Here is a 52,067-nt window from a genome sequence, read left to right on the forward strand (position 1 = left end):
CCCAAATCCATCTGCTCACTCTCGGTCCCGAGAACAGCGGGAATCACCTTGCAGTCACACGCCAACATCCGCGCTTCCGCTGCCGTGATCACACCGCCATAGTCGAGCATCGCCGTCCCGATCCCGGACTTCAGCGTTTCGTAGTCCACGGTGACCGCCACATGCACCCGGTCACCACCATGGGTCGGGATCTCGTCCACCGTCATAGCGAGCCGGACCAGATCGACCAACGCGTCGGCGTGGCGTTCCCATTGACTGCGGGGGTCGCGGCCTTCCTCTTTCGTCGACTGCGGCTTCGCCAACGGATCCAACGCGGCCCGCAACTGGGCGTAGGCCACGTTGTCGAGCTTGCCTTTCAGCGTCGCGGAGCCGTCGCGGTGCTCCTGGAACGACAACTCCCGCTGCGGCCTCTCCGGCGGATCCTTCGGCTCGGGTCCGTCCGGGTCGAGGGTGTCGAGGATCCGGTCGCCGGCTTTCTTCACCTCGACCGGGGACGCAGCCCGGGCCACACCGATCAGGATCTTTTCCGCCGCCACCCGGTCCTCCTCCGACACCGTCGCGGGCATCGCCGTCATCGTCTTCACGATGACGTCGACATGCGCGGGAGTGAGAGCACCGGCCAGTGCCGCAAGACCGGTCAGCGGTGCGACAGCGGGGATCTCTGTCCCGTCGATGGCGTACAAGGAGTTGGTGCCACGGGCACGGACCACGATCTGACGCGCCGCAGACTCGGACAACCCCGTCGTATGCATCAACCACTGCACCGCCGAGTTGTACTGATGAGTCGCCTTGATGCCATCAGTCTCGGTCTTGGTGACCACCAGACCCAGCAACGCGGTGTACCGGTTCATCTCCCCGGTGATCACCCGGGCGTACTCGACCAGCGTCGCCGGATCAGCACGCCGGATATCGGCGGCATCGGGGATGGTGATCGAATCGCTGGGCACTTCTCCATCCTACCTCGATTCGAACATTTATTCGGACCACGTTCAGGTGATACGCATTATCGCAGAATGCAGTCATTGATGATTCGGAAAGGCTGCCATAGCAAGGAATTATGCCCACTCGCCTCCTACAACTCCTTGCCGCATCACTCACTCCTACACCAAACGAACCAGCGCAGTCGCTTACCGTGGTTGGCAAGTTGCGAGCGCCTTTTCAATCGCTCACGAAACGCAGCCACCAACGCAACGGAACCGGCCCTCGGGGCCGCTCCGCGAACCTCGCCCAGCCTCGGTCCTTGCTGCGGTGAACCGGAGAAAAACAGGATCCAGGGTATTGCGCCAGGGCACCCACTAAGGACTCGGCGGGTTCACTGACAGGAGGAATTCGACGCGCTCGGCGGAGGCGTTGAGATAGCGGTGCGGCTGGCGTGAGTCGAAGGTGATGGCCTCACCGGTCCGCACGAGGCGCGGCACGCCATCGACCTCGGCGGTGAGGACGCCGGCGACGACAAACGCGCATTCCAGCGACGGATGGCCCCACGGCTCGGCGCTGGTGGACTCCCCCGGTTCGAGCACGCCGCGGAGCACTTCGAGCTGGCCGTTTCCCGGGGTGAGGCGTTCGTAGGCGACCTGCCCCTTCGGGCCGCGCAGGGTGGAGCGCTCACCGGGGCGGCTGACCCAGACCGCCGGGGCGGCGCGGTCCTCGAACAGCGAAGCGACGGACTCCCCGAACACGCCCGCCAGCCTGCGCAGGGTGGCCAGGCTTGGTTCGGTGATCCCGCGTTCGACCTGGCTGAGCAGGGTCGCGGACACCCCTGCCTCGGCCGCCAGCGCCCGCAGGCTGAGGTCCCGTTTCATCCGCAGCTCGCGGAGCTGGTCCCCGATCATGGTCCACCTTCCTGCAGTCTCACTGCACACGGTCGTCAGTCCGCAACAGCCTGCCAACAGCGTACGGAAAAGCCGCTCCGGCGCCAATCAACACAGTTCAAGACCTCGATCACCAGCTTGACCGGCGCGGCGCCAAGCCGTACCGTCCCCGCTCAACGTGCACTGTGACTGCACAACCTCGCCGAACCGTGGGAGTCCCCATGAGCTCAGCCGCACCCGTGAAGGTTTCCCATCCCTACCGCTGGCTGCTGGTGGTGCCGTTCGTCTGGCAGATCGGCCTCGCGCCGGTCGTCAACGACATCGCGTTCGCCCCGTGGCACATCCCGTTCCCGATGGCCTGGCAGATGCTCGGCGTCGTGGTGACCTCGGTGGTGATCGGCGTGGTCTTCCGGCTGGACCGCCGTGCCGGGGTGGAGGCCGAACAGGCCGACTTCCTCGCCAGTACCGAGCCCGCAGGTGAGCACTGATGGACCTCGCACTGGCACTCGTGATCGTGGTGGGCACCGCAGCCGGCGCCGTCGGCTTCGGCCGCCGAGGCGCCCGGAACTCCACCTTGGCGAACTGGGCGGTGGGCGACCGCAAGTTCGGGTCCGCACTGTTCTGGTTCATGAACGCCTGCGAGGTGTACACGACCTTCGCCGTCCTGGGTATCTCCGGGTACGCATGGGCGCTGGGGGCGCCGGCGTACCTGGCTTTCACTTCGGTATCGCTCAGCTACGCCCTCGGCTACTGGCTGATGCCCAAGATCTGGCGCGCCGGACGTAAGCACGGGCTGATCACCCAGCCGGACTTCTTCGCCGCGCGCTTCGACGCGCCGTGGCTCGGCGTGGTCACCGGGGTGGTCGGCATCGCGGCTCTGGTCGTCTACGTGCAGATCCAGCTCGTCAGCCTCAGCCTGATCGTCCGCCTAACCCTCGGCGACGCCGTCTCCCCGACCGTCGCGGTGGTCCTCGGCGCGGTGCTCATGCTCGCGTTCGTGGTGCTGGCCGGGCTGCGGTCGGCGGCTTTTTCGGCCGCAGTCAAGGACATCCTGATGATCGTGGTGGTGGTGCTGCTGTCGGCCACGGTCGCCGGCAAGGTCGGCGCGTCGTCGCCGCTGGACGTCCTGCGTCTGGCCGAGGACGCGCACCCGGGGATCGGCAAGTTTCCCGGCCTCGATCCGACGTCGCCGACGACGTCAGTGTGGCTGATGACCTCGGCGCTGAACGTCGCCCTCGGGAACTGGGTGTTCCCGCACCTGTTCCAGGTTTCCTACGCGGCCAAGTCAGGCACGTCGATCCGCCGGAACGCGATCTGGCAACCGCTCTATTCGCTGGCCTACTTCTTCATCATCCTGCTCGGCTTCGCGGCATTGGTCGCCGGGACCAAACCGCACGACGGCAGCCTCAACGGCGCATTGCTCCAGTTCGTCTCCGACAAGTACCCCTCCTGGGTCGTGGGACTCTTCGCGGGCACCGCTTTCCTGCTCGCCCTGGCACCCGGTTCGGTCCTGCTGCTGACTTCGGGGGCCATCTTCGCCCGCAACGTCGTCACGCCGCTCAAACCGGGGCTGTCCGACCGGACACTGCTGCGCGCGTCGCGGGTTTCGATGGTGGTGTTCGCCGCGGCCGCGGTCTGGCTGACCATCGGCGACGGGAAGTCCCTTGTGGACATCCTGCTGTACGCGTATTCGGCGATCGGCATGCTCGCGCCCGGGGTGTTCCTGGCCTTCCTTTGGCGTCGGACGTCGGCGATCGGCGTGCTGGCGGGCATCGTGGCCGGGTTCGTCACCCTGCTCGCGCCGTTCGCGAAGGACTACTGGGCGGCCCATCTGCCGCAATGGGAACCCGGCGTGATCGCCATGGCCGTCAACCTCGTCGTGCTCGTCGCGGTTAGCCTGGTGACGCCGCGGCCGCGGACGGAAGCCGTCGAAGTCGGCATCGAACCATCCACAAAGGACCCAGTAGCGGTAACGGCGGAAGGACGACACGGATGACCGAGCCCGACGCGGTGACGGAACTGTACGACCTCCGGGTCATCGTCGACCGGATCGACGGACGGTCCGTCTGCGGACTTGCCGTCGGCGACTACTTCGACCTCGTGCAGAGCTCACAGCTGCGGATACCGGATGGAAAGCACTTCTGTCTCTACGCACTGCAAGCGGTTCTGCCACTGCTTCCGGCGAAACAACGGCAACTGCCCGAAAGCGACTGGCTGGAACGCGATTCCCTGGTCTGCTGCCCGGATCCGGACGAGCGGCTGATCATGCGCGTCGAACGCACCGGTCGCCGCCGGATCGCCACGGACGAGCTGACGTGAACCGCCCGCAACATGCGGTGGAGATCGGACTCGGCCTGCAGGGCGACAAACGGCCCGGCGACTACGCCCGGTTGGCCGTGCTCGCGGAGTCGCACGGGTTCGACGTGCTGAGCGTGTTCGGCGACCTGATGTTCCAGCCGCCACTCGTCCCGTTGCTCGAGATGGCGGCGGTGACCGGGCGGGTGCGCTTGGGCGCCGCGTGCTGGAACCCTTTTTCCTTGCATCCCTACGAGATAGCGGGCCAGGTGGCCGCGCTCGACCTCGCCTCGGACGGACGCGCCTATCTTGGGCTCGCTCGGGGGTCCTGGCTGGACAGGGTCGGCATCGGGCAGCCACGCCCGGTCGCCGCGGTCACCGAAGCCGCACGGGTGGTCGCCGCGTTGCTTTCAGGTGACGACCGCGGATTCGACGGCGTGGTGTTCCGGCTGGCACCGGGGTCGCGCCTGCGGTACCCGGTGCGGAGGCCGAAGGTGGACCTGCTCATCGGCGCCTGGGGGCCGAGGATGGCCGCGGTCGCCGGTCGGATCGCCGACGAGATCAAGATCGGCGGCACGGCCAACCCGGAGGTCGTCGGGCTTCTGCGCGAGCGCGTGTCCGTCGGCACCGGACCTGCCGGTCGCGCGCCTGACGATGTTGGCATCGTGGTCGGCGCGGTCACCGTCGTCGACACGGACGCGACCGCCGCCCGGCGCCGAGCCCGCGCCGAAGTGGCGATGTACCTGGACGTGGTGGCGGGGCTGGACCCGACCGTGGACGTTCCCCCGGAGCTGCTCGCCGAGATCGGGCGCCGCGTCCGGCTCGGCGACGACCAGGGCGCGGGCGATCTCATCACCGACGAGCTGCTCGACCGGTTCGCCTTCTCCGGAACCCCGGACCAGGTCGCCGCACAGGCGCAGAAGCTGATCGACGCGGGGGTGTCGCGGGTGGAGTTCGGCACCCCACACGGGCTCACCGACGTCGGCGGGATCGAGCTGCTGGGCTCGCGGGTCCTTCCGCAGCTGGACCGCGAACGCCGGATAGCCCCAGCGGAATCGATCTTCGGCGCTTAACCTGATGCCCCCACCATCCGATAGTCGAGGCGAGGATCCGTGCCCCTGCGTTCCGTAGCCCTGTTCGTCTTGGCGGCCGTGTTCGAGATCGGCGGCGCGTGGCTGGTCTGGCAAGGCGTCCGCGAGCACCGAGGCTGGACCTGGATCGGCGGTGGCGTCGTCGCGCTCGGAATCTACGGTTTCGTCGCGACCTTGCAACCGGACGCCCAGTTCGGCCGCATCCTCGCCGCCTACGGAGGCGTGTTCGTCGCCGGGTCCCTGGCCTGGGGCATGGTTGCCGACGGCTACCGGCCCGACCGGTTCGACGTCATCGGCGCGCTCCTGTGCCTGGCCGGGGTCGCGGTGATCATGTACGCGCCCCGCGGGCACTGAGCCCCTCGGCTCAGGACCTGGCGAAATGCCTGGTCAGACCGCGGAAAATGGCTTGGGAGTGGCCGAACATCGCATAGTGTCCCTGCTCGGGACACAGGTGCAGCTCGGCGCCGGGGATGCGGTTCGCGACGTATTCGGAGTGCCCGAACGGGACCAGCGTGTCACTGTCCCCGTGCCACAGCGACGCCGGGACGGCGATCTCCTCCAACGGGAATCCCCAGGAACCGACGACGGCCAGGTCGTCGGCGACGACCCCGTCCCAGCCGGACTGGCTGAGTGCCGACAGTGACTCGATGAGCATCTCGGTCAGCCCCGGGATCGCCGCCAGGGTGGCCATCTCGTGCTCGGGGACGACCGGTGCCAGCATGCCGCCGGCGAGGGCGGCGCCGAGGCGGTCCGGGTGATGCTGTGAGAGGTGGAACTGCGCCAGGACGCCCGGGCTCAGGCCGTCCATCGCCCCCGGGCGGTCGAGCGGGCCGAGACCGCAGGACACCGCAGCGGCGACCACTCGTTCGGGCTGCGCCCAGGCCGTGGCCAGCGCGAACGGGCCTCCGCCTGCCATCCCGTGGACGCCGAACTCGCCGATGCCGAGGTGGTCGGCCAGTGCGACGACGTCGTCCGCGCAGTCGAGGAGGGTGCGTCCGTCGACGGGGTCCGACAGGCCGTAGCCGGGCCGGTCGAAGGTGATCAACCGCACACCGAGCCGGGTCAGGGTTTCGTCGTCGGGGAAGCGTTCCAACCGGGAGCCGGGCGTGCTGTGGAAGCCGATGACCACGGTTCCGCGCGGGTCACCGGACTGTTCGTACGCGAGCTTTCGGCCAGTTCCCAGCCGAAGCAGCTTGACTGCGTCCACGATGACACCCCTTGCTCTCTGACTGCCGTCCGGTCTTGTCCCACAGTAGGAACTCCGAACCGCCGCGTCGTCAACCTTCGGGAGGATCTGAGTATGACTACTTCGCGCCCTCGTTCGACCGCGAGATCTGGGATTTCCCGTCCATCCCGACCCCGCGCAAGCTGAGCAGAACGGCCAGTACCGCGCCGACGAACAACACGATGTCCGCGATGTTGCCGACGAACCAGCCGTTGTAGTCGATGAAGTCGACGACGTGCCCACGGGCGAACCCGGGCGCCCGGAACAGGCGGTCCAAGAGGTGCGTCGCGGCGCCGCCGAGTAGTAGGCCGAGCGAGATCGCCCAGCCCCGGGAGCGGACCCTGCCGACCAGCCAGACCAGCGCGACCACGGCGGCGGCCGCCACCACGGTGAACACCCACGTCGAATTCTCGCCGATCGAGAAAGCCGCGCCGGAGTTGTAGAGCAGCTGGAAGGAGATGAAGTCGCCGAGTACCCGGATCGACGCGTGCGCGGTCAGCGTCGAAACGGCCCAATACTTGGTCAACTGGTCCACCACGAGGATTACGACCGCCACCGCCGCGGCCACCACCCGGCGTCGCCGGAGGGGCGCGGATGATCCCGGGTCAGTCATGCCCGCCAGCATAACCAGCGAGAATCAAGCCGGATCGCCCGGCGACCCGGTGCCCAGGTGGGCGGACCACTTCTCTTCGATCTTCCCGAACCGCCACACCGCGAGCGCGATGACCCAGGTGAGCGCGAACAGCCCGACGATGGCGAACCCGACATAGTTGAGGTCGAGCCCGGCGACCGCGGCGAGCGGTCCCGATTCGATGCCGAGCTTGTCGACCAGGATCGACACCAGTTCGATGGTGCCGATGATCAGCGCCACCGCGACCGACAGCGCGGTGATGGTGAGGTTGTAGAAGATCTTGCGGACCGGTTTGGCGAACGCCCAGCCGTAGGCGAAGTTCATGAAACAGCCGTCGGCGGTGTCGAACATGCTCATCCCAGCCGCAAAGAGGATCGGCAGCACCAGAATCGCGTACCAGGGCAGCGAGAAGGCGGCGGCACCGGCGGCGAGCACCAGCAGGCCGACCTCGGTCGCGGTGTCGAAGCCCAGTCCGAACAGGATGCCGACCGGGTAGATGTGCCACGGTTTGCGCACGGCCTTGGTGGCACCTTTGAGGATGCGGTTCATGAACCCGCGGTTGGCCAGGTGGTGCTCCAGCTGGGCTTCGTCGAAGTCGCCGTTGCGCATCGACCGGAACACCTTGAGGATCCCGACCAGCACGACCAGGTTGAGGATCCCGATGAGGTAGAGGAACACACCGGACACCGAGGTGCCGATCAGCCCGGTCGTCCGGTGCAACGAGGACGAGTCGTCCTGCACCTGGCCCGCCAACGCGCGTACGCCGAGCGAAAGCAGGATGCAGAGGCCGAAAACCACCGTCGAATGCCCCAGGGAGAACCAGAAACCGACCGACATCGGACGTTTGCCCTCAGCCATCAGCTTGCGGGTGGTGTTGTCGATCGCGGCGATGTGGTCGGCGTCGAAGGCATGCCGCATACCGAGGGTGAACGCGGTGACCCCGAGCCCGATCCCGAAGACCCCACCGGTACCGAGCGCGTAATGGGCCGGGACGACGAACACGGCCAGTACGCCCCAGCCGAGGACGTTAAGCAGCACGATGAAGCCGACCATGCCGCCCAACGACACCCATTCCCGCGGGCTGAGCGCGGCGCGGATACGGCCGAGTTTCGCCGGGGCCACGGAAGTTGTGGTGGCGTGCACGGGAACCTCCCTTCACTTGCTCACCTGCAACGGTAGTCAGATGAGCAAGTGAACCGCAATAGTGGCCCGGAGGTGTGGCGCACGCTCTGCTGTCAAACCCTCGGGGCCACCTTTGTGGCGTTGGACGCCACAAAGGTGGCCCCGAGGGGTCTTCGCCGAACCGCCGTCCTGGGTGTCAGCTGGTTCGGCTGGGCTTGCCGTTCTCCAGGTGCCCGGCGAACCGCCGCCGCCAGGTGCGCTGGCCGGCGATCGTGACCGTGACGTCGTACCAGCCGTGGTCGCCGGACAGCGGATCGAGCGTGAACTGGTGCGAGCCGTGCGCGGGCACGATGCAGCCGGAACGTCCGGAGACCGCGACCGACACCGCGTGCGCGCCCGAGTTGGTGACGTGCAGTTGGAGCTTCGGTCCCGAGCCGGACAACGTCAGTTTCGCCTCGACACCCGCGGTCTGCGTGGAGCCCGCGGCCTCGACCACGAAGCCGTTCGGGCCGTGGATCGCGACGTCGTAGTTGCTGGTGAAACTCACCTCGCCAGTGGCCTTGCCGCCCGCCTGGACGTCGAAACGCTGCGAGGCGCCGCCGAGGTGGTAGGCGTACGACGCCAGTTGCAGCGCCGCGGACCCGTGGTTCTCGAGCGTGAGCTGCAACGAGCCGGAACCAGCCGTGATCCCGGCAAGGGGCTGGTAGGGCAGCGGCCGGGCCTTCGCGGTGCCCGGCTCCTTCACCGGCGTGACCTGCTTGCCGCTGGCGGGCGGAGCCGGCTTCGGCAGCTTCGACTGCGTCGCGTCGGCCTGCGTGCGCAAGGCGTCCGCGTCGGGCAGCGTCGGGATCGACGTGTCGTGCTCGCGGAAGTCGAAGCAGCTGGTCAGGTCACCGCAGATCTCACGGCGCCACGCCGAGATGTTCGGCTCGTGGACACCGGTCCACTTCTCGAGGAAGCGCAGGACCGACGTGTGGTCGAAGACCTGGGAGTTCACCCAGCCACCGCGGCTCCACGGCGAGATCACCGTCATCGGGACGCGCGGGCCGAGCCCGATCGGCGCCGAGCCGTCGGCACTGGTCGCCAGGCCGCCCGTTGCGGACAGCAGCTCGCCGGGCGTGCCCGGGTTCGCCGTCGGCGGCACGACGTGGTCGAAGAAGCCGTCGTTCTCGTCGTAGTTGAGCAGGACGACCGTGGACTCCCAGAGCTTCGGGTTCGCCCACAGCGCTTCGAGGACACGCTGTGTGTACGCGGCGCCGTCGACCGGACGCGCCGCCGGGTGCTCGCTGTAGGCGTAAGGCGCGACGACCCACGAGACGCTCGGCAGCTTGTCGGCCTTGCAGTCCGCGATGAACTGCGCGAGCACGTGGTCGGTGTCGCGGCCTTGGCCCGAGCCCGCCTTCCACTGCGCCCGCAGGCTCGCGCGCTCGGCGAGCTGGCGCTTCTTGGGGTCGGTGGAGGCCAGCGCGTCGTGGTAGGCCTGGAACAGCCACAGCGGGTTGTCGCCGTAGTCGCCGACATACCCGTCCTCGCCGCCGCCGTCACCGACCTCGTCGTTGGCATAGACCTGCCAGGACACGCCGGCGGCCTGCAGCCGCTCGGGGTACGTCGTCCACTGGTAGACGGGCTTGTAGTCGTCCGGGTTGAAGGTCGCCGGCCCGCCCGCCTCGCCGGCGGGGTCGATCATGCCCGTCCAGTGGTACAGCCGGTTCGGCGTGGTCGGCCCCTGGATCGAACAGAAGTAGTTGTCGCAGATGGTGAACGCGCCGGCCAGTGCCCGGTGGAACGGGATGTCGTCGCGGGTGAAGTACGACATGGTCATCGCCGACTTCGACGGGATCCAGTTGTCGTAGGCGGCCTTGTTCCACGCCTGGTGGGTGCCGTTCCAGCCGTGGTCGAGGTCGCCGAGGTCCTGGCCGTCGACGAGCTTGGTGTCCACATGGAACGGGAGCAGGTTGCCGCCGTCGACCCGGAGCAGGTCCGGCTGGTGGAAGACGTCCTTACCGGTCGGCAGCCGCAGCGCCGCGGTGTCACCGAACCCGCGGACCCCGGCCATCGTGCCGTAGTAGTGGTCGAACGACCGGTTCTCCTGCATGAGCACGACCACGTGCTTGACGTCGTCGAGACTGCCGCGCCGGGACGGTTCGGCCAACGCCTCGGCCATCCCGGCCGGCAACGCGCCGGACACGCCGGCGATCCCGGCGGCCGCGACGGCCCCACCGAGCACTGTGCGACGTCTGAGCTGGAAATCCGACTGCGCCATCAACTGCCTCCTCGTGAACGAAACGCCACGCGGCAGCGTTGTCCACGACGGCCTCGGTAAGCAAGCCGCAAAGGCCGCCTCAGATGAAAGGCTGTTGAACTCTGCGGGACGGCGTGCCCTCGAACCCGTGCCGGACACCGCGGCCCGGGCCGTTGCGCTGCGGAAACCCACCGTCGGAGAACTTGAGGGCCGAACTCAAACCGAGTCGAAAACGTGACCGTCGCCGGTGACGGATTCCTAGTTCCGCCGCGCGTAGCCCGGCGGCAGGTCGGCCGGCGAGCAGGTGATCACGGACTCGTCGCCCTCCCTCAGGTGCTCGGCGAAGGTGATCTCGGCGAACTCGTCCACCACCTGGACCGGGTACGTGGGGCCGGCGTGGCGCAGGGCCGCCATCCGGTCGAGGTGGTCGGCATTGGGCCGCACCCGAGTCGCGGCGGCTCTGCCCGACCTCCAGGAGGCGCAGATCGAGCTGCTGCGCACCCTCGACGACCACGGCCCGCTTGGCACGCTCGAAACCGCCCGCCGGTTGCGGGTGGCACCGTCGACCGTCAGCAACCTCGTCCGCACGATGAGCGCGAAGGGTCTGGTCGAGCGGCACACCTCGGCCACTGACCTCCGCGCGACCGAACTGACGGTGTCGACCGAAGCGCGGACACTGCTCCACCGCTACGACAAGGTGGGCGGCGCGGTACTGCGTGAAGCGCTGGACACGCTGCCGACGGCGGAGCGGCGCAAACTGGACCAAGCCATGCCCGCGTTGACCGCCTTACTCGCCGCGTTGAGCACTGGCGACAAGTAGGAGACGGGAGTCTTCGGACGGCGGTTGACGACCACGACCACGACGATGCTGATCAGGCCGCCGATGAGTTCGACGACGCGCGAAGTCTCCCCGAGCCAGACGAATGCGACAACCAGGGCTCGCCGAGGAACGCGGTGGCGAGCAGGACGCTCGCGGTCCCGGCCAGGACGTGAACCTCACCCCGGTTCAGCAGGAGTTGGTAAGCGCTCATGCCGGTCAGCCCGCACAAGGCAATCAACGGCAGGTCGCGGCGTCGCGGCAGGCGTGCCTTGAGCACGGGCGCGACCGGCACCAAGACCAACGACGCGACGGCCAGCCGTGCGCTCGACAGGCCCAGCAGGCTCGCACTCCCGGTGACCTACGGTCGAGTTCAGTTCACCCGATGAGGCCTACTACCCCTCACCGGGTGAACTCCGAACGAAATTAGGCACCCAGCGATAGTTAGTCCACATAAAGATCTAAACCTTGACGAAATATGTAGATTTCTCACGAAATGCCCTTGACGTGTACCGAAGTGCGAGACTTTCTGCCCTATGAGATAGGACACATCCCGCCGGCCACCGGAAGATTTCCAGCTCACGGCCGATTTACCGACCAGAATGTGATACTCACTCGAACGGGGGCACTCTGTGCTCCCGCGGCGCCACTACGGTAGGTAGTGACCTCAGGGAGCGACCGGGAAGATGATGAGCACAGAGAAATTGAAGACCGCCGAAAGTTCTTCACGAAGATATCCCGAATTCGTCGGGGACGCCATCCAGCCGATAGCCGAACTGAGTACGAATACGCCGTTCCGGAACGGAATACCGGAAGACGGGCGAATTCCGCAGTACTTCCAGGCCAAGCTGTTGATCGCCGCGATCATCGGGCAACTCGGGGTCGGGGTGCCGATCCCGACCGAGCGTAGCCTCGCCGCCCGCCTCGGCATGGCGCGGGAGACGATCCGCAATGCCACCGAGGAGCTCATCGTCGAGGGCAAGCTGCTGCGCAAGCACGGTAGCGGCACCTACGTGGCCCCACCCAAGGTGACCGACGCGATCACCCCGGCCTCGGCCGACGGCGACAACTGGTCACACGGCGCCAAGAGCCGTAGTTTTCTCTTTTCCGAGAACATCGTGGCCGACCGCACGCTGGCCGACGATCTGGGCATTCGCGCCCGGTCCACGGTCGTGCACATCGAGCAGCTGCTCACCGAAACCGATACCCCCGTCGGGCTGGAATCCACCTACATTCCGAACAGCCTTTTCCGGGTCGCTGACAACCTGCGTATCGCGCCGATGAGCGTACGCCGCCGGCTGCTCGAGCAATGCGACATCACGGCCAGCCGGGTCGACAACCGGATCGAGTCGATCCTCGCCACCCCGCGCGAAGCCAAGCTACTCCAGGTGCCGCCCGGCCTGCCGACCTTGATGGTCGACCGGTCCTGGTTCAGCGAAAAGCAGCTCGGTGACAAGCCGAAGTTGGTCGCCCGTTCACGGACCATTTACCGGGCGGACCGGACGATCGTGACCAGCAGTGTCGACATCGATTCCGAGTAACACCGACTCCTCCTGAGTCGCCTGCCCCGCCCCCACCGGGCAGCGTTCAACCCCAGCGTTCCGCCGTCGCCGCCGAATATTCCCGCCTTCGGCGGGAACCTCCACCTTTCCCAGCACTTGGCCAATTTGCCGCCACCGGCGCGTTCTGCAGCAGAATGCGGTGACAGCCAAGGGAAGGGAAGCACCGGCATGGCACACGAGACGGGTCTGCACGTAGCTGTCGCGCTGGACGGGGCGGGTTGGCACCCGGCCGCGTGGCGCGAGCACGACGCGCGCCCGGACGAGCTGTTCACCGCCGGGTACTGGACCGACCTGGTCCGCGAGGCCGAGCGGGGCCGGCTGGACTTCGTCACCATCGAAGACTCGCTCGGGCTGCAGTCCACGGCACCCGACGGTCCCGACGAACGCACCGACCAGGTCCGAGGGCGTCTCGACGCCGTGCTGATCGCCTCCCGGGTCGCGCCCCTCACCTCGCATATCGGGCTTGTCCCGACCGCAGTCCTCACCCACACCGAACCGTTCCACCTCTCAAAGGCCATCGCCACGTTGGACTTCGTCAGCAATGGCCGCGCCGGGGTGCGTCTCAAGGTCTCGGGCAGCCCGAGCGCGGCGGGCCAGTTCGGGCGACGTGAGTTCCCCGCGCAAGCCGACGATGGCATTGTTTCCGACCTGTTCGAGGAAGCCGTCGACTACGTCGAAGTGCTGCGGCGGTTGTGGGACAGCTGGGAAGACGACGCGGAAATCCGCGACGTGGCCACCGGCCGGTTCGTCGATCGGGACAAACTGCACTACATCGACTTCGAGGGCAAATGGTTCAGTGTCAAGGGACCTTCCATCACGCCGCGGCCGCCACAGGGCCAGCCCTTGGTGACCGCCCTGGCGCACAAGGCCCTTCCGTATCGCTTCGGCGCCCGGTCTACGGATCTGGTGTTCGTCACGCCGCACGACGTCGACCAGGCAGCGAAAGTGACCGCCGAGGTGCGGGCCGCGCAGGCCGAAACCGGGCGTACTGGCGAGCCGTTGCACGTCTTCGGTGATCTCGTCGTGTTCCTGGACGAAACGGCCCGAGCGGCCGCGGACCGCAAGGCACGGCTGGACGACGTCGCAGGTGCCGCGTACACCTCCGACGCGGCGATCTTCACCGGCACCCCGGCGGCGTTGGCCGACCAGCTCCTCGCCTGGCGGGAAGCGGGCTTGACCGGGTTCCGGCTGCGCCCCGCCGCGCTCCCCCACGATCTGACCGCCATCACCCGAGGCCTGGTACCGGAATTGCGGTCGCGGGGTGTGTTCCGGACCGGGTACGAAGCCGGCACCCTTCGCGGGTTGCTCGGCCTCGACCGTCCTGCCAACCGCTACGCCGCTTGAGAGGGCGCGAAAATGACGAAGCCACTGAAGCAGATCCACCTCGCCGCCCACTTCCCCGGCGTGAACAACACGACGGTGTGGAGCGATCCCGCGGCAGGTAGCCACATCGAGTTCAGTTCCTTCGTCCGCCTCGCGCAGGCCGCGGAACGGGCGAAGTTCGACTTCTTCTTCCTCGCTGAGGGACTGCGTCTGCGCGAGCAGGGCGGCGAGATCTATGACCTCGACGTCGTCGGCAGGCCGGACACGTTCACCGTGCTCGCCGCGCTCGCCGCGGTCACCGAGCGGCTGGGACTGGCCGGCACGATCAACTCCACGTTCAACGAGCCGTACGAGGTGGCGCGGCAGTTCGCGTCGCTCGACCACCTGTCGGCGGGACGGGCCGCCTGGAACGTCGTCACCTCGTGGGAGGCGTTCACCGGCCAGAACTTCCGCCGGGGCGGGTTCCTGGCGCAGGACAAGCGGTATGAGCGCGCCGAGACGTTCCTGCGCACGGCTTGGGAGCTGTTCGACTCCTGGCGTGGCGACGAGATCGTCGCGAACAAGGAGACCGGCGTCTTCCTGAGTGACGCCGGCGCGGGCTCGTTCTCCCACCACGACGAGCATTTCGACATTTCGGGCCGGTTCGACGTGCCGCGCGCCCCGCAGGGCAGGCCGGTCATCCTGCAGGCGGGCGATTCGGACGAGGGCCGGGAATTCGCCGCGGCGACCGCGGACGCCATCTTCACCCGCCACGGCACCTTGGAAGCGGGTCAGGCGTTCTACTCCGACGTCAAGAGCCGGCTCGCCCGCTACGGCCGGACCCACGAGCAGCTGGTCGTCCTGCCGGCCGCCACCTTCGTGCTCGGTGACACCGACGCCGACGCCCAGGAGCGCGCCGACGTCGTCCGCCGCCAGCAGGTCAGCGGCCAGACCGCGATCAAGTTCCTCGAGCAGCTGTGGAACCGCGACCTCAGCTCGTACGATCCCGACGGGCCGCTGCCCGACGTCGACCCGGAGCTCGGTGAGAACACGATCGCCAAGGGCCGGGCCAGTGTCCGGATGTACCGCGACCCGCTCGCCACCTCGAAGGAGTGGCGGCAGCTGGCGGAGGCCAAGAACCTGTCGATCCGGGACCTGATGATCGAGGTCACCTCGCGGCAGAACTTCATCGGCTCGGCCGACTCGGTCGCCGAGTCGATGAACAACCTGGTCCAGGCCGACGCCAGCGACGGGTTCATCCTCGTCCCGCACGTCACCCCCGGCGGCCTCGACGAATTCGCCGACAAGGTGGTGCCCCTCCTGCAGGAACGCGGCGTCTTCCGGACCGAATACACCGGCACGACCCTGCGCGACCACCTGGGGATCGACCGGCGCAATTCTCACTAGGCGAGAAGAGTATCCTGCACAGTGGGAAATCCGACTGGCGGGAGAGTCCGGCATGGAGCTACTGGAATGGGACGCGCGTAGTTACGACTCACTGCCGCTGCCGCATCGGCGCTGGGGCGCGGGAGTGCTCGAGCGGCTGGCGCTGAGCGGCGACGAGTCGGTGCTCGACCTCGGCTGCGGAACGGGCCGAGACGCCGAGTTGCTCCTCGACGCGTTCCCCCAGGGCCGGGTGGTCGCGGTCGACGGCTCGGCCCAGATGCTGGCCCAGCTGCGGTCCCGGCTCGCGGACCGGTTGGACCGCGTCACGGTGCTCGAGGCCGACATCCGGGAACCCCTGACCCTCGACGATTCCGTCGACGCGGCCATCAGCGTCGCGACGCTGCACTGGCTCCCCGACCATGACGTCGTCTTCCGGAGCGTCGCCGCCGCGCTGCGCCCCGGCGGCCGGTTCATCGCCGAGGCCGGTGGTGCCGGCAACGTCGCGGCCTTCCGCGCTGCCCTGCGCGACGTCAGCGGGTCTGATGGAGCCGAGGTGTGGAACTTCGCCGGAGTTGACGAAACCCGCCAGCGCCTCGAGGACGCCGGTTTCGTCGACATCGAAGTCGGTCTCGTGCCGGACCCGGCCCACCTGGAACGCGGCGAACAGCTCGAGGCGTTCCTGGCCACCGTGCTGCTGGGCGCCCAGCTCCGCGAGTTGCCGCCCGAGCGACGTCGGCCACTGGTGGAGGCGGTCGCCGAACGCCTCGCCGAGCCGGTCATCGACTATGTCCGTCTGCGGCTCAGCGCCACTCGCCCCTGAACCGATCGGCCGCCGGGGTCAGGAACCACCTCCGAGGGTGGTCTCGGCCCACCGGGACAGGTCGTCGCGGCGGATCGCGGCGGCCATCAGCTCCGGGAACAGGTCCGGGGTGCACGCGAAGGCCGGTACCCCGAGCTCGACGAGCGCGGCGGCGTTTTCGTGGTCGTAGGCGGGGGTGCCAGAGTCCGACAGGGCGAGCAGCGCGACCACCTGGACGCCCGCGCCGACCAGTGTCCGGGCCCGGTGCAGGAGTTCGTCGCGGACACCGCCTTCGTACAGGTCGCTGATCAGGATGAGCAGCGTGTCCGTCGGACGGGTGATCAGGCCCTGGCAGTACGCGATCGCCCGGTTGATGTCGGTGCCGCCACCGAGCTGCGTCCCGAACAGCACGTCCACCGGGTCGTCGAGCTGGTCGGTCAGGTCGACGACGGCGGTGTCGAAAGCCACCAGCCGGGTGCGCAACGCCCGCATCGACGCGAGAACGGCGCCGAAGATGCTCGAATAGACCACCGACTCCGCCATCGATCCGGACTGGTCGATGGCGAGGATGACGTCACGCTGGACGCTGTGCTGTTTGCGCCCGTACCCGACCAGCCGGTCCGGGATGATCGTTCCGAGCTCCGGTGAGTAGTTCTTCAGGTTGGCGTGGATCGTGCGCGGCCAGTCGATGTCCGCGTGCCGCGGCCGCTGGGTGCGGGCCGCCCGGTCGAGCGCGCCTTTGACCGCGGCGCGGGTCTTGTCGGCGAGGCGGCGCTCCAGCTCGTCGACCACGCGCCGGACCACCTCCCGCGCGGTCTGCCTGGTCTTCTCCGGCATGACGCCGTTGAGTGCGAGCAACGTCCCGACCAGGTGCACGTCCGGCTCCACCGCGGCGAGCAGCTCGGGTTCGAGCAGCATCCTGGTCAGCCCGAGCCTGTCGACGGCGTCGCGTTGCATGACCTGCACCACGCTGCTGGGGAAGTACTGGCGGATGTCGCCCAGCCAGCGCGCGACCCTCGGCGCGGACGCACCGAGCCCGGAACTCCGGCGGCGGCCGGTGCCCTCCTCGGGTTTTCCACTGTACAGCGCAGAAAGCGCCGCATCGACGCCCTGATCCTCACCGCTGAGCGCGTGACCGGTGCCGTCGCCTTCGCCGCCCAGTACCAGCCGCCACCGCCGCAACCGCTCGTCCTCCGACCCGGTCACCGGCCCACCCCCAGCAAGGTCGCCAGCACGGGCAGGACGGATTCCGCCCGCCGCTCGTCGAAGTCCTCGACCACCCGCTCGACCGGGGCCCGCTGCCCGGACAAGCCCGCGGCGCGCTCTCCGATCGTCCGGCGCTCAGGGGCCGCGAACGCGCCGAAAGTCCGTCTCAACAAGGGAAGCACTTCAGTGAACAAGGCGGGCGGCACCGCGGACAGCCAGCCATCCAGCACCCGCAGGAGCCTGTCGTCGTGGACCAGCAGCAACGCGCCCCCGTCGAAGAACCCCTCGATGTACGCGGCACCGTTGGCCGGTTCGATCCCCGGCGTCAACGCCCGCCCCAGCCTCAGTTCCACTTCGGACGCACTGGTGCGCTCGGCGTCGTAGAGGATCCTGGTCACCCGGCCGCCCAACCGGGGAGCGACGGTTTCCCTGCGTGCCAACGATTCCAGCGCGACCAGCCAGCGCTCCCTGGTGTCTTCGCCGAGCAGCCCGGCAGCCTCGTGCACCCCGTCGACCAGCCCACAGAGCCGCGCGGCGGCGTCCTCGTCGAGTCCGTGCGCCGCGGAGGGCAGGCCCGCGCAAACCCTGACCACCATCCGCTCCCCCACCGTGCGCAGGGCTCCGGTGTCGGTACCGCGAACCGTGCCGTACCGCGAGGCCCTGGCCAGCGCGGGCAGGGCCGCCATCAGGTTCGCGACGTCGGAGTCGGTGGCGGCACGCCTGTCCAAGGCGGCCAGCACGTCCGGCAGCGCGGTGTCCAACTCGGACAGTAGGCAGTCCTCGACCGCGCCGGTGATGTCGGCCAGGGTCGTCGCCTCCGCGACAGCCGCGCGGACCATCGAAACAGCGGCCGCGAAGACGGTCGTGCCGTGCACCCCCGCGGCCACCAGGTCCACTTCGAACTCCGGCCGCCAGCACAGGGTCCACGTCTCGCGGAAGGTCCCCTTGCCCCGCCGCGCGGGTTCCGGTACGGCCCAGCCGACGCCGAGAATCCGAAGCCGGTGCAACAGTTGGGAACGCTCCGCCCCGGTCGGGTTCCGCAGGTCGAGGTCCAGCTCGCGGACCAACGGATCGCGCCTGAGCCGCAACCGCTTCACCGCGGCCGTCAGGTCGGCCGCCACCGGCGCCTGCGGGGTCTCCGGCGGAACCTCGCCGAGGAGCTCACCGACCACGAGCCGCCGGGTGACGAGATCCAGCCGGACGTCGTCGCCGTCACACAGCACCGAGCGGGTGGCCTCGGTGACCTCCTCCAGCCCCGGCAGCGCCCGGCCCCGCAACGCTGTGAGCGTGTCGGCGAGGCGAACCGCCTCGATCACGTGCGCGCTGGAGACCGGCAGATCCTCGGCCCGCAACACCCCGGCGACGTCGGTCAGCCAGCGAGCCGTCACATGGTCGGCCGCGGTGAACAGGTGGCGGTACCAGCCGGGCGAAGTCACCCCGGCGCCGTACCCGCTCGACGCCGCCAGCCTGCTGTGCGTCCAGGGCACCCAGGTGCACGCAACCTTACGTTTCGGCAATCCTTTGAGGATCGCCTGATCACGCGACGCGGGTGGGAGCGGCTCGGTCAGTGCCGGGACGTGCCACGCCCCGCACACCACCACGATTCGCTGGAACCCGTCTTTTTTGGCCCGCCGCAACGAAAGACGCATGAAGGCCTCGCGCCTGCGCTCTCGTTTCCCAGCGGGCGTGTCAACGGATTCCTCCGTTTCGCGGAGTGCGCCCATCGCCTCGGCGATCACCTCGAACGGCGAGGCGCCATCTCGCCGGTGCTCGATGACGTCGTCCCACCACCGTTCCGGGTCCTCATAGCCGCCCGCGGACGCGAGTTCCGCGAGCGGATCGGCCGCCAACCCGCCACCGCTGAGAGGTTCCTCGGCGAACTGGTGCGCCACCGGCAGGTCGCAGAACCGCACCGGCACTCCGGCCGCCACGGCATACCGGATGGCCTGCCACTCGGGGCTGAAGACGGCGAAGGGCCAGAACGCGGCCCTGGTCGCGTCGTCGACGGCGTAGGCGAGCAACGCGACCGGAGGCACCATGGTGTCCTGCGCGGCCAGGTCGACCAGGGAGTCCGCTTCGGGCGGACCCTCGATGAGCACGACGTCCGGCCGCAGTTCGGCCAGCGTCGCGGCGACGGCCCGTGCCGATCCGGGACCGTGGTGCCGGATGCCGAGCAGGTGCACTTCGGCCGAGGATGGGGGACTCGTCATCCGGCGAACTCCCGGCAGGCGCGGTAGAAGTCGGCCCAGCCGTCGCGTTCGCGCACGACCGTCTCCAGGTATTCGCTCCAGACCGCGGCGTCGGCGGTGGGGTCCTTCACCACCGCGCCGAGGATCCCGGCGGCGACATCGTGCGGGCGGAGCACCCCGTCTCCGAAGTGGGCGGCGAGCGCGACCCCGCCGGTCAGCACGCTGATGGCTTCGGCCGTGGACAGCGTCCCGGACGGCGACTTCACCGCTGTCCGGCCGTCTTCGGTGCGCCCCGACCGCAGCTCGCGGAACACCGTGACCACGCGCCGGATCTCGGCGAGCTCGACGTCCTGCGCCGGCAGCGACAGCGACGTGCCCAGCTGCTCGACCCGGCGCGTGACGATCTCGACCTCGGCCTCGGCGGAATCCGGCAACGGCAGGACGACGGTGTTGAACCGCCGTCGCAGTGCGCTGGACAGCTCGTTGACGCCCTTGTCCCGGTTGTTGGCCGTCGCGATGACGGTGAAACCCCGGCGCGCCTGGACTTCGGAGCCCAGTTCGGGCACCGGCAACGTCTTCTCCGACAGGATGGTGATCAACGAGTCCTGCACATCGGCCGGGATCCGGGTGAGTTCCTCGATCCTCGCCACCTTTCCGTCGCGCATCGCCCGCAGGACAGGGCTCTCGACGAGCGCCCGTTCACTCGGTCCCTCGGCGATCAGGCGCGCGTAGTTCCAGCCGTACCGGATCGCCTCTTCGGCCGTGCCCGCGGTGCCCTGCACCAGCAGCGTCGAATCCCCGCTGACGGCGGCGGCGAGGTGCTCGGAAACCCAGGTCTTGGCCGTGCCGGGGACACCGAGGAGCAGCAACGCACGGTCGGTGGCGAGGGTGGCGACGGCCACCTCGACCAAACGCCGGGGCCCGACGTACTTCGGGCTGATCACGGTGCCGTCGGGCAGCGTGCCGCCGAGCAGGTACAGCACCACCGACCACGGGGAGAGCAGCCACGACGGCGGGCGCTCCCGCTCGTCCTGCGCGGCGAGCGCGGCCAGCTCGCCGGCAAAGGTCTGCTCGGCGTGCGGACGCAGGATCGTTTCGTCGGGCAGCGACTCGGGACGGGCCGGACGTGTCGGACGGGTCATCGGAGCTCCTCGTACATCTCGCGGCGGAAGGTCAGGGTTGCGGCAAGCTCGCGACGCCACGGTGACGTGTCCTCGGGGAGCGGACCGGTGCTCGGCGAATGGTTCAAGCAGGACGGTGGCACGCCGCGCGCGATGACCCGGGCCGCTGACGAGACGACCCGCTCGTCCGGGGCGGTCACCAGCCAGTCGAGCAACGCGAACCCGAGGTCGACCGGCCAGGGCCGGGGCAGGTCGCCGACCGTGTCGGCCATGCGCGAGGCGCTGGCCTTGCGTGCCAGCTCGACGACGGCGCCGGCCCACTGCTCCCGGGGCAAGGCGGTGATCATCAGGGCGGCGCCGGTGATCCAGGGATCGGCGTCGAGCAGTGCGCGGGCCCAGGCTGCGTTCTGCTGGCGGGCGACGGCGCCGGTCAGTGCCTCCCGCACCAGTCGCTCGTCGGCTCCCTCGATCGGCATGCGCAGCAGCGCCGCGGGACTCGACGAGAACTCCGCCCAGACCCGCATCGGGGCGGCGGTGATGAGCTGCTTCAGCCACCAGGCCCGCCGAGCGCCACCGGGTGGAACCCGCCGCACCCCGTCACGCAGCATCTCCTCGTCACAGGCCTCCGGGAGGTTCACCACGAGCACGTCCCGGCGCAGCGGCCGGGGTTGGACCGAAACCAGCGTCCGGATCCGCCCGGCCATGCGGTCGGCGAACGCCGAGTCCGGCAGGCGGTGGAGCAGGTCCACGGCGAGCTCGCGGACCTGTTCGGCTCGGTCGTCCAACACCGTTTCGAGGAATTCGCCATCCTCGGGCGAGAGTGCTTCACCCAGCACGGACAGGAACTCCAAGCGGGCCGGCGCCGGTTCGCCCAGCCATGCGGCGGCCAGCTCGGCGCGGGCCCTGACCGGTTCCGTGACGAGCAACTCGGCCAGCCACTTCGCCCGCTGCGGGATCGTTCCGTAACGCCAGACATGCTGCCCTGCGGCCGCCGCGTGCGCGGAGAGGAACGACCACTCCGGGTTCAGTCCGGCCAGCCACTCCCCCAGCGGCCCGGCCACCGCCGCGGTCAGCGGCCGCGATGCCACCCTTCCTCCGGCCGCGGAAGCCAAGGCGGGTAAGCGTTCCGGCGAAACCCTCAGCCCGCGGTCGCGCACGGCGAGCAACCACTCGTCGAACACGTCCGGATCGTTCATCGAGAGCAGCCTCGCGAGCCTGGCTCGAGCGGCGGAGGCGATCAGCGGCCGCTCGTCGGGCGGCGCGGCGGCGACGGGTTCGGCCTTACGGCCCACCGCGAGACCAGCACGCCGGTAACCGGTCATCAGGGCGGCAACGTCGAGGAACTCGGCTGCCGCGTCCTGAGCGGACTGACCACCGAGCAAAAACCTGACCGAGCCGGGCAGCGCCGCCTTGTCGAGCGGACGCCGCTGCGTGCCGAGCAACGCGGTGGCGACCAGTTCCTCCCAGCCGTTCACAGCAGAACCGGCCGTTCGCCGTCCCAGCAGGACAACGGCCGAAGGCCCGCGGCGGACCACTCGGCCGCCACGGTCAGCGGCGCCCCACCCGACACGGCGAGCAACGGGAACGGATCCGTTTCCGCGGCCAGTGGTAGGGCGAGTCCATCCACATCGGACAGACCCCAGCCCTCGCCGAGCCTTGCCGGTACGACGTCGGAGAGCACGACGGGCCACCTTTCGAGCCAGGGATCCGAAGCCAGCGCGGCGGCATAGTCCTCAAGGGACGCCTCGACCGAGTCACCGGCAGGGCAAGGCGCGGGAACGGGTTCCCCGCTTTCGAGAACCAGCGCCCGCAACGGCAGCGCGCCCGGATAGAACGCCACTGTCGCGCTCACCTGCGACCCCGGCAGGAGGGAGAAATCCAGCGGACGGCCCGGCGGAGCGAACGACAGCACCAGCGCATAACGCCCGGAATGCTTGCCCCACAACCAGACCCGTCGTGAAACCAGCTGATCACCCTCGTCGTCGACCAACCCGGCGACAAGCCACACATCGGCCACCCGCTCGCCGTTCTCCCGAACCTCCGCCGTCTCGGTGACGAACCCGAGCCGCGCACGGACCGTGTCCGCGAGCGGCTCCGGGTGAGACGCGAGTCGCGAGAAGGCCTCGGTCAGCAGATGCAGGAGCGCGAACTCCTCGAGCAACCGGGCAGGCCACTCCTTGCCGCGGCCCACCAGCCGCGCCGCACGCCGCAACACCCCGGCCGGACCGGGTGCCTGGGCGTCGACCATTCGGGCCGCGACCCCGCCCAGCTCCGTCCTGCCGCCCCGCTCGAGCGCGCTCAGTCCCCGGCGTACCTGGTCGGCCAGCCACACCGACAGCTCGGCGACCCCGCCGGCGACCCTGTCCGTCCGCTGCTCGGCCCGCTTCGCCGCGGCCGCGGGATCCCGGCGGACCGGGGTCCGCGTGCGTTCTTCGGCCTGGCGCGCCCGATCGGCCCGCTCGCCGAGCCAGGTGCGCACCGATTCCGGTGTGTCCGTTTCTTCCACGGAACCACCTGCCCACAGCAGAAGCAGCCCCAGTGCGTGCTTGCAGGGAAACTTCCGACTCGGACACGAACAGCGGAACGCGGGGCCGGACAGCTCGACCACCGTCTGGTACGGCGTCTTCCCGCTGCCCTGACACGCGCCCCAAACCGCCTCCGGCGACGCGCCCAGCAACGGCCACTTGCCCGCCGAAGCCTGGCTGCGCCCGGCTTTGCCGGACGCGGGATCGGGTGCGAGCGCGAGCACCTGCTCCACGCTCCATCGCCGGTCGGCCATTTCTCCCCCTCGTGCTCTCGAAACAGAGCATGCCAGCGACCACCGACAATTTCCTGTCCCGCTCCTGCCGCTCGCCGACGGCACTGCGGCAGTCGAAAGCCACACGGCCTAGAGTCGCAGCCATGCGGGTGCTGGTGGTGGAGGACGATCCCGGGCTCGGCGCCGAGGTCGCCGACGGCCTGCGGGCCGTGGGCTACGCGGTCGACCTGGCCACGAACCTGGCCGACGCCGGCCTCAAGCTGAGCGTCGACGGCTACGACTGCCTGGTGCTCGACAGGCTGCTGCCCGACGGCGACGGTCTCGAACTCCTTCGACGGCAACGCGCCGCCGGCGTCCGCCTGCCGGTACTGATGCTGACCGCCGTCGACGCGGTGGCCGAAGACGCGGATGACTATCTCCTCAAGCCGTTCGCCTTCGCCGAGCTCGCGGCCCGGGTGGGCGCGCTGTGCCGCCGGGCCGAGCACCCGCGGCAGGCCGTCGTGCGGATCGGCGACCTCGAGCTCGACACCTCGCGCAAACGAGTCCGTCGCGGCGGGGTGCTGCTCACGTTGGGCGCCAAGGAGTTCGCCGTGCTCGAACTGCTGGCCGTCCGCGCCGGACAGGTCGTGTCGCGGGCGGATCTGCTCAAGCACTGCCGGGACGAGCCGGCCGACCCGCTGTCCACTGTGGTCGACGAGGTGATCGCGCAGCTGCGCCGCAAGCTCGGGCCACCGATCATGATCGGTACCGTCCGCGACTCCGGTTACGTCATCGAACCGCGCCCGGCTTCGTGACCGCACTGACGACGGCGACGGCGAGGCTCCGGCTCCTCCGCTGGCGGCTGACCGCCTTGTACACGTTGGTTTCCGCGGTCTGCCTCGTCGTCGTGGCGAGCAGCGCTGGGGTCGTCGACTCCCACTCGCGTGCCTCGGCGCTCGACGCCGAGGTCGGCCGGTCCGTGACGGCGCTGTCCCACGCGGTCTACTACGACCAAGGCACGCTGCATCTGGAGTCGCTGCGCGACGACGTCCTCGCGGCGAACCCCACCCAGGTGTACGTGGTTGAGTGGGGCGCGAACGGCGCTCTCGTGCCCCGGTACGGCAGCGCGCGGGACACCTGGCTGCCCGATCCGGATTCGCTGCGGCAGGCAGCGGACGAGACCCGCCACGACCAGGACACCGTTCTACTGGACGGAACCGGGACCGACGGGCGCCCGCTGCGACTGGCCGGGGCGCCGGTGTGGAACGGCGGCCAAATCGCGGCGACGGTGATCGCGGCGGGCGACCCTGCCGACGGCGCCGCCGACCACACCACACTCCTGCGAGACCTGGCGCTCGTCTGTTTCATCCTGTTGCTGTCGGCCGCGGCCGCCGGGCACTTCTTGTCGGGTCGGCGCATGCGGACCGCGCTGAGCAGGCTCGACCAGCAGGAGCGGTTCCTGACTCAGGTGGCCGAACGCGCGCCGTTGCGACTGGACCTGCTGGTCGAGCAGCTCGTCGAAAACCTGGACCGGGGTGCCGAAGTCAGCGTGATGGCCAGTCCGTGTGTCGTCTCGGGCGATCCCGAACTGCTCTCGCGGGCCATCCGCAACCTGCTCGACAACGCCGTCCGGCACGGTGGCGAGTCGGCCATCGAGGTCGTGGTCGGCGAAGGCCGGATCACGGTGAAGGACCACGGTCCCGGCATCCCCGAGGCCGACCGGGAGCGGATGTTCGGTGGGGCCGGGACAGGGCTGGCGATCGTCCGTTGGGTGGCGGACCTGCACGGCGGATCCGCCCGGCTGCTCGGCGACGAGGACGGCGGCACGGTGGGCGAGCTCGTCCTGCCCACCACCGATCCCTCAGGGCCACCCTGAGTGCGTCCAACGCCACAAGGGTGGCCCTGACGGGTCTTGGCCGCGCACCCGACAGCTCAGCTCGGCGCCGGGTACGGCACGCCGTACGGGGCTCCAGCAACTACCCCACGAGTCGGTAGCCGGCCTCGACCACTGCGGCGCGTACGCTCGCGGTGTCCAGCGGCGCGTCGCTGGACACGACGACCCTGCCGGTCTCGAGGTCGACTCCGACCTTGCGGACGCCGGTGATGCTCTCGACCTCTTCGGTCACCGAGCTGACGCAATGGCCGCAGGTCATGCCCTCGACTGTGTACGTCGCTTCGCTCATCGTCTGTCTCCTCGGGAAAGTAGCGCTACCGCCTTTATACCCCCGTGGGGTAAGTCAGTGGTCTTCGTGTGCGCTGCGACTCGTTTCGTGGTGCGCATGATCGTGCGCTGCGTGATCGTGCGCTGCGTGATCGTGCCCTGAGCGGTCGTGCCCGGTGTGATCGTGTGAGGTGTCGTCGGGCGCGCCGCCCATCATCGCCATCATGGCGCGGCCACCGGTGCGCAGGAACCGGATCAGCAGCACCGCCGCCAGTACCAGGAACGCGATGTTCAGCCAGGTCGTGTAGTTCCAGGAGATACCTTCCTGCATCACCTTCGCCGACCGCTCGCCGGGGATGAGCCCGGTGACGCCGAACAGGAGCTCGACGAGGTAGCCGGCACCGACCATCGCCGCGTAGAACGTGCCCAGCAGGACCAGCGCCATCTTCGCGCCGTAGTACTTCCGGTAGATGTTGAGGATCGGCAGGATCAGCAGGTCGGCGAAGATGAACGCGACGACCCCGCCGAAGCTGATGCCCCCGTTCCACAGCACGGCCGCCAGCGGCACGTTCCCGATGGAACACACGAACGACAGGATCGCGACGAGCGGCCCGATGATCGGCCCCCACACCGCGGACAGCACGGGATGGTCGGTGAGGAAGAAGAGATGCCAGAAGCTGTCGGGCACCCACGCGCCGATAGCTCCGGCGATCAGCAAGCCGATCACGAGGTCACGCAGGATAGCCGCCCATTCCATCACGAAGACGTGCGACACGGACGTGAAACCCGCGCCCGAGAACAGCCGGCGCAGGAACGAACCGTCGCCCTGGACCGACATGTCCATCGCGGCGTGGCCTTCCATCGACCCGGCGACCCCCTTGTCCGCCTGCTCGCGGGCCTTCTCGATCAGCTTGCCGCGCACGAACAACCGGAACAGCAGCGCGAGCAGCACGATCATGATCGGCCCACCGACGAACTCCGCGGCGGTGAACTGCCAGCCCATCAGCAGCGCCATGATCACGCCCAGCTCGATCACCAGGTTCGTGGAGCCGATCTCGAACGCCATGGCGGCGGTGAAGTTCGCCCCCTTCCGGAACAGCGACCGGGCGAGCGCCACCGCGGCGTAGGAACACGACGAGGACGCCGCGCCCAGCACCGAGGCCAGCGCCAACGTGCGCGGCCGGTCGTCACCGAGCAGGCGTACCACTGTGGACTTCCGGACCACGGCCTGCACCACCGCGGACAGGGCGAAGCCCAGGATCAGCGCCCACAGGATCTCCCAGGTCATCGACCCGGCCAGCCCCAGCGCATGCCCGATCGCACCCATCTCGCCACCTCCGCTTGGTACCCCCCGGGGGTACCAACAGCCGAAGGGTAGTCCGAGTGCGCAGGTTTGTCATCTCGGGCTGCTATCCGGCGGGCTGGGGACGTTTCGGCTCCTTCGGCAGGCCGAGGAGGAGCTCGCCGACGATGGTGCGCTGGATCTGGGAGGTGCCCGCGTAGATCGTGCCGGCGCGGGCGTTGAGGTAGACGCTGGTCCAGGAGGCCGAGGAGTTCGGCGCGCCGGGATCGTCGGTATGGAACCAGTTCGGTGAGGCCGTCCCGGTCGGGGCCAGCGCGTCGACGCCCAGCACGTCGACGGCGAGATCGGTGACGATCCGGTGGTATTCGCTCCACAGCAGCTTGAACACCGCCGCTTCCGGGCCGGGCGCGCGACCGGCGATGAGCCCGGTCGCGGTCCGAAGGCCCTGGCAGCGCAGCTGCTCGACCTGGACGTGGCACCAGGCTATCCGGCGGCGAATGTCCGGATCGCCGGTCAGACCGCGCTCACGGATCAAGGCGATGAGGCGGTCGAGTTCACTGCGGAAGCGGATCGGCGCGTGCAACGCCGTTTCGCCGCGCTCGAAGCCGAGCAGCGTCATAGCGACCGACCAGCCTCCGTTGACCTCGCCGACGACGAGTTCCCCGTCGGTCACGGCATCGTCGAAGAACACCTCGTTGAAGTCGGTGTCGCCGGTGATGTTGCGGATCGGTCGGACCTCGACTCCGGGCTGGTCGAGCGGCACGAGCAGCATGCTGATGCCCTTGTGCGGGGCCGCGCCCGGGTTCGTCCTGGCCAGCACGAACATCCAATTCGCTTTGTGCGCCCCGGACGACCACAGCTTCTGTCCGTTGAGGACCCATCGGTCGTCGTCGCGGCGTGCCCGCAGCGCCAGCGAGGCGAGGTCGGAACCTGCTCCCGGTTCCGAGAACCCTTGGGCGAAAACGTATTCGCCGGACAGGATCCGCGGCAGGAACCGGGCGACGAGATTTTCGTCGGCACAGCGGAGCATCGTGTTGCCCAGCATGCTGATCCCGAACGAGTCGTTGTCCGAGCCGGACGGGACCCCGGCGCCCGTCAGTTCTTCGACGAGGACCACCAACGCGGCCGGACTCAGTCCGCCACCGCCGTAGGCGACCGGCCAGGACGGCGCCAGCCAGCCGGCCTCGGCCAAGGCGCGCCGAGTGCCCTTGGCGAACTCTTCCCGCTCTGCCGGCGGCAGCGCGCCAACGCCTCGCCAGCCGTCCGGCACGAGGCCGGCCACGAAAGCCCGGACTTCGGCGCGGAACCGCCGCATGTCGACGTCGTCGGAAAGGTCCATGATCGCCTCCGCAGAATGAGCTCCTGAAGTGCAGGGTTGCGTAGATAGACTCAATAGTCAATGCTCAGTGTCACTACATCGGAGCCAGCGAGTCGCCCTGTGTCTGGAGCCCGGAATGCAGTTCTCACTCACCGAAGAACACGCGCAAGTGGCCGCGACCGTGCGGCAGCTCCTCGCCGACGGCGCTCACAACGCCGACAACGCCAGCAGCGCCGACAGCGCCACAGCGGCCCCCGACCGGCTCAACGGCGACCTTCTCGCCACCCTGGCCAAGCTCGACCTCCTCGGCCTGGCCGTCCCGGAAGCACTCGGCGGCGCCGGGGCGACAACACTCGAACTGGTCGTCCTCGCCGAGGAAATCGGCGCGGCACTGCCTTTGGTGCCGTTCGCCGCGAGCGCCGTCGTGAGCACGCTCGTCCTGGCCGCGCACGAGGAGCCTGAAGCGCATGCCGCGCTCTCCCGGCTCGTCGATGGCACAGCGACGTCGACCACGGCATGGATGACGTTCCCCGGCGAACTACGCACCGGAAGTCCGGCCGGCACGGTGAACCTCCGACTGGCCGATGGTGCCGTCTCCGGCGAACTGGTCGCGATCCCGTTCGGCGCGGACGCCGACTTCCTGCTCGTCTTCGTCAACGACACGACAGCACTGCTCGACCTGACCTCGCCCGGTGTCCGTCGAACGCGAACCGCGTCGTTCGACCTGAGCGAGCCCACTGCCTCGATCAGACTCGACGGGGTTCCGCCGCTGTTCCTGAGCACTCCGGCCCAGACGGCAAAAGCTATTCGGCGAGTGGCGCCCGCCATCCTCACCGCGTTGGCCGGCGAGCTGCTCGGCACGGGGCGTCAAGCCCTCGACAACGCCATCGCCTACGCGAACCAGCGCGAGCAGTTCGGCCGCGTCATCGGATCTTTCCAAGCCCTCAAACATATGCTCGCCGATCGGTACGTCCAGCTCGAAGCCGCGCGGGGGCTCGTGCACTACGCCGCATGGGCTTGTGAAGGGCCTCAGCCCGGCGCCGAACTGGCCGCCCGCGGCGCGCTGGCAGCGGCTTCGGATGCCGCCCTCGCCGCCGCGGCGGACAACCTGCAGACCCACGGGGGCATCGGCTTCACCTGGGAACAGTCGGCCCACCGCTACCTGCGCCGCGCGCGGGCCCGCCGGAGCCTGCTCGGCACCCCGGCGCGGCAGCTCGACCACATCGCCGAGCGGATTCTGACCCCGGCCCGAGGATAAGATCCCGACATGAAACGCACCTCGTTCGCGAAGTGGCCGTGTTCGGTCGCCCGCACCATGAACCTGCTCGGCGACTGGTGGACGCCGCTGGTGCTGCGCGAGGCGTTCTACGGCATCCGCCGGTTCGACCGCTTCCAGAGCGAACTGGGCATCGCGCGGAACACCCTCGCCGACCGGCTCGGCACCCTGGTCGAACAGGGCCTGATGACCAAGGAGCCCTACCAGTCCGACCCGGTCCGCCACGAGTACCTGCTGACCGAGAAGGGCAAGGACTTCTACCCCGTGCTCGCCGCGATGTCGGCCTGGGGCGACCGCTGGCTCGACAACGGCGACGGACCGCCGATCGTCCATCACCACCGGACGTGCGGGCACGACATGCACGCTGAAGTCGTCTGCTCTGAATGCCGCCAGCCGCTCGAAGCCGCCGACGTCGAGCACCGGATGGGGCCCGGTTACCCGGCGAAGATCGCCGCGCTCCCCCAGGTTCAAGCCCGCTTCGCCGCGCAGCGCGCCGAGTAGCGCTTCAGGCTGCGTCGAGGCCAGCGTCGTCGGTGTTGTCGGTGTCGTCGGTGTCATCTGAGGGGACGCGGTAGACGACCGTCGACGGAACCGAAACCCGGTCGCCGAGCGCGCGGCCGAGCACGAGCGCCGAACCGATCAGTCCCAGCGCGCACGCCACAACGAGTAGCCACAACGCCGGCCCGCGGCCGAACAGCAGGGTCGGCTCGGACACCTTCCAGCCGGTCTCGATCGCGCTGACGTAGACCTGCGCGGACCACAGCGCCCCGCCGAGCAGGAACGTCGTCGCGAACGACAACGTGCGCCCGAACGCGAGGACCCTGGGCAACCGCCACCTGGCCGCGACGAGCAGCAGGACGACCGACACCAGCAGGAGCCCGCCCGCGGCGACGACCGGGATCCCGAACTTCGGCACGATGGCGTAGACCCCGGTGCTGTTTCGCCACATCGTGGTGGTGACCCGGTAGCTCTCCGGCGCGGCGGGGCTGCCCAATCCCGGGTTGGCGTAGGTGAAGAACAGCTGGAAAGTGCCCACGACGGCCACCACCGCGGACGCCGTCAGCGCGAACAGCCCGGTCTTCCAGCCGGGGGTCACCTTCGGCTCCAAGTACTCCTGGTATTCCTGGGACTCCGGCAGTTCGCCGACGGGGTCACCTGGGTCGGGCACACGCGTCATGGTTCACAGCTTGCCCTCGGGCGCTGCCGGGTTCAAGGCATCGAACCGGAAAGCCGTTCCACCAACGCCCAGTGCCAGCAGCGCCGCCAGCAGCAGCGCGGGCCACATCGCCACGTGCAGCTGGAGCAGCCCGCCGCCGACCGCGCCCAGCAGCATCGCCCCGATCGCCGCGAGCTTGCGCCACGGATGCGAGCCGGGGCCGCCGGCCAGCCGCGAATCGGCCGCGAACCCGGTCACGATCCGCGTCAGCACGGTCGTGGTCAGGTCCGGCAGGCCGATCTTTTGGACCGTCGCGTTCTGCAGGCCCATGGCCACACCGAGCACGACAAGCAGCGGCTCCGCACCCGAGGGCGTCGCGACGTCGACGGTCGCCGCGAGCACGATCGCCACCACGAGGAGCGGGACCTGGATCATCGCGGCCCGTTTGAGCAGCCGGAACCAGCGGTCCGGCGCGCGGACGGCCAGCCGGCCGCCCAGGAGTGCGCCGAGCAGGAACGAAAAGATCGCCGTGATCGACCCGATCACGGACAGACCTACCCTGCCCGCGACGGCGAAGCCGAGGAACACGACGTTGCCGGTCATGTTGGCGACAAAGACCTGCCCGAGACCGAGGAAGCTCACCGCGTCCACTACGCCGGTGACGACGGTCAGCACCAGGAGCAACCGGCCGACGACAAGGGTGTCGGTGGATTTCGGGGCACTCACTTCGGCGGTCACCGAGCCGAGCCTATCCGGGTACCCGCCGACTGTCCGGTTAGGACCGCCACTGCTCAAGCGCTACTGGGCACTGAAACTGTCGGTCCCTCGACGTAGGGTGAGCGCTGTCGAGGAGGCGCGCCGTGGTGAGAGTGCAGGACCAGGCCTGGCCCGGAAACGTGCTGCCCGAAGAGGACCACGAGTTCGAGCAGGCGATGAAGTCGCTGCTCGTGCGCGCCCACTGGCTGGACGCTCCGACCCGGGAGATCCGCACCGAGCTGCGGAAGTGGTTTGAGGCCGGTTACTCCGTCGACGCGATCCTCGTCGCGCTGGATCGCACCCCCGCCAACGTGCGGCAGCGGCCCCGGGACAAGAACGAGGACCTGCACCGGTACCTGCGCAGCAGGCTTCGGGCCTGGTACGAAGACGATCCCGACGCGCTGCTCGGCACCGTGGTCCGCCCGCCGCGGCCCGGGATGAGCATGCGGCAGTGGTGGACGATCGCCCGGCGCAACGAACAGCGGTCCGCGGTCCGCAAGACCGCGCCCGTCCTTACCGAAGCCGGCAGAAAAGCCCGCGAGCAGGCCCTTGAGCAGTCACGGAGCAAGCGGCGAGACCCGGTGTCCGATGCCCGCGAGAAGGACCGCACGAACCGTGCCGCACTCGACAGCCTCCTGCTGCCCGGTGCGCCGGTCCCCCCAATCCCCGCCGCGCCCGCCCTGCTGCCGCCGACCGGGCGAACAGCCGGGCGGATGGTCGCGGCCTACGCCGGCAGCCGGGCGGCCATCGCCCACGATCCCCGCGTACGGCGCCTCGTCGAGCGTCTGGTCGGCGAGCGACGCGGACCGACAGAGGCCGAACGCCAGGTGCTCGCGAACGCCGTCAAGGACGCCCGTCGCCGGGCGGCCCTCGGCGCGCTCGAAGCGGCGGGTTCGGAGGTCGGCGACGACGTCGGCCTGCTCAGTGACGAAGGATGGCGGATCCTGACCTACCTGGACCGCGCGATGGCGACCTCGCTCCCCCTCGACGCCATGATGGTCGTCCTGGACATGTCCGTCCGCGATGCCGCCGGCGACCCCGCCTAGCGCAGCTCGGATGGCGGCCGCTAGCGGCGCTAGCTTCCCTGTCGGTCCCTCAGGGTCACTCCTGTGGCGTTGAACGCCACAGAGGTGGCCCTGAGGGGGGGTCCTGCCGCGGGCGTCACAGGCGGAGGAGGGCGCTCGCCGTATCAGGGACGCTGTGACCTGTCGTGAAGGCCACCTTCACGGCGTAAGGCGCACTCAACTAGGCCTTCACAACGTCTCTGCCCTGCCGAAACTGCCTTCACGAGTGGGGGACGCCCTAGCGCCGGCGCAGGCCGTTCAGCAGGGTCTCGATGGTGCCGGTGATGACGGTGTCGACGGCACGGTCGCCGATCATGCCGCTCGTGATCACCGCGGCCAGCCCTTGCAGGGTGGCGAGGACGGCCATCGCGACCCGGTCGGGATCGGCACTGTCGATCTCACCCTCGGCTTGGGCGTCGGCGATCAGTTTCGACGGCGCTGCGAACGCCCGGTCGTTCGCCTCGCGGAGCTCGGGCACGTCCGCCCGGTCTTTCCTGGCGAACATCAACTCCAACAGCGCCGGATGGCGCGTCGCGAACTCGACATAGGCGCGCGCGAAGGCGACCAGGCGCGCGCCGAAGTCGTCTTTCCGCACGCCCAGTACGTCGTCGAGACGCCGTCCCAGCCGTTCTAGCCCATACACGGCCAACGCGTCGAGCAGCGCCTGCTTGTCCGGGAAATGCTGCCGTGGCGCGCCATGGCTGACACCCACCTCCCGCGCCAGCTCACGCAGCGAAAGTCCGCCAACGCCGGTCGTCTCGAGTTTGCGCTCGGCGCATTCGAGCAGCGCGGCGCGCAGATTGCCGTGGTGGTAGCGCGCAACCGTCTCCGCCATGGGAGACAGCCTAGCCCTATCTAGTCATTGACTACAATCTAGACGGTGACTACATTGGCGACTGTGGCCGATCATCCCGGTCGGCCTCGGACATCCAAGGACTCGCCATGACCAAGACCTGGTTCATCACCGGCGCCGCAGCCGGGCTCGGCTACCAGCTCACCTCTCTGCTTCTGGCGCGCGGCGAACGCGTCGCCGCGACCTCGCGGAACAGCGAACCGCTGAAGACGCTGGCCGACGAGCACGGCGACAGGCTGTGGACGGCCGCGCTGGACGTCACCGACACGCCGTCGATCCGCCGGGTCGTCGACAGCGCTGCCGCACGGTTCGGCCGGCTCGACGTCGTCGTGTCCAACGCGGGGTTCGGCGTGCTCGGCGCGGCCGAAGAGGTCTCCGACGAGCTGTTCCGGCGCCAGCTCGACGTCAACCTCGTCGGCTCGATCCAGCTGGCCAGGGCGGTCCTCCCCCACCTGCGTGCCCAGGGCGGCGGCCGCATCGTGCAGCTGTCGAGCTCGGGCGGTCGCGTCGGAGATCCGGGGATGAGCCTGTACAACGCGACCAAGTTCGGGATCGAGGGCTTCTACGAGTCGGCCGCGATCGAACTCGCGCCCTTCGGCATCGAAGTCACCCTGGTCGAACCCGGCGGCACCCGGACCGGCTTCAACGCCAACCTCGCGCTCGCGGAGCCGATTCCCGCCTACGAAAACGGGATCCTCGGTCAGCTCCGCGGCATGCTCAGCGGCGCCGCCGACCCCGAGTTCCTGCGGCAAGCCGTTCCGGGCGACCCCGTCAAGATCGCCGCAGCGATCATCGACTCGGTCGCGATCTCACCGGCACCACGGCGCATCGTCCTCGGCAGTGGGGCGTATGCCGCTATCGGTGCCACGCTGCGCGACCAGCTCGAGGCGCTCCGGGCGCAGCACGATCTCGCCCACAGCACGGATTCCGACGACGTCGTCAGTTCTCGCGCGTGACCGGCCTTCCGTCCAGATGGAAGGATCACGGCATGGAACGCGTGCTCGGAATCGGTGGCTACTTCATCCGCGCTTCGGACCCGGCTGCCCTGGGCGCCTGGTATCGGAACTGCCTCGGCCTCGATGCCGATGAGCACGGCCGGTGGAACCAGGACCCGGGCCCCACCGTCTTCGCGCCGTTCGAGGCCGGGACCGACTACTTCGGTTCCCGTTCCCAGCAGACCATGCTCAACTTCCGGGTCCGCGACCTGGACGCCATGCTCACCCAGCTCCGCGGCAAGGGCGCCGACGTCGCCGACGAGACCCAGGAGATGGAAGGCGTCGGCCGCTTCGGCTGGGTCACCGACCCCGAGGGCAACCGCATCGAGCTCTGGCAGGCCGTCTAGCGCTCGAACAGTGCCTTCGCCACCGCACGTCGACGCGTGACGTGTTGCAGAACGTCCGTGCTGTCAAGGAACTGGTCGACCGCGCCGGTCGGCGGAAGGCTCCGGATCGTTTCGTCGCTGATCGTGGGGAGGAGGGCCGCGGCGAACCGCTCGGCGTGCAGGACCTGGAACGGGCGGCCGTAGTACGGCCGCGTCGCCGGGTCGACGAACTCGGTGAGGCCGAGCTCGTTGTGCAGGCCGGCGACGATCTCGTAGGCATCGGCGAGACGTTGTTCGCGATCCCTCCACGAGCTCGCGACCAGAACGTTTCGCAAGACCGGCGCGAGTTCGACGGCGGCGGGCAGCCGCGCGAACGCGCTGCCGAGCCACTTGCCGTAGGGCGGGTATCGGCGCGCCATGAGCAGGCACAGGCGCATCAGGTCCCGGACGAGCCTCGCCGCGACGACCGCCGACCCGAGTTCGTCACCGACCTCGCGGGTGCGCCCGGCGAACGCCTCCTCCTGGCTGACGCGTTGCCATTGGCAAGCCAGCACATACCGCCAGACGTCGTCGGGGTACCAGTCGAGGCGGTGACGGATCGGGGCGAGTACGTCGAGCCCGTCGTGGAAGACCGCACCCGCGGTGACTTCGGCGAGCGACTGGGTCGACGTCGCGAGCCAGTCGAAGGTGCCGACCGGGCCGTCGGGGCTGAACCCCAACTGCCCGGTGAACCACTTCGCCGGCTCGGTCACGACGACGGCGGACCTGACGTCGGCCGACAGCCGTTCCGTCAGGAGGACGTCGTAGTCGTGTCGGTGTCCGGCAGTGAAGAACAGCTGGACGCGGGGTCCCCAGTCGTGGTCCGTCGACCGCGCCGTGTCGAACCCGAGCACCTCCGACCCCGGCCCGAGCAGCGCGGCCGAGTGGCGCTCGTCGAGCAGCGGCCGGACCTCGTCATGATAGAACCGGCGCGACAGGTCCGCACCGGAAACGAACAGCTCACCCATACCCGGTGATGCTGCCGCCCACCCCAGCTCCCCGCCACGGGTTTATTGGCCGAAGGAGTACCTCAGGTCGGCGTTGATCAGCTGGTTGACCCGCTTGCGCGGGTGCCCCAGCAGCCCCTGATCAGGCATCGGGTCGTCGAGGAACAGCGTCCACCGCAGCTCGGTACCTTGGCCCGTCCGATCCGGCGGCAGTTCGAAACGCACGAGGGCGTCCGGTCGTTCGGTCCACAACGACGACCACACGACGAGGGCGGGCTCCTGGGCTTCGACGACACGGGGGCGCTGCTCGCCGTCCCGCAGGTTCAGCCACGGACGCCCCCGGTCCCGGTCCGGCTCGGTCAGGGCTTCGAAGACCACCCGGGGCGGCGCGGGCTGGCCGCGCTTACGGCTCCCCGCTTCCAGCATGATCGACAGCGTACGCCCGCGAGCCAGCCGCCACGGAAAGGACGGCGAGCTCGTGAACTACCGGCTCAGCTCTCGGCTGTGGAGTACGAGTGGGCGCCGGTGCCGGCCAGCTTGCCGCCGTCGACGATCAGGTACTCGTCGCGGATGGGCGTGCCATCGAACCAACTCTCCAAGATCTCGCGGGTGCCATTGGCATAGCGGGTCTGCGCGGACAGCGAGGACCCGGAGATGTGGGTGGTCATGCCGTTGTGCGGCATCGTCCGCCACGGGTGGTCGGCGGGCGCGGGCTGCGGGGCCCAGACGTCGCCCGCGTAACCGGCCAGCCGCCCCGACTCCAACGCCTCCACCACGGCGTCGCGGTCGCAGATCGCTCCGCGCGCGGTGTTGACCAGGTAAGCGCCGCGCTTCATCGTGTCGAGCAGCTTCTTGTCGAAGAGCCCCTCGGTCTCCGGGTGCAGCGGCGCGTTGATGGTGACGACGTCGCAGTGCGGGACCATGTCGGCGGCGTCCGGGTGATACGTCAGGCCGTACTCCTTCTCGACCGACGCGGGCAGGCGGTGCCGGTCGGTGTAGTGCAGGTGCACGTCGAACGCCTTGAGCCGGCGCAGGATCCCGAACCCGATGCGGCCTGCCGCGACACTGCCGACGTGCATGCCTTCGAGGTCGTAGGAGCGGGACACGGCGTCGGCGATGTTCCAGCCGCCTTCGACGGCGATCTTGTGCGCCGGGATGTAGTCGCGGACCAGCGCGAGGATCATCATCACCGCGTGCTCGACGACGCTGTTGCTGTTGCTGTAGGTGATCTCGGTGACAGTGATCCCGCGGTCGATGGCGGCGGCGAGGTCGACGTGGTCGGAACCGATGCCCGCGGTGATCGCCAGCTTGAGGTTGGCGGCCTTGGCGATGCGCTCCTTGGTCAGGTAGGCGGGCCAGAACGGCTGCGAGATCACGATGTCGGCGTCGACCAGCTCCCGCTCGAACACCGAGTCGGGCCCTTCCTTGTCCGAGGTCACCACCAGGGTGTGGCCGAGTCCTTCCAGGAACGCGCGAAGGCCGAGCTCCCCGGACACGCTGCCGAGCAGGTGCCCGGAGGTGAAGTCCTGCGCCTTCGGGCTGGGCAGCGTCTGGCCGTCGGGGTAACCCTCGATGACGGGAAGATCGTCACGGGCGTACGACCGGGGATACCCCGTGATCGGGTCTTCGTACAACACGCACAGAACCTTCGCCATGACGCCACTCCCTTGTTCGCGTTGACCTGGTGACGTCTACGTTTCCGCTGATGAACACGCGGGTCAAAGCGTTTGTACCTGTCGCGGCATAGGCTCCGCCTATCAGCGGACCCGCTCGGTGACGACCCGGTCGAGGGTGGCCCGGACGTCGATCTGGCGGGCGATCTCGATCAACGCCCTGGCAAGGACCGGCTCCGGCTCGCGACGGGCGATGACCAGCCCGATCCGGGGCGCGAACGGCGCGCCGTGCAGCCGCAGCGCCCGCATCCCGGCGGGCACGCCGAACATGTGCAGCCACGCGTGCGAGATGACGCTGTACCAGCTGCGGGTCGCGACGTGGGCGTACAGCGCGGCCACGGAATCGGTTTCGATCGCCGGGGCCACCGTCACGCCCGTCGCCGCGAAGATTTCGTCAAGAATGCGCCGGTTGCGCATCTCCTGGCTGAGCAGGCACAACGGCACCGCGGCGGCCTGCGCCCAGGTGGCCTTGCCGTCGCGAGCGAGGTCGCTGTCGGCAGGCGCGAGCAGCAGGTAGTGCTCCTCGTAGACAGGCAGTCGACGCACCGGCCCCAGCGGCTCGTCATCGAGGTACGTCAGCGCGATGTCGAGTTCGAACTCCGCCAGCCCGTGGGCGATCTCCCGCGAGGACAGCGACCGCATCGACACGCGGGCGTGCGGATGCCGCTGACAGAAAGGTGCTGTGAGCAGCGAAACCACGGTCAGCGACGTCGGGATGACCCCGATCCGCAGGCTGCCGGTGAGGCTCTTCCGCATGGCGGCGAGGTCGTCGTTCAGCCCGTCGCGCTCGGCCAGTATCCGGTGCGCCCACAGCAGGACCCGCTCGCCTTCGGGCGTCAGGCCGTCGAACCGGCGGCCGCGCCGCACCAGCGGTGTGTCCAGTTCGCGCTCCAGCGTCCGGATCGCCTCGGACAACGACGGCTGCGACACGTGACACGCCAGCGCCGCCCGGCCGAAATGGCGTTCCCTGGCCAGCGCGACGAGGTATTCCAACTGGCGTAACAGCACACCTCAGGATGTCCTACCTCCGCCGCCGGAGTCCACCTTGACTTCACGTTAGGTCGAGGTAGGAGACTGGCTGGGGTAACTGACCGGACCGACCCGCCGAGAGGAAGCCGATGCCCGACCCCAGGACACCCTTCACCCCGATCGAGATCGACTACCTGGCGACCCAGCGGCTCGGCAGGCTCGCGACCGCGCAGCCGGACGGAACACTGCAGGTCAGCCCGGTCGGCTTCGGTTACAACGCCGAACTGGGATGTATCGATATCGGCGGCTACAACATGTCCTCCAGCCGGAAATACCGCAACGTCGAAGCGGGCGGTCCGGTGGCCTTCGTCGTCGACGACCTCGCGTCGATCGAACCGTGGCGGGTGCGGTGCCTGGAAATCCGCGGTGTCGGCGAGGCCGTCGAGACGCCGGAAGACTCGGCCGCCGGAATGGCCGGCCCGATCATCCGCGTCCACCCGCGGCGGATCATCAGCTTCGGGATCGGCGACCTCGACACCGAGCCGCACGCGTTGCGGGCGCATATCCGCGATGTGAACTAAGCGGGCATCTGGGCCACGGCGAAGGGGACTTTCCTCGCACTCGACTCGAGCGGGTGAGGGAAGTCCCCTTCGCTGTAAGGGTATTCAGCCGAACCGAGTATGGTCGGAGACAGCCAGCGTCACCCGGGCTGCCGCTGAATGTCCACTTAGGAGGTAACCAATGACGACGAGCGAAAGCCACCCGGAATCGGTGTCTTTGCGAACCGACTTCGAATTGAGCTGGCGTGGCTTCGCCCGGAAAGAAGTCAGAAGTTATCTCGCGACCGTCGAAGAGGAGATGGGGGCGCTCACCGCCGACCTCGAAGCGACGGCCGCGCACGCGCGGATGCTGGCACGCCGGGTGGAGGAGCTTCTCGAGGAGAACGGCGAGCTCCACACGAAGATCGACTGCATCAGCCGCGTGCCGATCGAGCCGGACGCGTTGCAGGCGCGGTCCAGGCGCATGATCGAGCTCACCCGTGAAGAGGCCGTGGAGATCAGGGCTGAGGCGCAGGCCGCCGCTGATCGGTTGCGGGAGCAGGCCGAAGAGGCTGTCGCGCACGCCGAGCGGCGCCGCCGTCAGGCCGACAGCGACTTCGACGACGCGATGGCCGTCCGCCGCGCCGAGGCGATGGCCGCGATCGCGCAGCGCGAAGCGGCCGCGCGAGCCCAGGCCGAGGCGCTGCTGCTGAAGGCCGCTGAGCAGGGCGAGCGCGTCGTCGCCGAAGCGAAGCAACGCGCGAACGCCGCGAACGAGCTCCGTGCACGCTTCACCGCGCAGCTGGAAAACTGCCAGCAGGTACTCGACCAGGCCCTGCCGCTGCTCGATCCCGTCCCCGGCGAAACCGGGCTCGACCTGCCGACCCAGCGCGCGGTCCGGCTGTCGGTCCAGGACACCGTGCCGATCAAACCGCTGACCTCGAGCCGGTCACCCCGCACCTAGGTCGGCAGAGGGTCCGCACGCGTGCGACCGGCCCGGGATCCCCGAGCCGGTCGCGCGTGGCGTACCCAGTGTCCTGCTAGTTGGTCTTGTTCAGCACGTCCTTGCTCTTCTGCTGCATTTCGGGGAACACGTCGTCGTTGCGGCCGTGGGCGAAGTACGCCTCGAACAGCGGCTGGAGCGCGTCCTGGACCGCCGCGCCGTTGCCGTAGACGACCGCCGGGTGGATTACGCCGGTCTTCAGCGCGTTGTTGAACGTCGAAAGGTCGACGCCCTGAGCCGCCTGCGCCTTGGTCGCGGCGTCCATCGAAGCCGGGATCGACGGGAAGAACGACCCCGAGGCCGACGCCATCGTCTGGCAAGCTTCCGAGCCCATGTACGCGACCCACTTGAACGCCAGGTCCGGGTTCTTCGTCCCGGCCCAGATGTTGTTGCCGTTGGAGTTGCCCGGCACCGCGCGGGTCTTGCCGTCCGGTCCGAGCACGGTCGGCGCAATGCCGACCTTCACCCCCGGGATCTTCGCGTACTGCGACGCGGACCAGGAGCCGTCGGTCTCCATCGCGACCTTGCCCGTGCCCATCAGGTCGGTGTTGCTGACGGTCGACGCCCCGCTCCCGTTCGCGACCAGCGTGATGTTCGGAGCGAACCCGCGGTCGGACAGCGAACGCACGTAGTCCATGGTCTTGATGAACCGCGGGTCGTTGTACTCGAAGGTGGTCGGCCAGGTGACCTTGTCACCCAGCTTCCAGCCCGTCGTGGAGACGAACGAGGTCCACGTCGTCTGCCCGATGAAGTCCTTCGACCCGAGCAGGCCCATCCCGTAGGTCGCGACCTGGGTCTTGTCGAAACCGGGCTGGTCGCCGCGGACGCCCAACTTGTCGATGGTCAGGTGGGCGACCATCTTGTCGAAGGTGCCGCCGTTGTCCGGGTTCCAGTCGAGGTTGTCGACGTCGGCCTTGGTATAACCGGCCTTGGTCAGCGCGTCGGTGTTGTAGTAGAGCCCGGTCGCGGCCCAGTCCAGCGGCAAGCCGTACTGCTTGCCGTCGGTGTACTTCCACGCGTCGACGCCGACGGAGAACTTCTTGAGGTCGAAGTTGGTCTTGGCGATCTGGTCGTCGAGCGGCAGCAGCTGGTGCTGGTTGGCGTAGGCCTGGAAGTACTGGACGCTGTTCTGGAAGGCGTCCGGCGCACTGCCGGCGACGAAGCCCGCGGTCAGCTTGGTGAAGTAGTCATCGACGGCGTACTGCGAGATGGTGACCGTGGTGCCAGGGTTCTCCTTCTCGAAAGCGGTCGCGCACGACTTGTAGGCGGCGGCCTGCTTGTCGTCCCAGGTCCACCAGTTGACGGTGTTCCCGGAGGCGCCGCTGTTCGACGAACAGCCCGAGATGATCGCCACCGAAAGGGTGGCCAGCGCGATGGCTGCCAGCTTGGGAATTCTCATTTTTCCTCGTTTCCTCACGTTGTGCCAGAGAGCGCCGCGATGCCGATCGGGTGGTCATGCCGGAGCAGGGACCGGAAAGCGGGCAGGATGATCGCCAGGTCGTCGGCTCCGCCGGCGTCGTGGCCGTTGTATTCCCAGACGTTGATGCGCTTTTCCCCCGCGTAGCGGTGGTAGGCACCGAAGGCCGTCGACGGCGGGCAGATGTAATCCATCAGCCCGGCTGAGAACCACGCCGGTGCGCGACCGCGGCCGGCGAAGCCGATCCCGTCGAAGTACGAGAGCGTCTCGAAGACCTTGTCCACCGACTTCCGCCGCGCGGCGAGGAAACCGGTGATCTCCGAGTAGGGCGCGGTGCCGGTGATGCGGGTCGCCCGGCGGATGTCGCACAGGAACGGAGATTGTGTGTAGAGCGCGGCCACGTCGGGAACCAGCCCGGCCGCGGCCAGCGCGATCCCGCCGCCCTGGCTGTTGCCGACGACGGCGACCCGTTCGCGGTCGACGGCGTCGAAGCTGCGTACCGCCTCGATCGCCCTGACCGCGTCGGTGAACACGCGCCGGTAGAAGTAGGTCTCCTTGTCCTCGATCCCGCGGGTCAGGAACCCCGGGTACGACGGGCCGCTGCCGACCGGGTCTCCGGTGGCTCCGCCCGCGTAGTCGCCGCCCTGCCCGCGGGTGTCCATGAGCAGGTGCACGTAGCCGGCCGACGCCCACAGCAGGTCTTCCATGGGAGCGCCGCGCCCGCTCGCGTAGCCGTGGAACTGCACGATGGCGGGCAACGGGCCTTCGCGGTCCTTCGGCATCCTCAGCCAGGCTCGGACGGGGTGTCCGCCGAAGCCGGCGAACGTGACGTCGTAGACGTCGATCGTCTGCAGGTGCGCCTCGACGGGCACCACGTGGGCGTCGAGGTCGAACTCCCTCGCCGACGCGCAGGTCGTGCGCCAGAACTCGTCGAAGTCCTCGGGCTCCTCGTAATCGCTGCGGTAGTGCCAGAGCTCGGGCAGGTCCATATCGGTCAACATGGCTGGTCGCTCATCCCCTCGCCTCGGCGTGCCGGCGAAGGGCCGGGTCGAGCCGGACCTCCTGCCCGGCCTCGACCGACACTTCCGCGGTCCGCTCGCGGTAGGCCACCGACGTCGTGCGGTCCGCGCCGAGGCTGCGAATCGTGAGGTCGGTGAGCTCCCCGGCGCGCCAGACCAGGTCGACCTCCAACCCACCTCGGCAGCGAAGCCCGCGGGCCGACCCGTCAGGCCATTCCGCCGGAAGGGCCGGGAGCACTCGCAGCACTGTGCCGTGGCTCTGCACGAGCATCTCGGCGAGCGCCCCCGTGAACCCGTAGTTGCCGTCGATCTGGAACGGCGGGTGGGTGCTGAGGAGGTTGGGCAGCAGACCGCCCCATTCCGAGCCGTCGACAGCCGCGTACCTGGTCGGGTCGCCCGGCAACGGCCGCGTCGCCTCCAACAGCAGCTCACGCGCGGTGCCGGCGTCGCCGAGCCGGGCGCGCAGCGCGACCTTCCACGCCCACGACCAGCCCATCGCGCCGGGACCGCGCCGGTCGAGGAGGTTCCTTGCGGCCACGGCGAGTTCCGGCGTCACGGCCGGGTCGATCTGATCCAGCGGGTAGAGCGCGACCATCTGCGACATGTGCCGGTGGGTCGGGTCCTGCTCGGTGAAATCGTCGACCCACTCCTGGAGCCAGCCACCCGGGGTGATCGCCGGCGGGCGCAGGCGCGGGAGTGCCGCCTCGATCTCGGCACGCACCGCGTCGTCGATGCCGAGCACGTCGGCGGCCTTCAGACACCGGGTGAACAGGGCCCGGATCAGGGACATGTCCATCGCCACCGAGTACGTGAGCGACTCCGGCCCGCCCGCGGCCGACACGAAGAGGTTCTCCGGCGACGTGGACGGGATGGTGTCCAACCAGCCGTCTTCGCCGTCCACCAGCCAGTCGAGGCAGAACTCGGCACACCCCCGGAGCAGTGGCCAGCCCCGCTCGCGCAGGAACGCGGTGTCGAGGGTGAACTCGTAGTGGTCCCAGACGTGCTGGACCAGCCAGACCCCGCCCATCATCCAGATCGCCCACGACGGGTTGCCGTGTCCCCTGCCGACCGGCAGCGCCCAGCCCCACATGTCGGTGTTGTGGTGCCCGACCCACCCGCGCGCGCCATAGAGTTGACGCGCCACCTGAGTGCCGTTGTCCGCGAGCTTGTCGAGCAGGTCGAACAGCGGCGCATGGCACTCGCTGAGGCCGGTGGTCTCGGCGGCCCAGTAGTTCATCTCGGTGTTGATGTTGGTCGTATAGTTCGACGACCAGGCGGGCCTCAGATCGGCGTTCCAGATGCCCTGCAGGTTCGCCGGCGGCCCGGAGCCGGGACGCGAAGACGACGCGAGCAGGTATCGCCCGAGCTGGAAGATCACGGTCGCGGTCAGCAGCTCGTCGTTGCCGGACAGGATGTCGGCGGCCACGTCGAAAGTGCCCGCCCGCCGCGTCCCGATCTCGACGGTGGTCGTGCCGAGCAGCGAACGGAGATCGGCTTCGTGCGAGCGGAGCAGCTCGTCCGTCCCGACAGCGAGAGCGTCGGCAGCGAGAGCTTCAGCCGCCTCCAGGTGCCCTTGTCGCGAAGACACCGGTTCAACCGAACCCGCCCAGACATCCGCGGCGCTGGTCGACGTCGAGAAGGTCAGCAACGCATGCGTCATCCCGGTGACGGTCGCGACGCCGGCCTCGGTGGTCAGCCGCCCGTCGGTGTCGATCCGCAGGGCCATCGCGGCGAACGGGTCATACGAGCCGGTCGGAGTGTCCGCGTAGCGCAGCGGCTCGGCGATGCCTTCTTCGTGCCTCGGCGCGCCGTCGACGGGGACATCGACGCCGAGCGAGAGCCCGGCCCGGTCGGTTACCTGGTGCGCGATCCTCAGCGGGGACGACAGCTCAAGTCGCATGTCGACGGTCCCGGCTTCCACCGCTACGGACACGCAGACCGCCTGCGCCGGACGGCTGACCCAGGTGGACCGTCGGACGGCCTGGCCACCGAAGTCGAGGTCCTCGGCGACAACACCGTTATCGAGGTTCAGCGTGCGGCCGCCGTAGTGCGCCTCTCCTTCGGCGTCGAGCGACATCCAGAGGTCCGCGAACGGCAGGTATTCCTGGCTGTACGGACCTTCGAACGACATCAGCAGCGATTCGGCGCGCCGGTAGTCGGCGTTCCGGATCGCCGCGCGGACCTCGCCGAGCCGGTCCGGTCCGGCCCCGGCGGCGAGGACGTCGGCGAGTGCGGTGGCCGGGCCGTCCGGAGTGCCCGACCACACCGTCGCGTCGTTGAGCTGCCAGCGACTCCGACCGGTGCCGCCGAAGACCATCGCGCCGAGTCTGCCGTTGCCGACCGGTGCCGCTTCGACCCAGCTCGCCGCGGGGTCCGGCCACGCGAGCCGGAGGTCGTCTGGAGCGTCTGCCTGGTGGTTTGTCATTTGAGCCCGCTGAACCCGATCGAGTTGACGATGCGCTTACCGAAGATCATGAAGAGCAGCAGCATGGGGAACGCGGAGATCAGCGTCGCCGCCATCAACCCCGCCCAGTCCGGCGAGGCCTGGGGCGAGGACTGCTTGAACACCCCCAGTGCCAACGTCAGCGGCCGCACGCTGTCGTCGTTGGCGACCAGCAACGGCCAGAAGTAGTCGTTCCAAGTGGTGATGAAGGTCAGGAGCGACAGCGTCGCCATGGGCGCCGCGGACATCGGCAGGATCATCCTGAAGAAGATCCGCATCGGACTCGCGCCGTCGATGATCGCGGCTTCCTCGATCTCCGTACTCAACCCCAACATGAACTGGCGCAGGAAGAAGATGTTGAACGCCGAGAAGAACGCACCCGGCAGGATCAGGCCGCCGAACGAGTTGGTCAGGCCGAGGTCCTTCACCAGTACGAAGTTCGGCAGCAGGGTGAGCACCTGCGGCACCATCAGCGCCGTCAGCAGGATCGAGAACACCGCGTTGCGGCCCTTCCACTGCAAGCGGGAGAAGGCGTAGGCCGCGGCGGCGGAGAAAAACACGATGAGAACAGTCAGCGAGGTCGCGTAGATCATCGAATTCCGCAGGTATAGCGCGGTGTTCAGCGAAGCTCCGGAACCGCCCTGCGCCGCGGCTTCGGCGGTACTCGCCAAGCCGAGCGCGCGTTTGAACGCTCCGAGGGTGAAGCCCACCGGAAGCGGCGACGACGGGTCGGTCGTCAGCGCGTAGTTGTTCGACAGGGCCGTGCGGAGGATCCAGTAGAACGGGAAGAGCGTCACGACCACGATGACGGTGATGTACCCCCAGGCGACGGCTCGCCCTGCTGAGAAGCTCCGCCGACGCCGTGCCGTGTGAGGCACGGGCGCTGTGGTGACAGCCATAGCCAGGCCTCCTTAGTTCGTGTCGGTTTCGTTGGCACGGGTGAGCCGCAGCTGCGTGAAGGTGATCGCGATCATCACCACGAACAGGGCCAGCGACATCGTCGCGGCGTAGCCGAAGTCGAACTGGCTGAACGCCTTGTCGTAGATGTACATCTGGAGCACGTTGGACGCGTTCGCCGGGCCACCCTTGGTCGTCACCTGGACGATGTCGAAGATCTGGAAGGCGTTGATGATGGTCAGGATCACGACCATGGTGAGAATGGGGCGCAGCAACGGGACCGTGAGCCGGCGGAACATCTGGATCTCGGTGGCGCCGTCGATCCGGCCCGCCTCGTAGACCGTCGGCGGGATCGTCTGCAGTCCGGCGAAGATGAGGACCGCGTTGTAGCCCATGTACTTCCAGATGTTGATCGCCGCGAGCGACGGCACCGCCCAGTTCCCGTTGCCGAAGAACAGGATCGGGTGTCCGGTCAACTTGGTGATCAGCACGTTGAGGATGCCGAGCTGCGGGTCGAGCATCCAGGACCAGACGACCGCCGCGACCACGCCGGAGATGAGGAACGGCAGGATGATCATGCCGCGGACCACAGTGGACTTGGTGAGCCGGTGCAGGACCACCGCGGTGGCCAGCGAGATCAGGATCCCGAAGACGACCGACAGCACGACGAAGTAGACGGTCACCCAGAGCGAATGCCAGAAGACGTCGTCGTGGATCAACTCGGTGAAGTTGGCGAGCCCGATCCACTTGGGCGGGCTGAGCACGTGGAAATCGGTGAAGCTCAGATAGATCCCGCGGATGGTCGGATAGGCGAAGAACACCGCGAACCCGAGAATGGCCGGCGAAATGAGCAGCCAGGCCAAGGGGGCGTCGTGCCGGTGGGCCGCGGACGTGCGCTGGTGCTGCTGGCTCTTGCGCCTTTTCCGCCGCCACGGAGCCGGTGAGCCGGCGGGAACGGCTTGGGCTTTGGCGACCGGGAGTCCGACAGGTACGAGCGGGCCCGTCTCAGACGTCGTCGCCACAGCACACTCTCCTTTGAGTAGAAAACTTTCTCGAACCCGCTGGTAGGGGCTGGGGGTTCCCGAGCGGGCGGTGTCCCGACTGCCGTCGTGACAGTCGGGACACCGCTGGTCCTCTCGCGGATTACAGGGTGATCTTGTCCACGTCGTAGACGTATCCGTTGGGGTTGCCGAACTTCAGCGTGTTCGCACCCGCCTTGAGCTGGACGGGCACCGTGACGGACTGGGCCGTACTCCAGTCGTTGTTGTTCGACCCGGCGACCGGCAGGTTGAACGGTGTGCCGTTCACGGTGACGACGGCGATCCGGCTCGAATCGGCGTCCACATAGGACAGCGTCATCAGGTAGGTTCCGGCCGCCGGCACGGTGACGCCGTTGAACGTCATCGAACCGCCGCCACCGATGTTGCCGACCTTGTTGCCGCCGGAGCACCCGGCACAGCTGACGACAGACGCGCCGCCGTCCAGGGTGTTCGTCGCGGCTTCCGCCTCGTAGGACACCGCGCCATCGGTAGCCGGCGTCGTGACGCCGACTGCCTTGCTGGCCGGCGAGCGCAGCCCGAAGCCATCGGTTGCCACCACGGTGAACTGGTACCCGGTCCCCGGCTTGAGGCCCGAAACCGTAACGGTGGTGCCCTTCGTGAACGCGACCTTCTTGCCGCCCGCGTAGACGTCGTAGCCGGAGATCTTGCCGATGCGGTCACCCGACGGGTCCCATGCCAGCGAAACGCTCGACGGGGTCGACGCGGTGCCGTGCACGTTCACCGGCAGCGTCGGGGTGAAGCTGTTCCACGGGGTGATGCGGAGCAGCTTGGAACCGTGGGCAGGCAGGTCGGCGCTGTAGCTGCCGAACGCGTTGCCGACGTCGCTGCGGCTCCACAGGTCACGCACGCCGGCGCCACCGCTGATGCCGAGGTCGCTCCAGTTGGCGGTGACGTTCGCCGGCGCGGCACCGTTGTTGAACAGTGCCACGGTGTAGCTGCCGTCGGCGTTGCGGTTGGACCAAACCTGCTGGTCGGAGGTCTGACTGACCGGCTTGGCCGGGGTGCCGGCCTGGTCGACCGCGATGACCTCGTCGTTGGTCAGCAGCTTGACCCCGTAGTCGTCCAGCTTCGTCAGGTCGTCACCCACGTACAGCGGTGCCGCCTCGATGGCCCACAGCGTCATGTAGCTCTGGCGCTCGGCTTCGGTGAGGCCGTCCATCTGGCCGTTGCCGACGTCGAGCGAGTCGAGGTTGTTCCAGTGGCCGGGGCCGGCGTCGGGGATCCACTGCACGACGTCGTACCAGCGCTGCTTGACCGAGTTGTCCCAGGTCACGATGGTGTCGCAGTAGCACTCGACGTCGGTGTCGATCCGCCAGCCGTTGGAGTACTTCTTCCACGTGTCGGCCTGGTTGTGGCTCAGCGCCCACGAGATCGTGAACTGGATGGACCGTCCGGTCTGCTTCAGCGCCTGCGACCACGCGGCGATGTCGGCCGTGTTGTCGTAGTTGGCGCCGCCCTTAAACGAGCCTGGGCCGACGCCGTCCATCTTGAGGAAGTCGACGTTCCAGCCGGCGAAGACGTTCGCGATCGAGTTCGCGTAGGCCTGGGCGCAGGGGCTGCTGTAGTCGATCTTGTAGTTGGTGTCCCAGCCGTTGGTCAGCCGCAGGTCCGGGTAGACGATGTCCCTGGTCGTGCAGCCGGTCGCGCCCTTGATGACGTTCTTGCCGCCGCCGTAAGCCAGCGGGTCGAGGCCGACGGCGAGATAGATGCCGAGCTTCAGCCCCTTCTTGTGCGCGTAGTCGGCGATGTACTTGATGCCGTCGGGGAAGGTCGACGCCTTCGCGAACGGCAGCCCGTTGACGTCGTAACCGCCGAGCCAGCCCGCGTCGATGTTGACGAAGTTGTAGCCGTGCGACTTCAGCTTGTCCGCCAGGACGTCCGTCTGCTGCAGCACGTGCTGCTCGGTGAGCCAACTCGCCGAGCCAGTGGGGTTGACGCCCGGGTAGTTGGTCGATTCCAGGCTCCAGCTGCTCCAACCCATGTAGGGGGTCTTCGCGAGATTGCTGTACTGGGCCGTGTTCTGCCCGGCGTCCGCCGAGGGCGCGGCAGGCGCGGCGACCGCGGCGGGCGAGGCCGCGACCGCGGTGGACAGCAGGGTCGCCATCGACAACGAGACTGCGAGGGCACCCCGTCCGAGTCTCGAATTCCGGATCCGTGCCGTTCTCTGCCGCACGGATAGACCTGAACGTGCCATGGGATGCTGCTCCATCTCAGTCGCGTCGTTGCTGACCTCTACGGATCCAGCACGCCGCCCTGCCCGGCACGCTGGGGTCTTGCCTGCTGTGTGAAATTGACAAGTGCGGGCCGCCGAAGAACCGCTCGGCGGCCGAGCTCACCGTGGTCAGGCACGGTCGTCAGCCGGGTGCCAGCGGTACTGCTCCGCTGATCTGGCGGGAACTGTAGCCAGACTTTGCTTCCAACGTCAATATAAGATCCGATGAATTCTGGCTCGTCATCGCGCTGTGACCCTCGACGTCCGGCAGCTCAGCGTGACGTCTTCTTTACCTTCCGCTGGAAAGGTAGGCTGCTCCCGTGGATCTCTCCGATCAGGCCCCCGCGGCCGCCCTGGTGTTCCAGACGATGCTCGCCCACGGCCCGCTCACCCGGGCCGAGGTCGGTCGCCGGACCGGTCTGTCCTCCGGCGCGGTCACGAAGGCCGCGACTCCGCTGCTGGACGACGGGTGGATCGTCGAGGTCGGCAGGCCGGCGGGAGACCGGCCCACCGGCAGGCCGGCGACACTGGTGGCGGTCCGGCCGGAGCGGGCGAGCTTCCTCGGGGTCAAGGTCACCGCGGACGAACTCATCGGGGTGATCACCGACCTCACCGCGAAGCCGATGGCCGCGCGACGCGCCAAACTGGACTCACGGGACGTCGATAGCGTCGTCTCGGCCATCGCCCGGCTCGTCAAACGTCTGATCACTGCACCCGGAATCCGCCGCGCGAGCGAAATCCACCGTCTCGGCGTGACGATCTCCGGTGACGTCGACCGGCAGACCGGCACGGTTCACCAGTCACCGTTCCTCAACTGGCATGGTGTCCCGCTGGCGCAGTTGGTCGAGACCGCCACCGGGATACCCACGGTCATCGAAAACGACGTCCGCGCACTCACCGTCGCCGAGCAATGGTTCGGCGCGGGCGCCGGGCTGTCCTCCTTCGCGCTGATCACCGTCGGCGCGGGAATAGGGTGCGGGATCTCTCTGGACGGACGGGTCGTTTCGGGAGCACACGGGGTCTCCGGGGAAGTCGGCCACCTCCCGGTCGGCGACAGCGACCGGACGTGCACCTGCGGCAACACCGGCTGTGTGGAAGCCGTCGCGTCCACGGACGCCATCGTCGAACAGGCCCGCCAGGCCACCGGCAACACCCGGCTGACCATGGCGGAAACCGTCCGGCTCGCCCACGCCGGGGACCCGGGCGTGCGTGAAGTCTTCACCCGTGCCGGCCACGCGCTCGGCCTCGCCCTGGCCTCCGTGGCGAACCTGATCGGCCCGGAACGCATCATCATCTCGGGCGAAGGCGTCGCCTCCTACGACCTGTTCGCCGAGCAGATTCGCCAGACATTCGCCGCCCAGGCATTCGGTGCCGCCGCCGAATGCGAGATCGTCGTCCGGCCGCTCCCGTTCGAAGAATGGGCCCGCGGCGGCGCCGCCGTTGCCGCACAACACCTTTTCGCCCCGTCGAGGAACACCAAGCAGGTCGTTGCCATTCCTCGGTAGGGCGGTTGAGCCGCTCCGGCGTACCGCTGCGTTCCTTTCGCAAGTCGGCGGCGAGTTGCGGCCTGGTCGGGCATGCAACGCGGGTGCAGACGCCATAGCGCCTGGGCTCCTGTCTACTGAAGCAAGGACCGGGGCAGCGAGGGGCGCGCGGTACGATCCGAGCGCCACATCCGTCACGCGGTGGTGCCACCGATGTCGATGTGGGCACTGAGGCTGCTGAGGCTGCTGAGGCTCAGTGCACCCGCTCCCATTCGTATCAGGGCTCCCCCGATTCAGTACCGCTGACGGCGTTAGCAACTCGACGGCGAGTTGCTGTTGTGCCGGGAACGCAGTCAGGGCTCGTCAGTGTCGCGGCCGGATGATCCGGTCGCGGCACTCACGAGCCCTGGGGTGGGTTTTCTGTTACACGTGAACGGTGTTACGCCTCGGTCTTCGAAGCGGATCAAGATAAGCGGGCGGGATGAAGTCCGGTCTCCCGTCACCACCCATCCGCACTTCCCAACCACCACAATGCACAAGACGGTGATGCCGTTCACAAAGGAGGGTCAAGTTGTCCAGATTTGTTGGCCCGCCAAGGATCCAATACACGATATGGTGCCCGTCGCAGTGTTTGGCGTGGCTCTTACAACCGGGAAACGCGCAACCGCGGTCTCTCATGACAAGTCGTCGCCGTTGCCCGGTGGTGATGATGCGCTTGGACCGCCCCAGATCCATCTGTTCACTCTCGGTCCCGAGAACAGCGGGAATGAGCTTGCAGTCACACGCCAACATCCGCGCTTCCGCTGCCGTGATGACGCCACCGTAGTCGAGCATCGCCGTCCCGATCCCGGACTTCAACGTTTCGTAGTCCACGGTGACCGCCACATGGACCCGGTCACCACCATGGGTCGGGATCTCGTCGACGGTCATGGCGAGGCGGATCAGGTCGACGAGAGCGTCGGCGTGGCGTTCCCATTGGCTGCGGGGGTCGCGGCCTTCCTCTTTCGTCGAGTGCGGCTTCGCGAGGGGGTCGAGGGCTGCGCGGAGTTGGGCGTAGGCGAGGTTGTCGAGCTTGCCTTTGAGGGTCGCGGAGCCGTCGCGGTGTTCCTGGAACGACAGCTCCCGCTCCGGTCTCTCCGGCGGATCCTTCGGCTCCGGCCCATCCGGATCCACCGTGTCCAGGATCCGGTCTCCGGCTTTCTTCACCTCGACCGGGGACGCGTTAACGGCAAGGTTGACCAGGATTTTCTCCGCCGCCACCCGATCTTCGTCGGACACGGTCGCGGGAATCGCGGTCATGATTTTCACGATCACGTCCACATGCGCGGGGGTCAGGGCACCGGCCAATGCCGCAAGACCGGTCAGGGGCGCGACTGCGGGAATCTCTGTCCCGTCGATGGCGTACAAGGAGTTGGTGCCGCGGGCACGGACCACGATCTGACGCGCCGCGGGCTCGGACAACCCCGTTGTATGCATCAGCCACTGCACCGTCGAGTTGTACTGATGAGTCGCCTTGATACCGTCGGTTTCGGTTTTGGTGACCACCAGACCCAGCAGCGCGGTGTACCGGTTCATCTCCCGAGTGATCGCACGCGCGTACTCGACCAGTGTCGCCGGATC

The 52,067-nt window shown here is 68.5% G+C and carries 50 protein-coding genes; 20 read left to right on the forward strand and 30 right to left on the reverse strand.

Annotation, left to right across the window (positions count from 1 at the left end; translation table 11 throughout):
- Both JWQ81_RS24855 and JWQ81_RS24860 read right to left on the reverse strand, forming a co-directional pair.
- Nucleotides 1–947, reverse strand: a 947-nt coding sequence (locus tag JWQ81_RS24855) for a DUF222 domain-containing protein (RefSeq protein ID WP_297545063.1), incomplete at its 3' end; no start/stop codon positions are given.
- Between the two features lie 348 nt (nt 948–1,295).
- A complete protein-coding gene (locus JWQ81_RS24860; RefSeq protein WP_297545064.1) occupies nt 1,296–1,832 on the reverse strand; it encodes an XRE family transcriptional regulator in 537 nt (178 codons plus the stop codon).
- A 200-nt stretch (nt 1,833–2,032) separates the two neighbouring features.
- On the opposite strand from JWQ81_RS24860, the gene JWQ81_RS24865 reads away from it, so the two are divergent.
- The 5 genes from JWQ81_RS24865 to JWQ81_RS24885 are packed head-to-tail and all read left to right on the forward strand — an operon-like array spanning nt 2,033 to nt 5,551.
- Nucleotides 2,033–2,299, forward strand: coding sequence for a DUF3311 domain-containing protein (locus JWQ81_RS24865; protein ID WP_297545066.1), 267 nt, complete (start codon nt 2,033–2,035; stop codon nt 2,297–2,299).
- Entirely contained in the window at nt 2,299–3,807 is a 1,509-nt protein-coding gene (locus tag JWQ81_RS24870; protein WP_297545068.1) for a sodium:solute symporter, read from the forward strand. Before JWQ81_RS24865 ends, JWQ81_RS24870 begins: the two co-directional genes overlap by 1 nt.
- Entirely contained in the window at nt 3,804–4,130 is a 327-nt protein-coding gene (locus JWQ81_RS24875; protein WP_297545070.1) for a TIGR04076 family protein, read from the forward strand. The genes JWQ81_RS24870 and JWQ81_RS24875 overlap by 4 nt, the downstream gene beginning before the upstream one ends.
- Nucleotides 4,127–5,179 carry an LLM class flavin-dependent oxidoreductase gene (locus JWQ81_RS24880; protein WP_297545072.1) on the forward strand — a complete coding sequence of 351 codons (1,053 nt, stop codon included), beginning with the start codon at nt 4,127–4,129 and terminating at the stop codon, nt 5,177–5,179. The genes JWQ81_RS24875 and JWQ81_RS24880 overlap by 4 nt, the downstream gene beginning before the upstream one ends.
- 39 nt (nt 5,180–5,218) lie before the next feature.
- Nucleotides 5,219–5,551 (forward strand): YnfA family protein, encoded by a 333-nt coding sequence (locus JWQ81_RS24885; RefSeq protein ID WP_297545074.1) that lies wholly within the window; start codon nt 5,219–5,221, stop codon nt 5,549–5,551.
- A 10-nt stretch (nt 5,552–5,561) separates the two neighbouring features.
- Here JWQ81_RS24885 and JWQ81_RS24890 read toward each other — a convergent pair whose 3' ends face one another.
- From JWQ81_RS24890 to JWQ81_RS24910, 5 genes are all read right to left on the reverse strand, one after another.
- A complete protein-coding gene (locus JWQ81_RS24890; RefSeq protein WP_297545076.1) occupies nt 5,562–6,404 on the reverse strand; it encodes an alpha/beta hydrolase in 843 nt (280 codons plus the stop codon).
- 97 nt (nt 6,405–6,501) lie between these two features.
- Entirely contained in the window at nt 6,502–7,035 is a 534-nt protein-coding gene (gene lspA, locus JWQ81_RS24895; protein WP_297545078.1) for a signal peptidase II, read from the reverse strand.
- Nucleotides 7,036–7,059: 24 nt separating this feature from the next.
- A complete protein-coding gene (locus JWQ81_RS24900) occupies nt 7,060–8,106 on the reverse strand; it encodes a HoxN/HupN/NixA family nickel/cobalt transporter (RefSeq protein ID WP_297545156.1) in 1,047 nt (348 codons plus the stop codon).
- Between the two features lie 265 nt (nt 8,107–8,371).
- A complete protein-coding gene (locus tag JWQ81_RS24905) occupies nt 8,372–10,438 on the reverse strand; it encodes a phosphocholine-specific phospholipase C (protein ID WP_297545080.1) in 2,067 nt (688 codons plus the stop codon).
- A gap of 237 nt (nt 10,439–10,675) precedes the next feature.
- Complete coding sequence (locus JWQ81_RS24910; protein WP_297545082.1) at nt 10,676–10,831, reverse strand: phenolic acid decarboxylase; 156 nt, start codon at nt 10,829–10,831, stop codon at nt 10,676–10,678.
- Between the two features lie 19 nt (nt 10,832–10,850).
- On the opposite strand from JWQ81_RS24910, the gene JWQ81_RS24915 reads away from it, so the two are divergent.
- On the forward strand, nt 10,851–11,237 hold the full coding sequence (locus tag JWQ81_RS24915) for a MarR family winged helix-turn-helix transcriptional regulator (protein ID WP_297545083.1): 387 nt from the start codon (nt 10,851–10,853) through the stop codon (nt 11,235–11,237).
- A 52-nt stretch (nt 11,238–11,289) separates the two neighbouring features.
- On the opposite strand, the gene JWQ81_RS24920 is transcribed toward JWQ81_RS24915, so the two are convergent.
- Nucleotides 11,290–11,577: an EamA family transporter gene (locus tag JWQ81_RS24920; RefSeq protein ID WP_366942334.1), complete on the reverse strand. Its 288-nt coding sequence runs from the start codon at nt 11,575–11,577 to the stop codon at nt 11,290–11,292.
- 343 nt (nt 11,578–11,920) lie between these two features.
- Between JWQ81_RS24920 and JWQ81_RS24925 the strand changes: the two genes are divergently transcribed.
- From JWQ81_RS24925 to JWQ81_RS24940, 4 genes are all read left to right on the forward strand, one after another.
- Nucleotides 11,921–12,775, forward strand: coding sequence for a GntR family transcriptional regulator (locus JWQ81_RS24925; RefSeq protein ID WP_297545085.1), 855 nt, complete (start codon nt 11,921–11,923; stop codon nt 12,773–12,775).
- Between the two features lie 189 nt (nt 12,776–12,964).
- Nucleotides 12,965–14,140, forward strand: coding sequence for an LLM class flavin-dependent oxidoreductase (locus JWQ81_RS24930; RefSeq protein WP_297545086.1), 1,176 nt, complete (start codon nt 12,965–12,967; stop codon nt 14,138–14,140).
- Between the two features lie 12 nt (nt 14,141–14,152).
- Entirely contained in the window at nt 14,153–15,505 is a 1,353-nt protein-coding gene (locus JWQ81_RS24935) for an NtaA/DmoA family FMN-dependent monooxygenase (protein WP_297545087.1), read from the forward strand.
- 52 nt (nt 15,506–15,557) lie between these two features.
- Complete coding sequence (locus JWQ81_RS24940; RefSeq protein WP_297545089.1) at nt 15,558–16,304, forward strand: trans-aconitate 2-methyltransferase; 747 nt, start codon at nt 15,558–15,560, stop codon at nt 16,302–16,304.
- Nucleotides 16,305–16,322: 18 nt separating this feature from the next.
- On the opposite strand, the gene JWQ81_RS24945 is transcribed toward JWQ81_RS24940, so the two are convergent.
- From JWQ81_RS24945 to JWQ81_RS24965, 5 genes are read right to left on the reverse strand one after another with little or no spacing between them, the layout of a single operon-like run.
- On the reverse strand, nt 16,323–17,489 hold the full coding sequence (locus tag JWQ81_RS24945; RefSeq protein ID WP_297545091.1) for a VWA domain-containing protein: 1,167 nt from the start codon (nt 17,487–17,489) through the stop codon (nt 16,323–16,325).
- The gene (locus JWQ81_RS24950) at nt 17,486–19,699 is read right to left on the reverse strand and encodes a DUF5682 family protein (protein WP_297545092.1); all 2,214 of its coding nucleotides are present in this window, start codon (nt 19,697–19,699) and stop codon (nt 17,486–17,488) included. The genes JWQ81_RS24945 and JWQ81_RS24950 overlap by 4 nt, the downstream gene beginning before the upstream one ends.
- Nucleotides 19,696–20,820: an AAA family ATPase gene (locus JWQ81_RS24955; RefSeq protein ID WP_297545094.1), complete on the reverse strand. Its 1,125-nt coding sequence runs from the start codon at nt 20,818–20,820 to the stop codon at nt 19,696–19,698. The genes JWQ81_RS24950 and JWQ81_RS24955 overlap by 4 nt, the downstream gene beginning before the upstream one ends.
- A complete protein-coding gene (locus tag JWQ81_RS24960) occupies nt 20,817–22,274 on the reverse strand; it encodes a DUF5691 domain-containing protein (protein ID WP_297545096.1) in 1,458 nt (485 codons plus the stop codon). Before JWQ81_RS24960 ends, JWQ81_RS24955 begins: the two co-directional genes overlap by 4 nt.
- Nucleotides 22,271–23,578 (reverse strand): SWIM zinc finger family protein, encoded by a 1,308-nt coding sequence (locus JWQ81_RS24965; protein WP_297545098.1) that lies wholly within the window; start codon nt 23,576–23,578, stop codon nt 22,271–22,273. Before JWQ81_RS24965 ends, JWQ81_RS24960 begins: the two co-directional genes overlap by 4 nt.
- A gap of 122 nt (nt 23,579–23,700) precedes the next feature.
- Between JWQ81_RS24965 and JWQ81_RS24970 the strand changes: the two genes are divergently transcribed.
- Both JWQ81_RS24970 and JWQ81_RS24975 read left to right on the forward strand, forming a co-directional pair.
- Complete coding sequence (locus JWQ81_RS24970) at nt 23,701–24,351, forward strand: response regulator transcription factor (protein ID WP_297545100.1); 651 nt, start codon at nt 23,701–23,703, stop codon at nt 24,349–24,351.
- On the forward strand, nt 24,348–25,412 hold the full coding sequence (locus JWQ81_RS24975) for an ATP-binding protein (protein ID WP_297545102.1): 1,065 nt from the start codon (nt 24,348–24,350) through the stop codon (nt 25,410–25,412). The genes JWQ81_RS24970 and JWQ81_RS24975 overlap by 4 nt, the downstream gene beginning before the upstream one ends.
- Before the next feature lie 100 nt (nt 25,413–25,512).
- On the opposite strand, the gene JWQ81_RS24980 is transcribed toward JWQ81_RS24975, so the two are convergent.
- From JWQ81_RS24980 to JWQ81_RS24990, 3 genes are all read right to left on the reverse strand, one after another.
- Entirely contained in the window at nt 25,513–25,719 is a 207-nt protein-coding gene (locus JWQ81_RS24980; protein WP_297545104.1) for a heavy-metal-associated domain-containing protein, read from the reverse strand.
- A 54-nt stretch (nt 25,720–25,773) separates the two neighbouring features.
- Nucleotides 25,774–27,024 carry a permease gene (locus tag JWQ81_RS24985; RefSeq protein ID WP_297545106.1) on the reverse strand — a complete coding sequence of 417 codons (1,251 nt, stop codon included), beginning with the start codon at nt 27,022–27,024 and terminating at the stop codon, nt 25,774–25,776.
- Between the two features lie 82 nt (nt 27,025–27,106).
- On the reverse strand, nt 27,107–28,339 hold the full coding sequence (locus tag JWQ81_RS24990; RefSeq protein ID WP_297545108.1) for an acyl-CoA dehydrogenase family protein: 1,233 nt from the start codon (nt 28,337–28,339) through the stop codon (nt 27,107–27,109).
- 115 nt (nt 28,340–28,454) lie between these two features.
- On the opposite strand from JWQ81_RS24990, the gene JWQ81_RS24995 reads away from it, so the two are divergent.
- Together JWQ81_RS24995 and JWQ81_RS25000 are read left to right on the forward strand one after the other, a co-directional pair.
- Nucleotides 28,455–29,576, forward strand: a complete 1,122-nt coding sequence (locus JWQ81_RS24995; RefSeq protein ID WP_297545111.1) for an acyl-CoA dehydrogenase family protein — start codon at nt 28,455–28,457, stop codon at nt 29,574–29,576.
- Between the two features lie 9 nt (nt 29,577–29,585).
- On the forward strand, nt 29,586–30,095 hold the full coding sequence (locus JWQ81_RS25000) for a helix-turn-helix domain-containing protein (protein ID WP_297545113.1): 510 nt from the start codon (nt 29,586–29,588) through the stop codon (nt 30,093–30,095).
- A 4-nt stretch (nt 30,096–30,099) separates the two neighbouring features.
- Here JWQ81_RS25000 and JWQ81_RS25005 read toward each other — a convergent pair whose 3' ends face one another.
- Nucleotides 30,100–30,771: a hypothetical protein gene (locus JWQ81_RS25005; RefSeq protein ID WP_297545115.1), complete on the reverse strand. Its 672-nt coding sequence runs from the start codon at nt 30,769–30,771 to the stop codon at nt 30,100–30,102.
- Between the two features lie 3 nt (nt 30,772–30,774).
- Nucleotides 30,775–31,488 carry a YoaK family protein gene (locus tag JWQ81_RS25010; RefSeq protein WP_297545117.1) on the reverse strand — a complete coding sequence of 238 codons (714 nt, stop codon included), beginning with the start codon at nt 31,486–31,488 and terminating at the stop codon, nt 30,775–30,777.
- 122 nt (nt 31,489–31,610) lie between these two features.
- On the opposite strand from JWQ81_RS25010, the gene JWQ81_RS25015 reads away from it, so the two are divergent.
- Nucleotides 31,611–32,552, forward strand: coding sequence for a hypothetical protein (locus tag JWQ81_RS25015; protein ID WP_297545119.1), 942 nt, complete (start codon nt 31,611–31,613; stop codon nt 32,550–32,552).
- Nucleotides 32,553–32,808: 256 nt separating this feature from the next.
- On the opposite strand, the gene JWQ81_RS25020 is transcribed toward JWQ81_RS25015, so the two are convergent.
- Entirely contained in the window at nt 32,809–33,405 is a 597-nt protein-coding gene (locus JWQ81_RS25020; RefSeq protein ID WP_297545121.1) for a TetR/AcrR family transcriptional regulator, read from the reverse strand.
- A gap of 107 nt (nt 33,406–33,512) precedes the next feature.
- On the opposite strand from JWQ81_RS25020, the gene JWQ81_RS25025 reads away from it, so the two are divergent.
- Together JWQ81_RS25025 and JWQ81_RS25030 are read left to right on the forward strand one after the other, a co-directional pair.
- Nucleotides 33,513–34,379: an SDR family oxidoreductase gene (locus tag JWQ81_RS25025; protein WP_297545122.1), complete on the forward strand. Its 867-nt coding sequence runs from the start codon at nt 33,513–33,515 to the stop codon at nt 34,377–34,379.
- Nucleotides 34,380–34,411: 32 nt separating this feature from the next.
- A complete protein-coding gene (locus JWQ81_RS25030) occupies nt 34,412–34,765 on the forward strand; it encodes a VOC family protein (protein ID WP_297545124.1) in 354 nt (117 codons plus the stop codon).
- Here JWQ81_RS25030 and JWQ81_RS25035 read toward each other — a convergent pair.
- The 4 genes from JWQ81_RS25035 to JWQ81_RS25050 form a co-directional block, all read right to left on the reverse strand.
- Nucleotides 34,762–35,751: a DUF4037 domain-containing protein gene (locus JWQ81_RS25035; RefSeq protein WP_297545128.1), complete on the reverse strand. Its 990-nt coding sequence runs from the start codon at nt 35,749–35,751 to the stop codon at nt 34,762–34,764. The two genes, JWQ81_RS25030 and JWQ81_RS25035, sit on opposite strands and share 4 nt — an antisense overlap.
- 42 nt (nt 35,752–35,793) lie before the next feature.
- Complete coding sequence (locus JWQ81_RS25040) at nt 35,794–36,156, reverse strand: hypothetical protein (RefSeq protein WP_297545130.1); 363 nt, start codon at nt 36,154–36,156, stop codon at nt 35,794–35,796.
- A gap of 65 nt (nt 36,157–36,221) precedes the next feature.
- A complete protein-coding gene (locus JWQ81_RS25045; protein WP_297545132.1) occupies nt 36,222–37,385 on the reverse strand; it encodes an NAD-dependent formate dehydrogenase in 1,164 nt (387 codons plus the stop codon).
- Between the two features lie 102 nt (nt 37,386–37,487).
- Nucleotides 37,488–38,411, reverse strand: coding sequence for a LysR family transcriptional regulator (locus JWQ81_RS25050; protein WP_297545134.1), 924 nt, complete (start codon nt 38,409–38,411; stop codon nt 37,488–37,490).
- A gap of 110 nt (nt 38,412–38,521) precedes the next feature.
- Between JWQ81_RS25050 and JWQ81_RS25055 the strand changes: the two genes are divergently transcribed.
- The gene (locus JWQ81_RS25055) at nt 38,522–38,953 is read left to right on the forward strand and encodes a PPOX class F420-dependent oxidoreductase (RefSeq protein WP_297545136.1); all 432 of its coding nucleotides are present in this window, start codon (nt 38,522–38,524) and stop codon (nt 38,951–38,953) included.
- 160 nt (nt 38,954–39,113) lie between these two features.
- Nucleotides 39,114–39,875, forward strand: a complete 762-nt coding sequence (locus JWQ81_RS25060) for a M protein (RefSeq protein WP_297545138.1) — start codon at nt 39,114–39,116, stop codon at nt 39,873–39,875.
- A 76-nt stretch (nt 39,876–39,951) separates the two neighbouring features.
- On the opposite strand, the gene JWQ81_RS25065 is transcribed toward JWQ81_RS25060, so the two are convergent.
- The 6 genes from JWQ81_RS25065 to JWQ81_RS25090 form a co-directional block, all read right to left on the reverse strand.
- Nucleotides 39,952–41,313: a sugar ABC transporter substrate-binding protein gene (locus tag JWQ81_RS25065; RefSeq protein WP_297545140.1), complete on the reverse strand. Its 1,362-nt coding sequence runs from the start codon at nt 41,311–41,313 to the stop codon at nt 39,952–39,954.
- Nucleotides 41,314–41,327: 14 nt separating this feature from the next.
- Nucleotides 41,328–42,332, reverse strand: coding sequence for an alpha/beta fold hydrolase (locus tag JWQ81_RS25070; RefSeq protein WP_297545142.1), 1,005 nt, complete (start codon nt 42,330–42,332; stop codon nt 41,328–41,330).
- A gap of 10 nt (nt 42,333–42,342) precedes the next feature.
- Nucleotides 42,343–44,775 carry a glycoside hydrolase N-terminal domain-containing protein gene (locus JWQ81_RS25075; RefSeq protein WP_297545144.1) on the reverse strand — a complete coding sequence of 811 codons (2,433 nt, stop codon included), beginning with the start codon at nt 44,773–44,775 and terminating at the stop codon, nt 42,343–42,345.
- Nucleotides 44,772–45,692, reverse strand: a complete 921-nt coding sequence (locus tag JWQ81_RS25080; protein WP_297545146.1) for a carbohydrate ABC transporter permease — start codon at nt 45,690–45,692, stop codon at nt 44,772–44,774. Before JWQ81_RS25080 ends, JWQ81_RS25075 begins: the two co-directional genes overlap by 4 nt.
- Nucleotides 45,693–45,704: 12 nt before the next feature.
- Nucleotides 45,705–46,712 (reverse strand): carbohydrate ABC transporter permease, encoded by a 1,008-nt coding sequence (locus JWQ81_RS25085; RefSeq protein WP_297545148.1) that lies wholly within the window; start codon nt 46,710–46,712, stop codon nt 45,705–45,707.
- A gap of 121 nt (nt 46,713–46,833) precedes the next feature.
- Nucleotides 46,834–48,855, reverse strand: a complete 2,022-nt coding sequence (locus tag JWQ81_RS25090) for a fibronectin type III domain-containing protein (protein ID WP_297545150.1) — start codon at nt 48,853–48,855, stop codon at nt 46,834–46,836.
- 428 nt (nt 48,856–49,283) lie between these two features.
- On the opposite strand from JWQ81_RS25090, the gene JWQ81_RS25095 reads away from it, so the two are divergent.
- On the forward strand, nt 49,284–50,468 hold the full coding sequence (locus JWQ81_RS25095) for an ROK family transcriptional regulator (RefSeq protein WP_297545152.1): 1,185 nt from the start codon (nt 49,284–49,286) through the stop codon (nt 50,466–50,468).
- A 402-nt stretch (nt 50,469–50,870) separates the two neighbouring features.
- On the opposite strand, the gene JWQ81_RS25100 is transcribed toward JWQ81_RS25095, so the two are convergent.
- Nucleotides 50,871–52,067, reverse strand: a 1,197-nt coding sequence (locus tag JWQ81_RS25100; protein WP_297545154.1) for an HNH endonuclease signature motif containing protein, incomplete at its 5' end; no start/stop codon positions are given.

This window comes from Amycolatopsis sp., assembly GCF_025464955.1.
GTDB lineage: Bacteria > Actinomycetota > Actinomycetes > Mycobacteriales > Pseudonocardiaceae > Amycolatopsis.

Excerpts from the sequence above, each read along its gene's own strand:
- JWQ81_RS24955 (WP_297545094.1), bottom strand. The coding sequence starts at position 20,820 with ATGACCCGTCCGACACGTCCGGCCCGTCCCGAGTCGCTGCCCGACGAA.
- JWQ81_RS25000 (WP_297545113.1), top strand. The coding sequence starts at position 29,586 with ATGAAACGCACCTCGTTCGCGAAGTGGCCGTGTTCGGTCGCCCGCACC.
- JWQ81_RS24995 (WP_297545111.1), top strand. The coding sequence starts at position 28,455 with ATGCAGTTCTCACTCACCGAAGAACACGCGCAAGTGGCCGCGACCGTG.
- JWQ81_RS25060 (WP_297545138.1), top strand. The coding sequence starts at position 39,114 with ATGACGACGAGCGAAAGCCACCCGGAATCGGTGTCTTTGCGAACCGAC.
- JWQ81_RS25070 (WP_297545142.1), bottom strand. The coding sequence starts at position 42,332 with ATGTTGACCGATATGGACCTGCCCGAGCTCTGGCACTACCGCAGCGAT.
- JWQ81_RS25075 (WP_297545144.1), bottom strand. The coding sequence starts at position 44,775 with ATGACAAACCACCAGGCAGACGCTCCAGACGACCTCCGGCTCGCGTGG.
- JWQ81_RS24905 (WP_297545080.1), bottom strand. The coding sequence starts at position 10,438 with ATGGCGCAGTCGGATTTCCAGCTCAGACGTCGCACAGTGCTCGGTGGG.
- JWQ81_RS25035 (WP_297545128.1), bottom strand. The coding sequence starts at position 35,751 with ATGGGTGAGCTGTTCGTTTCCGGTGCGGACCTGTCGCGCCGGTTCTAT.
- JWQ81_RS24950 (WP_297545092.1), bottom strand. The coding sequence starts at position 19,699 with ATGACGAGTCCCCCATCCTCGGCCGAAGTGCACCTGCTCGGCATCCGG.
- JWQ81_RS24935 (WP_297545087.1), top strand. The coding sequence starts at position 14,153 with ATGACGAAGCCACTGAAGCAGATCCACCTCGCCGCCCACTTCCCCGGC.
- JWQ81_RS25055 (WP_297545136.1), top strand. The coding sequence starts at position 38,522 with ATGCCCGACCCCAGGACACCCTTCACCCCGATCGAGATCGACTACCTG.
- JWQ81_RS24980 (WP_297545104.1), bottom strand. The coding sequence starts at position 25,719 with ATGAGCGAAGCGACGTACACAGTCGAGGGCATGACCTGCGGCCATTGC.
- JWQ81_RS24870 (WP_297545068.1), top strand. The coding sequence starts at position 2,299 with ATGGACCTCGCACTGGCACTCGTGATCGTGGTGGGCACCGCAGCCGGC.
- JWQ81_RS24930 (WP_297545086.1), top strand. The coding sequence starts at position 12,965 with ATGGCACACGAGACGGGTCTGCACGTAGCTGTCGCGCTGGACGGGGCG.
- JWQ81_RS25025 (WP_297545122.1), top strand. The coding sequence starts at position 33,513 with ATGACCAAGACCTGGTTCATCACCGGCGCCGCAGCCGGGCTCGGCTAC.
- JWQ81_RS24860 (WP_297545064.1), bottom strand. The coding sequence starts at position 1,832 with ATGATCGGGGACCAGCTCCGCGAGCTGCGGATGAAACGGGACCTCAGC.
- JWQ81_RS24925 (WP_297545085.1), top strand. The coding sequence starts at position 11,921 with ATGATGAGCACAGAGAAATTGAAGACCGCCGAAAGTTCTTCACGAAGA.
- JWQ81_RS25090 (WP_297545150.1), bottom strand. The coding sequence starts at position 48,855 with ATGGCGACCCTGCTGTCCACCGCGGTCGCGGCCTCGCCCGCCGCGGTC.
- JWQ81_RS25020 (WP_297545121.1), bottom strand. The coding sequence starts at position 33,405 with ATGGCGGAGACGGTTGCGCGCTACCACCACGGCAATCTGCGCGCCGCG.
- lspA (WP_297545078.1), bottom strand. The coding sequence starts at position 7,035 with ATGACTGACCCGGGATCATCCGCGCCCCTCCGGCGACGCCGGGTGGTG.
- JWQ81_RS24965 (WP_297545098.1), bottom strand. The coding sequence starts at position 23,578 with ATGGCCGACCGGCGATGGAGCGTGGAGCAGGTGCTCGCGCTCGCACCC.
- JWQ81_RS25040 (WP_297545130.1), bottom strand. The coding sequence starts at position 36,156 with ATGCTGGAAGCGGGGAGCCGTAAGCGCGGCCAGCCCGCGCCGCCCCGG.
- JWQ81_RS24940 (WP_297545089.1), top strand. The coding sequence starts at position 15,558 with ATGGAGCTACTGGAATGGGACGCGCGTAGTTACGACTCACTGCCGCTG.
- JWQ81_RS24865 (WP_297545066.1), top strand. The coding sequence starts at position 2,033 with ATGAGCTCAGCCGCACCCGTGAAGGTTTCCCATCCCTACCGCTGGCTG.
- JWQ81_RS24875 (WP_297545070.1), top strand. The coding sequence starts at position 3,804 with ATGACCGAGCCCGACGCGGTGACGGAACTGTACGACCTCCGGGTCATC.
- JWQ81_RS25005 (WP_297545115.1), bottom strand. The coding sequence starts at position 30,771 with ATGACGCGTGTGCCCGACCCAGGTGACCCCGTCGGCGAACTGCCGGAG.
- JWQ81_RS24970 (WP_297545100.1), top strand. The coding sequence starts at position 23,701 with ATGCGGGTGCTGGTGGTGGAGGACGATCCCGGGCTCGGCGCCGAGGTC.
- JWQ81_RS25030 (WP_297545124.1), top strand. The coding sequence starts at position 34,412 with ATGGAACGCGTGCTCGGAATCGGTGGCTACTTCATCCGCGCTTCGGAC.
- JWQ81_RS25045 (WP_297545132.1), bottom strand. The coding sequence starts at position 37,385 with ATGGCGAAGGTTCTGTGCGTGTTGTACGAAGACCCGATCACGGGGTAT.
- JWQ81_RS24990 (WP_297545108.1), bottom strand. The coding sequence starts at position 28,339 with ATGGACCTTTCCGACGACGTCGACATGCGGCGGTTCCGCGCCGAAGTC.
- JWQ81_RS24900 (WP_297545156.1), bottom strand. The coding sequence starts at position 8,106 with ATGGTCGGCTTCATCGTGCTGCTTAACGTCCTCGGCTGGGGCGTACTG.
- JWQ81_RS24985 (WP_297545106.1), bottom strand. The coding sequence starts at position 27,024 with ATGGGTGCGATCGGGCATGCGCTGGGGCTGGCCGGGTCGATGACCTGG.
- JWQ81_RS25065 (WP_297545140.1), bottom strand. The coding sequence starts at position 41,313 with ATGAGAATTCCCAAGCTGGCAGCCATCGCGCTGGCCACCCTTTCGGTG.
- JWQ81_RS24910 (WP_297545082.1), bottom strand. The coding sequence starts at position 10,831 with ATGGCGGCCCTGCGCCACGCCGGCCCCACGTACCCGGTCCAGGTGGTG.
- JWQ81_RS25080 (WP_297545146.1), bottom strand. The coding sequence starts at position 45,692 with ATGGCTGTCACCACAGCGCCCGTGCCTCACACGGCACGGCGTCGGCGG.